Annotated in this window: 53 protein-coding genes (2 of these 53 running past the window's edge); 35 read left to right on the top strand and 18 right to left on the bottom strand. The window is 60.7% G+C overall.

Features of this window, described 5'->3' with window-relative positions; all coding sequences use genetic code 11:
* Both dapE and C5F70_RS17960 read right to left on the bottom strand, forming a co-directional pair.
* Nucleotides 1-774 carry the 5' portion of a succinyl-diaminopimelate desuccinylase gene (gene dapE / locus C5F70_RS17965; RefSeq protein ID WP_017844727.1) on the bottom strand. It extends 378 nt beyond the left edge of the window, so only the first 774 of its 1,152 coding nucleotides appear in the window; the start codon lies at nt 772-774; its stop codon lies off the left edge, out of view.
* Between the two features lie 226 nt (nt 775-1,000).
* Nucleotides 1,001-3,592, bottom strand: coding sequence for a glycosyltransferase (locus tag C5F70_RS17960; protein ID WP_017844729.1), 2,592 nt, complete (start codon nt 3,590-3,592; stop codon nt 1,001-1,003).
* Nucleotides 3,593-3,810: 218 nt separating this feature from the next.
* Here C5F70_RS17960 and tcdA point away from each other — a divergent pair, with 218 nt between their 5' ends.
* The gene (gene tcdA, locus C5F70_RS17955; RefSeq protein WP_026139765.1) at nt 3,811-4,620 is read left to right on the top strand and encodes a tRNA cyclic N6-threonylcarbamoyladenosine(37) synthase TcdA; all 810 of its coding nucleotides are present in this window, start codon (nt 3,811-3,813) and stop codon (nt 4,618-4,620) included.
* A gap of 122 nt (nt 4,621-4,742) precedes the next feature.
* Here the strand turns inward: tcdA and C5F70_RS17950 are convergent, their stop codons facing one another.
* From C5F70_RS17950 to C5F70_RS17935, 4 genes are all read right to left on the bottom strand, one after another.
* Nucleotides 4,743-5,150: a SufE family protein gene (locus C5F70_RS17950; protein ID WP_017844731.1), complete on the bottom strand. Its 408-nt coding sequence runs from the start codon at nt 5,148-5,150 to the stop codon at nt 4,743-4,745.
* Nucleotides 5,147-6,352 carry an aminotransferase class V-fold PLP-dependent enzyme gene (locus C5F70_RS17945; protein ID WP_046384472.1) on the bottom strand — a complete coding sequence of 402 codons (1,206 nt, stop codon included), beginning with the start codon at nt 6,350-6,352 and terminating at the stop codon, nt 5,147-5,149. Before C5F70_RS17945 ends, C5F70_RS17950 begins: the two co-directional genes overlap by 4 nt.
* A gap of 64 nt (nt 6,353-6,416) precedes the next feature.
* Nucleotides 6,417-7,451 (bottom strand): 2,3,4,5-tetrahydropyridine-2,6-dicarboxylate N-succinyltransferase, encoded by a 1,035-nt coding sequence (dapD, locus tag C5F70_RS17940; protein ID WP_046490174.1) that lies wholly within the window; start codon nt 7,449-7,451, stop codon nt 6,417-6,419.
* A gap of 32 nt (nt 7,452-7,483) precedes the next feature.
* Nucleotides 7,484-7,792: an arsenate reductase gene (locus C5F70_RS17935; protein WP_231590048.1), complete on the bottom strand. Its 309-nt coding sequence runs from the start codon at nt 7,790-7,792 to the stop codon at nt 7,484-7,486.
* A gap of 266 nt (nt 7,793-8,058) precedes the next feature.
* Between C5F70_RS17935 and C5F70_RS17930 the strand changes: the two genes are divergently transcribed.
* The gene (locus tag C5F70_RS17930) at nt 8,059-9,702 is read left to right on the top strand and encodes a Na+/H+ antiporter (RefSeq protein ID WP_104903811.1); all 1,644 of its coding nucleotides are present in this window, start codon (nt 8,059-8,061) and stop codon (nt 9,700-9,702) included.
* 196 nt (nt 9,703-9,898) lie between these two features.
* On the opposite strand, the gene C5F70_RS17925 is transcribed toward C5F70_RS17930, so the two are convergent.
* The 4 genes from C5F70_RS17925 to map form a co-directional block, all read right to left on the bottom strand.
* Nucleotides 9,899-10,612 carry a M12 family metallopeptidase gene (locus C5F70_RS17925; RefSeq protein ID WP_104903810.1) on the bottom strand — a complete coding sequence of 238 codons (714 nt, stop codon included), beginning with the start codon at nt 10,610-10,612 and terminating at the stop codon, nt 9,899-9,901.
* Between the two features lie 89 nt (nt 10,613-10,701).
* Nucleotides 10,702-11,901 carry a succinyldiaminopimelate transaminase gene (dapC, locus tag C5F70_RS17920; RefSeq protein WP_046490180.1) on the bottom strand — a complete coding sequence of 400 codons (1,200 nt, stop codon included), beginning with the start codon at nt 11,899-11,901 and terminating at the stop codon, nt 10,702-10,704.
* Nucleotides 11,902-11,940: 39 nt separating this feature from the next.
* The gene (locus tag C5F70_RS17915) at nt 11,941-14,643 is read right to left on the bottom strand and encodes a [protein-PII] uridylyltransferase (protein ID WP_017844738.1); all 2,703 of its coding nucleotides are present in this window, start codon (nt 14,641-14,643) and stop codon (nt 11,941-11,943) included.
* A 64-nt stretch (nt 14,644-14,707) separates the two neighbouring features.
* Nucleotides 14,708-15,490, bottom strand: a complete 783-nt coding sequence (gene map / locus C5F70_RS17910; RefSeq protein ID WP_017844739.1) for a type I methionyl aminopeptidase — start codon at nt 15,488-15,490, stop codon at nt 14,708-14,710.
* Nucleotides 15,491-15,879: 389 nt separating this feature from the next.
* On the opposite strand from map, the gene rpsB reads away from it, so the two are divergent.
* The 23 genes from rpsB to ispD all read left to right on the top strand — a co-directional run bounded on the left by rpsB (nt 15,880) and on the right by ispD (nt 42,032).
* Nucleotides 15,880-16,617, top strand: coding sequence for a 30S ribosomal protein S2 (gene rpsB / locus C5F70_RS17905; protein ID WP_017844740.1), 738 nt, complete (start codon nt 15,880-15,882; stop codon nt 16,615-16,617).
* 191 nt (nt 16,618-16,808) lie between these two features.
* Nucleotides 16,809-17,672, top strand: a complete 864-nt coding sequence (gene tsf / locus C5F70_RS17900; protein WP_017844741.1) for a translation elongation factor Ts — start codon at nt 16,809-16,811, stop codon at nt 17,670-17,672.
* A 210-nt stretch (nt 17,673-17,882) separates the two neighbouring features.
* Nucleotides 17,883-18,626 (top strand): UMP kinase, encoded by a 744-nt coding sequence (gene pyrH, locus C5F70_RS17895; protein WP_003172271.1) that lies wholly within the window; start codon nt 17,883-17,885, stop codon nt 18,624-18,626.
* Nucleotides 18,623-19,180 carry a ribosome recycling factor gene (gene frr / locus C5F70_RS17890; RefSeq protein ID WP_046384466.1) on the top strand — a complete coding sequence of 186 codons (558 nt, stop codon included), beginning with the start codon at nt 18,623-18,625 and terminating at the stop codon, nt 19,178-19,180. Before pyrH ends, frr begins: the two co-directional genes overlap by 4 nt.
* A gap of 16 nt (nt 19,181-19,196) precedes the next feature.
* Entirely contained in the window at nt 19,197-19,952 is a 756-nt protein-coding gene (gene uppS / locus C5F70_RS17885; protein ID WP_017844743.1) for a polyprenyl diphosphate synthase, read from the top strand.
* Nucleotides 19,952-20,758, top strand: a complete 807-nt coding sequence (locus C5F70_RS17880) for a phosphatidate cytidylyltransferase (protein WP_017844744.1) — start codon at nt 19,952-19,954, stop codon at nt 20,756-20,758. The genes uppS and C5F70_RS17880 overlap by 1 nt, the downstream gene beginning before the upstream one ends.
* On the top strand, nt 20,755-21,945 hold the full coding sequence (gene ispC, locus C5F70_RS17875) for a 1-deoxy-D-xylulose-5-phosphate reductoisomerase (protein ID WP_017844745.1): 1,191 nt from the start codon (nt 20,755-20,757) through the stop codon (nt 21,943-21,945). Before C5F70_RS17880 ends, ispC begins: the two co-directional genes overlap by 4 nt.
* Before the next feature lie 53 nt (nt 21,946-21,998).
* The gene (gene rseP / locus C5F70_RS17870; protein ID WP_017844746.1) at nt 21,999-23,351 is read left to right on the top strand and encodes a sigma E protease regulator RseP; all 1,353 of its coding nucleotides are present in this window, start codon (nt 21,999-22,001) and stop codon (nt 23,349-23,351) included.
* A gap of 74 nt (nt 23,352-23,425) precedes the next feature.
* Nucleotides 23,426-25,813, top strand: a complete 2,388-nt coding sequence (gene bamA / locus C5F70_RS17865) for an outer membrane protein assembly factor BamA (RefSeq protein ID WP_017844747.1) — start codon at nt 23,426-23,428, stop codon at nt 25,811-25,813.
* A 44-nt stretch (nt 25,814-25,857) separates the two neighbouring features.
* Nucleotides 25,858-26,361, top strand: a complete 504-nt coding sequence (locus C5F70_RS17860) for an OmpH family outer membrane protein (protein WP_003172279.1) — start codon at nt 25,858-25,860, stop codon at nt 26,359-26,361.
* A 3-nt stretch (nt 26,362-26,364) separates the two neighbouring features.
* Nucleotides 26,365-27,420, top strand: coding sequence for a UDP-3-O-(3-hydroxymyristoyl)glucosamine N-acyltransferase (gene lpxD, locus C5F70_RS17855; protein WP_046384463.1), 1,056 nt, complete (start codon nt 26,365-26,367; stop codon nt 27,418-27,420).
* 110 nt (nt 27,421-27,530) lie between these two features.
* Nucleotides 27,531-27,971 (top strand): 3-hydroxyacyl-ACP dehydratase FabZ, encoded by a 441-nt coding sequence (gene fabZ / locus C5F70_RS17850; protein WP_003172281.1) that lies wholly within the window; start codon nt 27,531-27,533, stop codon nt 27,969-27,971.
* Complete coding sequence (gene lpxA, locus C5F70_RS17845; protein WP_017844749.1) at nt 27,968-28,744, top strand: acyl-ACP--UDP-N-acetylglucosamine O-acyltransferase; 777 nt, start codon at nt 27,968-27,970, stop codon at nt 28,742-28,744. The genes fabZ and lpxA overlap by 4 nt, the downstream gene beginning before the upstream one ends.
* 2 nt (nt 28,745-28,746) lie before the next feature.
* Entirely contained in the window at nt 28,747-29,886 is a 1,140-nt protein-coding gene (gene lpxB, locus C5F70_RS17840) for a lipid-A-disaccharide synthase (protein WP_017844750.1), read from the top strand.
* Entirely contained in the window at nt 29,883-30,515 is a 633-nt protein-coding gene (gene rnhB, locus C5F70_RS17835; protein WP_017844751.1) for a ribonuclease HII, read from the top strand. The genes lpxB and rnhB overlap by 4 nt, the downstream gene beginning before the upstream one ends.
* Nucleotides 30,516-30,591: 76 nt before the next feature.
* Entirely contained in the window at nt 30,592-34,113 is a 3,522-nt protein-coding gene (gene dnaE / locus C5F70_RS17830; protein ID WP_017844752.1) for a DNA polymerase III subunit alpha, read from the top strand.
* A gap of 138 nt (nt 34,114-34,251) precedes the next feature.
* Complete coding sequence (locus C5F70_RS17825) at nt 34,252-35,199, top strand: acetyl-CoA carboxylase carboxyltransferase subunit alpha (RefSeq protein ID WP_017844753.1); 948 nt, start codon at nt 34,252-34,254, stop codon at nt 35,197-35,199.
* Nucleotides 35,200-35,360: 161 nt separating this feature from the next.
* On the top strand, nt 35,361-36,680 hold the full coding sequence (gene tilS, locus C5F70_RS17820) for a tRNA lysidine(34) synthetase TilS (protein WP_104903809.1): 1,320 nt from the start codon (nt 35,361-35,363) through the stop codon (nt 36,678-36,680).
* A gap of 273 nt (nt 36,681-36,953) precedes the next feature.
* Nucleotides 36,954-38,585, top strand: coding sequence for a CTP synthase (locus C5F70_RS17815; protein ID WP_026139768.1), 1,632 nt, complete (start codon nt 36,954-36,956; stop codon nt 38,583-38,585).
* 5 nt (nt 38,586-38,590) lie between these two features.
* Entirely contained in the window at nt 38,591-39,436 is an 846-nt protein-coding gene (gene kdsA / locus C5F70_RS17810) for a 3-deoxy-8-phosphooctulonate synthase (protein ID WP_010563535.1), read from the top strand.
* Nucleotides 39,437-39,588: 152 nt separating this feature from the next.
* Nucleotides 39,589-40,878 (top strand): phosphopyruvate hydratase, encoded by a 1,290-nt coding sequence (gene eno / locus C5F70_RS17805; RefSeq protein ID WP_017844757.1) that lies wholly within the window; start codon nt 39,589-39,591, stop codon nt 40,876-40,878.
* A 171-nt stretch (nt 40,879-41,049) separates the two neighbouring features.
* Nucleotides 41,050-41,328 (top strand): cell division protein FtsB, encoded by a 279-nt coding sequence (gene ftsB, locus C5F70_RS17800; protein WP_017844758.1) that lies wholly within the window; start codon nt 41,050-41,052, stop codon nt 41,326-41,328.
* Nucleotides 41,325-42,032, top strand: coding sequence for a 2-C-methyl-D-erythritol 4-phosphate cytidylyltransferase (ispD, locus tag C5F70_RS17795; protein ID WP_017844759.1), 708 nt, complete (start codon nt 41,325-41,327; stop codon nt 42,030-42,032). Before ftsB ends, ispD begins: the two co-directional genes overlap by 4 nt.
* 111 nt (nt 42,033-42,143) lie before the next feature.
* Here ispD and C5F70_RS17790 read toward each other — a convergent pair whose 3' ends face one another.
* Nucleotides 42,144-43,046: a LysR substrate-binding domain-containing protein gene (locus C5F70_RS17790; protein WP_079442990.1), complete on the bottom strand. Its 903-nt coding sequence runs from the start codon at nt 43,044-43,046 to the stop codon at nt 42,144-42,146.
* A gap of 109 nt (nt 43,047-43,155) precedes the next feature.
* Between C5F70_RS17790 and C5F70_RS17785 the strand changes: the two genes are divergently transcribed.
* The 8 genes from C5F70_RS17785 (at nt 43,156) to rpoS (ending at nt 50,275) form a co-directional block, all read left to right on the top strand.
* Nucleotides 43,156-44,268 carry an S-(hydroxymethyl)glutathione dehydrogenase/class III alcohol dehydrogenase gene (locus C5F70_RS17785; RefSeq protein WP_017844761.1) on the top strand — a complete coding sequence of 371 codons (1,113 nt, stop codon included), beginning with the start codon at nt 43,156-43,158 and terminating at the stop codon, nt 44,266-44,268.
* Nucleotides 44,269-44,276: 8 nt separating this feature from the next.
* Entirely contained in the window at nt 44,277-45,122 is an 846-nt protein-coding gene (gene fghA / locus C5F70_RS17780) for an S-formylglutathione hydrolase (RefSeq protein ID WP_017844762.1), read from the top strand.
* A 54-nt stretch (nt 45,123-45,176) separates the two neighbouring features.
* Nucleotides 45,177-45,650, top strand: a complete 474-nt coding sequence (ispF, locus tag C5F70_RS17775; RefSeq protein ID WP_017844763.1) for a 2-C-methyl-D-erythritol 2,4-cyclodiphosphate synthase — start codon at nt 45,177-45,179, stop codon at nt 45,648-45,650.
* A complete protein-coding gene (gene truD / locus C5F70_RS17770) occupies nt 45,647-46,705 on the top strand; it encodes a tRNA pseudouridine(13) synthase TruD (protein WP_046384456.1) in 1,059 nt (352 codons plus the stop codon). Before ispF ends, truD begins: the two co-directional genes overlap by 4 nt.
* Entirely contained in the window at nt 46,693-47,442 is a 750-nt protein-coding gene (gene surE, locus C5F70_RS17765) for a 5'/3'-nucleotidase SurE (protein WP_104903808.1), read from the top strand. Before truD ends, surE begins: the two co-directional genes overlap by 13 nt.
* Nucleotides 47,443-47,483: 41 nt before the next feature.
* Nucleotides 47,484-48,119: a protein-L-isoaspartate(D-aspartate) O-methyltransferase gene (locus tag C5F70_RS17760; protein ID WP_169850588.1), complete on the top strand. Its 636-nt coding sequence runs from the start codon at nt 47,484-47,486 to the stop codon at nt 48,117-48,119.
* Between the two features lie 209 nt (nt 48,120-48,328).
* On the top strand, nt 48,329-49,165 hold the full coding sequence (locus tag C5F70_RS17755; protein WP_026139769.1) for a peptidoglycan DD-metalloendopeptidase family protein: 837 nt from the start codon (nt 48,329-48,331) through the stop codon (nt 49,163-49,165).
* Nucleotides 49,166-49,270: 105 nt separating this feature from the next.
* On the top strand, nt 49,271-50,275 hold the full coding sequence (rpoS, locus tag C5F70_RS17750) for an RNA polymerase sigma factor RpoS (protein WP_017844767.1): 1,005 nt from the start codon (nt 49,271-49,273) through the stop codon (nt 50,273-50,275).
* Between the two features lie 201 nt (nt 50,276-50,476).
* Here rpoS and C5F70_RS17745 read toward each other — a convergent pair whose 3' ends face one another.
* Nucleotides 50,477-50,686, bottom strand: a complete 210-nt coding sequence (locus C5F70_RS17745) for a cold-shock protein (protein ID WP_002554837.1) — start codon at nt 50,684-50,686, stop codon at nt 50,477-50,479.
* 399 nt (nt 50,687-51,085) lie between these two features.
* Between C5F70_RS17745 and dcd the strand changes: the two genes are divergently transcribed.
* Nucleotides 51,086-51,652, top strand: a complete 567-nt coding sequence (dcd, locus tag C5F70_RS17740; RefSeq protein WP_017844768.1) for a dCTP deaminase — start codon at nt 51,086-51,088, stop codon at nt 51,650-51,652.
* A 107-nt stretch (nt 51,653-51,759) separates the two neighbouring features.
* Nucleotides 51,760-51,966 (top strand): hypothetical protein, encoded by a 207-nt coding sequence (locus tag C5F70_RS17735; RefSeq protein WP_017844769.1) that lies wholly within the window; start codon nt 51,760-51,762, stop codon nt 51,964-51,966.
* A 232-nt stretch (nt 51,967-52,198) separates the two neighbouring features.
* On the opposite strand, the gene C5F70_RS17730 is transcribed toward C5F70_RS17735, so the two are convergent.
* The 6 genes from C5F70_RS17730 to C5F70_RS17705 all read right to left on the bottom strand — a co-directional run.
* Nucleotides 52,199-52,963, bottom strand: coding sequence for an ABC transporter ATP-binding protein (locus C5F70_RS17730; RefSeq protein ID WP_017844770.1), 765 nt, complete (start codon nt 52,961-52,963; stop codon nt 52,199-52,201).
* Between the two features lie 13 nt (nt 52,964-52,976).
* On the bottom strand, nt 52,977-54,095 hold the full coding sequence (locus C5F70_RS17725; protein WP_104903807.1) for a succinylglutamate desuccinylase/aspartoacylase family protein: 1,119 nt from the start codon (nt 54,093-54,095) through the stop codon (nt 52,977-52,979).
* A 9-nt stretch (nt 54,096-54,104) separates the two neighbouring features.
* Nucleotides 54,105-54,815: an ABC transporter permease gene (locus C5F70_RS17720; RefSeq protein ID WP_017844772.1), complete on the bottom strand. Its 711-nt coding sequence runs from the start codon at nt 54,813-54,815 to the stop codon at nt 54,105-54,107.
* A complete protein-coding gene (locus tag C5F70_RS17715) occupies nt 54,812-55,540 on the bottom strand; it encodes an ABC transporter permease (RefSeq protein ID WP_017844773.1) in 729 nt (242 codons plus the stop codon). The genes C5F70_RS17720 and C5F70_RS17715 overlap by 4 nt, the downstream gene beginning before the upstream one ends.
* Nucleotides 55,541-55,597: 57 nt before the next feature.
* A complete protein-coding gene (locus C5F70_RS17710; protein ID WP_046384451.1) occupies nt 55,598-56,377 on the bottom strand; it encodes a transporter substrate-binding domain-containing protein in 780 nt (259 codons plus the stop codon).
* 263 nt (nt 56,378-56,640) lie between these two features.
* Nucleotides 56,641-56,996 carry the end of a penicillin acylase family protein gene (locus C5F70_RS17705; protein ID WP_104903806.1) on the bottom strand. It continues 2,086 nt past the right edge of the window, so only the last 356 of its 2,442 coding nucleotides appear in the window; its start codon lies off the right edge, out of view; the stop codon is at nt 56,641-56,643.

Below are 56,996 nucleotides of genomic sequence, written 5' to 3'. Positions count from 1 at the left end.
CAGGTCACCGGGGATCACGTTGGTCGCGCCGGTGCCGGCGTTGAGGTTGGAGATCTGGAAGCTGGTCGGCGGGAAGAAGGTGTTGCCGTCGTCCCAATGCTCGGCGGCCAGTTCCGCCAGTGCCGGGGCAGCCAGGTGGATCGGGTTCTTCGCCAGGTGCGGGTAGGCCACGTGACCTTGCACGCCGCGCACGGTCAGGGTGGCGCCGAGGGAGCCGCGACGGCCGTTCTTGACCACATCGCCGACCAGGCTGGTGCTGGATGGTTCGCCGACGATGCACCAGTCCAGACGCTCCTTGCGCGCGGCCAGGCGTTCGATCACGGCCTTGGTGCCGTGGTGCGCCGGGCCTTCTTCATCGCTGGTGATCAGAAAGGCCACCGAGCCCTTGTGGTCCGGGTAGTCCTGCACGAAGCGCTCCGACGCCACCAGCATCGCCGCCAGGCTGCCTTTCATGTCCGCCGCGCCGCGGCCGCAGAGCATGCCGTGGTCGTCGATCAGCGCGTCGAACGGATCGTTCTGCCAGGCCTGCACCGGGCCGGTCGGGACCACGTCGGTGTGGCCGGCAAAGCACAGCACCGGGCCGTCGTGCTTGCCGTGGGTGGCCCAGAAGTTATCTACGTTTTCGATACGCATCGGCTCAAGCTGGAAACCGGCGTCGCCCAGGCGCTGCATCATCAGCTTCTGGCAATCGGCGTCGATCGGCGTCACCGAGGGACGGCGGATCAGGTCGATGGCAAGTTGAAGGGTCGGCGAAAGGTCGGCATGAGCCGTCATGGGAAACTCCGGAAATCGAGGCGGCGACGTTCTAATTGACTATAGGAGCGAGCTTGCTCGCGAAAAACGCAAGAGCACCGCGTTCATTCAAGATGTTCGCGTGATCGTTGACGATTTTCGCGAGCAAGCTCGCTCCTACAGTGATATGTGCAAGGCTTACAAAACGGCCGTTATCTTATAGCAAAACGGCGGCCAGAGGCCGCCGTTTAGTGCATTGCATACGTTTTTACAGCGCGGTGGCCGGCTCTGCCTTAGGCGCCGGTTTGGGCAGCGACGACAGGAACGCCATGATCAACGCCGCCACATACGGTAGCGACTGCACCAGCAGCATCACCACCCAGAAGCGCATGTCGGCGCTCGGCAGGCCCTGCACCAGGTAGATCCCCAGCGCCGCGCCCCACAACAGCAGCATGATGAACATCTCTTCGCGGGCTTCGGAAATCGCTACCCAGAAGCCGTGGTTATCCGCGTTTTTCGGTGTACGAAAGAACGGAATGCTGGTGGTGAAGAAGCCATACAGCACCGCTTTGGCGATGGTGTGCGACAACGCCAGGCCGGCCAGCGCCGCACAGAACGCATCCTTGAGGTTAACCCCCACGGCACGACGGTACAGGAAGATGATCTTGCCCACCTTGAACACGAACAACGCCAACGGCGGGATCGCGAAAATCAGCAACGGCGGGTCGACCCGGGTCGGCACGATGATCATCGCCGCCGACCACAACAGCGCGCCGACGGTGAAGAAGATGTTCATGCCATCCGCCACCCACGGCAACCAGCCCGCGAGGAAGTGGTAGCGCTGGCCACGGGTCAGCTCGGTGTCCTTGCCGCGCAGCAGGCTGGCGGTGTGACGCTTGATGATCTGGATCGCGCCATAGGCCCAGCGGAAACGCTGTTTCTTGAAGTCGATGAAGGTGTCGGGCATCAGGCCCTTGCCGTAGCTTTCGTGGTAATACGCGGCCGACAGGCCTTTCTCGAACACGCGCAGGCCGAGTTCGGCGTCTTCGCAGATGCACCAGTCGGCCCAGCCCAGCTCTTCGAGCACCGAGCGACGGGTCATGGTCATGGTGCCGTGCTGGATGATCGCGTCGCGGTCGTTGCGGGTGACCATGCCGATATGGAAGAAGCCTTTGTATTCGGCGTAGCAGAGCTTCTTGAAGGTGCTTTCGTTCTGGTCGCGATAATCCTGCGGCGACTGCACCACGGCGATTTTCGGGTCGGCGAAGTGCGGCACCATGTGCTTGAGCCAGTTCGGCGACACGCAGTAGTCCGAGTCGATCACCGCGATCACTTCGGCATCCTTGGCGGTGTGCGGGATCAGGTAGTTCAACGCGCCGCCCTTGAAACCGGCCAGGGGCGCGACGTGGAAGAACTTGAAGCGCGGGCCCAGGGTTGCGCAGTAGTCGCGCACCGGTTCCCACACCGCCGGGTCCTTGGTGTTGTTGTCGATGATCAGGACTTCGTAGTCCGGGTAGTCGAGGGCGGCCAGGGCATCGAGGGTCTGTTTGACCATCTCTGGCGGCTCGTTGTAGCACGGCACATGGATCGACACTTTCGGGCGGTAGTCCGAGTCCCCCACGACCGGCAGGAATTCACGCCGACGTTTGTGGGTCCAGACCGCTTCCGCCAGTTCATGGGCTTCGGCCAGCAGCACGATAAACACGCCCAGGGCGCCGAGCGCCAGGAGGAAGCCGACCGTCAGGCTGAACCAGGTGCTGTATTGCTGGCTGTAGTCGTAGCCGATCCACACCAGCACCGAACCGCACAGGAACGCGATAAAGGTCAGGAAGGTCCGGCCGCGTTGGCGCAGGGCCGAGCCGTCGATCATCAGCAGGGTCAACGACAGCAGTGCAAGCACCACCGAACCGATGGCCAGCACGCGCCATTGCGGGATCGCGACCACCGGTCCTTCGAAGTTGAATTTCTGCTGACGCGCGGCGTTGTACACGCCCCAGTAGGCGCCGACCGAGCCTTCGTCGCTGGCTTTCCACGGTTGGTCGAAGGCCTCGATCACGAAGTAGTTGAAGCCCTGGCGGTTCAGCTTGTTCACCAGCGTGCGCAGGTAAATTGCCTGGTCGGCGGGAGACGCATCAGCACCGCCACGCATGCGGCCGTTGCTCGGCCAGCCGACTTCCGACAGCAGCAGCGGCTTTTTCGGGAAGGTCTTCTTCAGATCCCGTGCGCGGTCGAGTACGAATTGGCCCGCCTGGTCTACCGGAATATGTTCCCAGTACGGCAGGATGTGCGCGGCGATCAAGTCGACGTGCTTGGCCAGTTGTGGGTTGTGTTCCCAGATGTGCCATTGCTCGGAGGTGGTCACCGGCACCTTGACGGCCGCGCGCACGCGATCCAGCAACACGATCAGTGCTTCGGGGGTGATCTCTTTACGGAACAACGCTTCGTTGCCGACCACCACGCGCACGACGCTGCGCGAGCTATTGGCGATCTCGATGGCGCGCTGGATCTCGCGTTCGTTGCGTTCCAGGTCCGGGCTGATCCAGATCCCCAGGGTGACGCGCAGGCCGAACTCTTCCGCCAGCTTGGGGATGTCTCCCAGAGTGCCGTCGACCGAGTAGGTCCGGATGTTGTCCGTCAACTTGCTCATGATCTCCAGATCGCGGCGCATCTGGTCGTCGGTCGGGTACTGGTCCTTCTGTGGGTACTGGCCTTGTTGAAACGGCGAGTAGGAAAAACCGGAGATCTGTTCAGGCCAGTTGGGGGCAGTGACCGGGCGGTTGATCAGCGCCCAGAAGCCGGTGAACAGCGCGGCAATTGCCAGCACCACCACCAGGTTGAGTCCAAATTTACGCGATGACATGGCTATTTCGGGTTCCAAAAGGTGTGGAACGAAAAGAGGTGTCGGCCTACGCCGAACGGCGCGCATCCTACACCGGCCCTTCCCTGAGCGTACAGCAGACTGAGAAAAGCCGGACGTTAGTCCGCGAATCTCCAGCTAAGTTCTTTACGTGTATCGCGAAGTTTCGAACTTGTCCTGGCAAAGCCCTATAATGCGCGCCGGTTTTTGGGGTAATGGTCATGAGTACAGAAGATCCGCGGTTTGCAGGCGTCGCCCGCTTGTATGGCATTGAAGGCCTGGAGCGCTTGAAAGCGGCCCATGTGGCGATCGTCGGCGTCGGCGGCGTAGGCTCATGGGCGGCGGAAGCCATCGCCCGTTGTGGGGTGGGCGAGATCTCGTTGTTTGATTTGGATGATGTCTGCGTCAGCAACAGCAACCGTCAGCTGCATGCCCTCGACAGCACCGTGGGCAAACCCAAGGTCGAGGTGATGGCTGAGCGCCTGCGCGGCATCAACCCGGACTGCACGGTGCATGCCGTGGCGGATTTCGTGACCCGCGAGACCATGGCCGAGTACATCACCCCCAACATCGACTGCGTGATCGACTGCATCGACGCCGTCAACGCCAAGGCGGCACTGATCGCCTGGTGCAAGCGCCGCAAGATCCAGATCATCACCACCGGCGGCGCTGGCGGGCAGATCGACCCGACGTTGATCCAGGTCTGCGACCTGAACCGCACCTTCAACGATCCGCTGGCCTCGAAAGTGCGCTCCACCCTGCGCCGTGACTATGGCTTCTCGCGCACGGTGACCCGCCATTACAGCGTGCCGTGTGTGTTTTCCACCGAGCAACTGCGCTATCCGAAGCCGGACGGCAGCATCTGCTTGCAGAAGAGTTTTGTTGGCGACGGGGTAAAGCTGGACTGCGCCGGCGGGTTTGGCGCGGTGATGATGGTCACTGCAACCTTCGGCATGGTGGCGGCGACCAAGGCGGTGGACAAGATCGTGGCCGGGGTGCGCCGGCCTTCCGATCGGGTCAAACCTTCTTAAACCTCAAGGCCTTGCACCATTCAAATGTGGGAGGGGGCTTGCTCCCGATAGCAGAGTGCCAGTCACTGAATACATTGACTGAACCACCGCTATCGGGGGCAAACCCCCTCCCACATTGGGTTTTATGTACGGCTTAGTTCGCGCATGCGCTGCAGCACGGCGTTCAGGCCATTGCTGCGCGACGGCGACAACTGGCGGGACAGCCCCAGTTGATTGAACCAGTCCGGCAAGTCGACCGCCTGCAACTCGGCGGCCGACAGCCCGTTGACCCGCGCCAGCAGCAACGCCACCAGCCCGCGGATCATGCGCGCTTCGCTGCTGGCGGCGAACTGCCAGTGGCCGTCGGATAAGCGCCCGACCAGCCATACCAGACTCTCGCAGCCCTGCACCAGATTGGCCTCGACCTTGTCTTCGTCCGCCAGTGGCGGCAGCCGTTCGCCCCATTGCATCAGCAGACGCGCGCGTTGCTCCCAGCTGCCCACCGCCTGAAACGACTCAAGCGCGCCGACAGCCTCGGCCGGCAGGCTCATCGCAGCATATCCAGGGCCTGGTCCAGCGCTTCGAAGAATCGCTCCAGATCATCGGAATTGTTGTACAGCGCCAGGGACACGCGAATCGCTCCCGACAAGTGCATCGCCTTGAGCAGCGGCATTGCGCAATGATGGCCGGCGCGCACGGCAATACCCTGCTCGGTCAGTAAGTGCGCAAGATCGGCGTTATGCACGCCTTCCACCACAAAACTGACCAACGCCACCTGCGGCGCGCCCAGTACGCGCACGCCATTGCGCGCTTTCAGCCCGCGCAACAGGTACTCGTGCAGGGCGGCTTCGTGGGCGATGAGCGCCGGTTGATCCAGTGAATTGAGGTAATCCAGGCTGGCGCCCAGGCCGATCACGCTGGCAATCGGTGGGGTGCCGGCCTCGAACCCCAGCGGCGCGGGGCGGAAGCTGGCGCTGTGGTAATCGGCCTGTTGCACCATTTCGCCGCCGAACTGCCAGTGGCGCAGCTGATGCAGGGCTTGGGTGCGGCCGTACAGCACGCCGACGCCGTCCGGGCCGTAGAGTTTGTGGCTGGAAAATACGTAGAAGTCGCAGCCCAGCGCTTGTACGTCGTGGCGGCCGTGGACGATGCCCTGGGCGCCATCGACCACGGTCAGCGCGCCCTCGGCCTTGGCCATGGCCAGCAAGGGTTCCAGCGGCTGCCAGGTGCCCAGCACGTTGGACAGTTGGCTCACCGCCAGCAGGCGCGTGCGCGGGCCGATCAACGTGGCGGCGGCCTGAAGGTCGATCATACCGTCGTCGCCAACCGGCAGGATCACCAGTTCCAGCGCGCGACGTTTGGCCAGTTGCTGCCAGGGCAGCAGGTTGGCGTGGTGTTCCAGGGCGCTGATGACTAGTTCATCGCCCGCATTGAATAAGTGCTCGAGGCCGTAGGCCAAGAGGTTCAGCGCCGACGTCGCGCCATGAGTGAAGACGATGTGCCCGCTGTCTCCTGCATTCAACCACTGCGCGACCTTGTTGCGACTGTCCTCGAAAGCCTGGGTCGCGTGGGCGCCCGGCAAATGCTGGGCACGGTGAACGTTGGCGGCGCCATTGGCGTAGTAATGGCTGATCGCGTCCAACAGGGCTTGAGGTTTTTGCGCGGTGGCGGCGCTGTCCAGATAGGTCTGGTCTTGCCGTTGCAGAGCGGCGATGGCCGGAAAGTCGACGCGCCAGGGGGAGGGCACAAGCATGGTGTTCAAGACTCGTATAAACGGGCCCCAGGATCGGGGCCCGCGAGTGGCATCGAGTCGCTGCTTAGTTGTGAGCGTGCAGCGCTTCGTTCAGTTCGATGGCCGACTTGTGGGTTTTGCACTCCACGGCACCGGTCTCGGAGTTACGGCGGAACAGCAGGTCCGGCTGGCCGGCCAGCTCACGCGCCTTGACCACTTTAACCAACTGGTTGCGCTCGTCGAGCAGGGCAACCTTGGTCCCGGCGGTGACATACAGGCCCGATTCCACGGTGTTGCGGTCGCCCAGCGGGATACCGATACCGGCGTTGGCGCCGATCAGGCAGCCTTCGCCGACCTTGATCACGATGTTGCCGCCACCCGACAGGGTGCCCATGGTGGAGCAACCGCCGCCCAGGTCCGAACCCTTGCCGACAAATACGCCGGCCGAGACGCGACCTTCGATCATGCCCGGGCCTTCGGTGCCGGCGTTGAAGTTGACGAAACCTTCGTGCATCACGGTGGTGCCTTCGCCCACATAGGCGCCCAGGCGGATACGCGCGGCGTCAGCGATACGCACGCCGCTGGGTACGACGTAATCGGTCATTTTCGGGAACTTGTCCACCGAGAACACTTCCAGCAGCTCGCCACGCAGGCGCGCTTCGAGTTGGCGTTCGGCCAGCTCATTGATGTCGATCGCGCCCTGGCTGGTCCAGGCCACGTTCGGCAGTTGCGCGAATACACCGGCCAGGCTCAGACCGTGGGGCTTGACCAGGCGGTGGGATAGCAGGTGCAGCTTGAGGTAGGCCTCAGGCGTGGAAGTCAGTGCGGCGTCTTCGGCCAGCAGGGTGGCGACCAGCGGGGTATGGCTTTCAGCCAGGCGGGTCAGCAGGGCTGCCTGGGTCGCGTCGACGCCTTTGAGCGCGTCAGCCAGTTGCAGGGCTTGGGCGACGGTGAAGGTGATCGCCTGGTTGCCTTCGCTGTAACCGAGGATCGGCGCGATGGCGGCGACGACTTCCGCCGACGGGTTGAGCACGGGTTGTGCGTAAAACACTTCCAGCCAAGCACCTTGGCGGTTCTGAGTGCCGACGCCGAAGCCCAGGCTGAACAGGGAATTGGACATGCTGTTACCTCTACAAAAATGGGATGGCCAGCCTACTTGAGGGCTGCCGAATAAGTATCTGGCTTGAAGCCAATCAGGGTTCTGTCTCCGAGATCAAGCACCGGGCGCTTGATCATCGAGGGTTGTGCGAGCATCAATTCAATGGCTTTCGACTGATCGAGATCGGCTTTGCGTTCGTCTTCGAGTTTGCGAAAGGTGGTGCCCGCACGGTTCAAAACCACCTGCCAACCGTGCTCGTTGCACCATTGGGTCAAGTGTTCGCGGTCGATACCGACGGTTTTGTAGTCATGGAACTCGTAGCTCACGCCGTGCTCGTCGAGCCAGGTGCGGGCTTTTTTCATGGTGTCGCAGGCTTTGATGCCGAAAAGGTGCAAGGTTTTACTTGATACGGTCAAGGAATTGCCCCCCTTTGGACCAATGAAGATGAAAGGTCTGGGATTATGCCACGACCAGCGGGTTTGGGTGCCGCTCGTCTCTAGCGTGGATTGCCCCGTGCGACTATTGTGCGAAAGCCATCGCACAGCATAGGCAGCTAATATGGCACTTCAATGGTGAGTTGTTGCCTGATGTGTGTCGTTGCAAGTCGATTGTCCGGGAAAACCGCGTTATGCAAACCGCCTACACCGTTCTTATCTTGCTGATGCTGGTCAGCGTTTCGCGTCTGGTCTGGCGAGTCATCCCACTGCCGTTACCGCTGGTGCAGATTGTCGCCGGGGCCTTGCTGGCCTGGCCCACGTTGGGGCTGCATGTCGCGCTGGACCCGGAGTTGTTTCTGTTTCTGTTCCTGCCGCCGCTGTTGTTCTCCGATGGCTGGCGCATGCCCAAGCGCGAACTGTGGCGCCTGCGCGGGCCGATTCTGACGTTGGCAGTGGGGCTGGTGCTGTTCACCGTGGTCGGCGCCGGCTACTTCATTCATTGGTTGTTGCCTTCGATTCCATTGCCGGTGGCCTTTGCCCTGGCGGCGGTGTTGTCGCCGACGGACGCCGTGGCGGTGTCGGCCATTTCCCAGAACCGTTTACCCACGCCGTTGATGCATATGCTCCAGGGCGAAGCCTTGATGAACGATGCCTCGGGCCTGGTGACCTTCAAGTTCGCCCTGGTGGCAGCCTTGACCGGGGTGTTTTCCCTGGCGGATGCCAGCCTGACCTTTGTACTGGTGGCCATCGGCGGTCTGGCGGTCGGGATCGCGTTGAGCTGGCTGGTGGGGCGCTTGCGTGTCTGGATGATTGCGCGAGGCTGGGACGACCCGGCCACCCACGTTGTGTTCATGTTGCTGCTGCCGTTCGCCGCCTATGTTCTGGCCGAACGCCTGGGCGCATCGGGGATTCTTTCGGCCGTGGCGGCGGGCATGATGCAAAGCTGGCTGGACCTGCTGCCCCGCCAGACCAGCACGCGCTTGCTCAATCGCAGTGTGTGGTCGCTGCTGGAGTTTGCCTTCAATGGCTTGATCTTCCTGCTGTTGGGGCTGCAACTGCCGGACATCATCAAGGCGGTGGTGAGTCATGAAACCACGCTGTGGCCGACCCTGCTGTATCGCTGCCTGGACGTGGTCGCGATCTTCCTGGTGTTGTTGGTATTACGCTTCATCTGGGTGCAAAGCATCTGGCGTCTGTCGGGCGTGCTCCGGCGCCTGCGTGGGAAAAGCGAGCTTACCCTGGTGCCGACGGCGCGTTCCTGCTGGCTGTTGACCGTGGGCGGTGTGCGCGGGGCGGTGACGTTGGCCGGTGTGATGTCGGTGCCCTTGCTGCTGGCGCCGGGCAAGGCGTTCCCGGAACGCGATCTGCTGATCTTTATCGCGGCCGGGGTGATCCTGCTGTCGCTCGTCGCTGCCTGTATTGCGTTGCCGCTGCTGCTGCGCGGCATTGAAAAAAGCCCCGATGAAAAACACCACAATGAAGTGCGCGAGGCGTGGAAAAAGACTGCCGTGGCGGCGATCCATGCGCTTGAGGTCGAAGAACCCAGCGAGAGCCCTCCCGCGGACGCCGCCCAGGCCGCACTGGCTACCGAGCTGAAGGCGCGACTGATGTCGGAATACCGGCATCAGTTGGACGTCTTCAACGACTCCGCCGAAGCCCAGGCGCTGGCGTCGCAGATGGACCAACTGGAGCGAAAGCTACGGCTCAAGGCGCTGCGGGCGCAGCGCTTGGAGTTGTATAGCCTGAGCCGTCATCACCGGATCGGGGATGACGTGTTGAGGGAGGTGTTGGACGATCTGGACATGAGTGAGGCGAACCTGGGGTCGCCGAAGTAGGCAATTGGGGGCCGCCGTGCCGCCGGCGCTGAGTGTGCAGTGTTTTAAACGGTGCAGTCTGAGTCGGCATCACGAAAGTGTGGATGACGGATCACGGCGGGTATGGGGACGAGACACTGGTTGATTCGTGCCAATTGCAGGAAAGTTCCCGGCGGTGTTGAGTGAATACGTGAGCCGATGTTTACCCCTGGGCCCGCTACGTCGGGTTGACCGTGGGGTACAGCATTCTGATCGTTTGCTTGTCGCCCGCAGAAAGGGTTGTGTTTTTAGGAATGGCCTGGCCGTTGCGCCTCAATGCTGCCGGAATTTCATAATGCATCACGGACTGTGGATCGTATGGGGTGATCTGCAGGCCGGGCCGGTTGTCTGGCTCAAGGATATGCTCGCGTACCATGGCTTCGTTGAAAGAGTCGCTGGTGTAGTAGTCATATACTTGGGGGCTGTCCCAATCCAGGCTGTTCTGCGGGTGTTGGTGCTCGTGCAGTAACCCGAGGGCGTGGCCGAATTCGTGCAGGGCCGTACTGCGCAACTTCTTCGAGTCGTCGGTCCGGTTGAGGTGCATCGTGGGTTGATCTTCATCGATGCGCTTGGCCTCTGTGCCAATGGCGGACCAATTGCCCTTGAGCCCTTCATCGTCAGAAATACGAATATCGCCCGTCTTGCCTTCGACGATATTGAAGCGCAGGGCCGGCGTGTGGTGGGCCCATTCGCGGATAGCGTCCACCACCAGCGCTTTGCTTTTTTCGCTGCTCAGGTCGAGCGCAACGGTGACCACGCCGGCCGGCCAGCGCTTGTCGCTGTCGGCGATGCCTCTTTTGGTTCGCCCGGCGGATTCGGGAGGGGAGGTGCGGTTATCCGGGAGCGGCTCATAAGCGGGGGGAGGGGCGAGCGACGGGGTGATTAGGCTCATAGGCATTACTCGTAGGAAGTTTGCCTATTGGTGGTGAGCGAGTGAACAAGGTTCCCGCACTGTGCGACACAGTGCGGGATGTGGCGAGGTTACTTCCTGCGTTGAATGAAATCGCGAATGCGCTCAGCCGCTTCCACGCACTCCGCCAGTGGTGCAACCAATGCCATGCGAACGCGCCCGGCGCCTGGGTTGACGCCGTCCACCTCCCGCGACAGGTATGAGCCGGGTACTACGGTCACGTGTTCTTGCACAAACAGATCGCGACAGAAGGCGGCGTCGTCACCCTCTACATTCGGCCACAGGTAGAAACCACCATCGGGTGCTTGTACGTCCAGCACCGGCTTGAGGATCGCCAGTACGGCGTCGAATTTTTCCCGATACAGGTCGCGGTTGGCCTGGACGTGGGCTTCGTCCTGCCAGGCGGCGATGCTTGCCAGTTGGGTTTGCACGGGCATCGCGCAGCCGTGGTAGGTGCGGTACAGCAGGAAGGCCTTGAGGATGTCGGCGTCGCCGGCCACGAAGCCGGAACGCAGGCCCGGCAGGTTGGAGCGCTTGGACAGGCTGTGGAACACCACGCAGCGTTTGAAGTCCTGGCGGCCGAGTTCGACGCAGGCGCTCAACAGGCCCGGCGGCGGGCTTTGTTCGTCGAAGTACAGCTCGCTGTAGCACTCGTCGGCGGCAATCACGAAGTCGTATTCGTCGGCCAGGGCGATGAGCTTTTTCAGGGTGTCGACCGGGATCAGCGCGCCGGTCGGGTTGCCGGGGGAGCACAGGAACAGGATCTGGCAGCGCTTCCAGACGTCTGGCGACACGGCGTCGAAATCCGGGTTGAAGCCATTGGCGTCCAGGCACGGCAGGTAGTGCGGCTTGGCGCCGGCCAGGAACGCGGCGCCTTCATAGATCTGGTAGAACGGGTTCGGGCTTACCACCAGCGCGTCGTCACTGCGATTGACCACGGCTTGGGTGAAGGCGAACAGTGCCTCGCGGGTGCCGTTGACCGGCAGGATGTTACGCGCCGGGTCCAGCCAGCCCTTGGGTACATTGAAGCGGCGTTCGCACCAGGCTGCGATGGCCTCGCGCAGCGCCGCAATGCCCAGGGTGGTCGGGTACACCGCCATCTGGTCGAGGTTATTGCTCAACGCCTCAGCGACGAAGGTCGGCGATTTATGCTTGGGCTCGCCGATGGACAGCGCGATCGGACGTTTGTCCGGGTTCGGCGTGACGCTGCCGAGCAGGGCGCGCAATTTTTCGAACGGGTAGGGCTGCAGCTGGTTCAGGGCGTTGTTCATCGGTGGATCTCGTGCAAGGCGTTAAAAACTGGGCGGGTATCAAATCGTCAGGCGCGTCAGCTCGACCCCGGGCTCCTGGTGAACGCTCAACTGCTGGACGATTGCATCCTGCAGGCGGCGGCATAGTTCGGGGTCGGACAGCGGCTGGTTGTCGGCGTCGGTAATGAAGAACACGTCTTCCACGCGCTCGCCGAGGGTCGCAATCTTGGCGTTCTGCAACGACAGGTCGAACTCCAGGAAAATCCCGCCGATCCGCGCCAGCAGGCCCGGGCGATCCGGCGCGCTGAGTTCCAGCACGGTTACCGGGCGCTGGGCGTCGTTGGAAATGGTCACCTGGGGCGCAAACGCAAAATGCTTGAGCTGGCGTGGCACGCGGCGCTGGATGATGGTCGGGTAGTCGTCCGGGTTGCGCAAGGCTTCGGTCAGGCCTTCGCGGATCTTTTTCACCCGCGCCGGGTTATCGCCGATGGACTCGCCCTCGGTGTCGAGCACGATGTAGGTGTCGAGGGTGAACTGGCTGCTGGAGGTGATGACCCGGGCGTCGTGGATGTTCAGGTTGAGCTGGTCCATGGCCGCTACGGTCACGGCGAAGAAGTCGTGCTGGTCGGGCGCGTAGATGAAGATCTGCGTGCCGCCTTCGAACTCGCGTTGGGTCGTCTCTTTGATCAGCACCAGCGGGCCGCCATCGGCCGGTTGCTGCAGGATTGCATCGCTGTGCCAGGCCACGTCGCCGGCGGTGTGGCGCAGGAAGTAATCGTCGCCCAGTTGCGACCACAATTGTTCGACGTCGTCCGGGTCGTTGCCGCCGCGCACCAGGATATCCAGGGCCGCGCTTTGGGTGCGGCGGATCTGTTCTTCGCGGTCCACCGGGTTTTCCAGGCCCCGGCGCAGGGCGCGCTTGGTCTCGGTGTACAGCTGGCGCAACAGGCTCGCGCGCCAGGAGTTCCAGAGGGTCGGGTTGGTGGCATTGATATCGGAAACCGTCAGCACATACAGGTAGTCGAGACGGGTTTCATCGCCGACGATCCCGGCGAAGTCGTGGATCACCTGCGGGTCGGACAGGTCCTTGCGCTGGGCGGTCGTCGACATCACCAGATGGTTCTGCACCAGCCAGACAATCAGGCGGCTGTCCCACAACGGCAACTGGTGACGCTGGCAGAACGCCTCGGCATCGACTGCACCGACTTCCGAGTGATCGCCGTGGCGGCCTTTGCCGATGTCGTGGTACAGGCCGGCCAGGTAGATCAGTTCGGGTTTGGGCAGCTTGGCCATCAGCTTACTGGCCAGCGGGAATTTCTCTGACACCTGGGTGTACTGCAGCTTACGCAGGTGCTTGATCAGGTTCAGGGTGTGGGCGTCCACGGTGTAGATATGGAACAGGTCGTGCTGCATCTGCCCGACGATAAAACCGAACTCCGGCAGGTAACGCCCAAGGATGCCGTAGCGGTTCATCCGCCGCAGGTTGCGGTGGATGCCGATCTTGCACTTGAACAGCTCGATGAACAGGCTGGTGTTGCGGATGTCATTGCGAAAGTCATCGTCGATCAGGTGACGGTTTTCTCGCAGCAGGCGAATCGTGTCGGCGCGCACGCCTTTGATTTCCGGCTGCTGGGCCATCAGCACGAAAATTTCCAGCATGGCAAACGGCGTGCGGCGGAACACGTTGTCGTTGCGCGCCTCGATATAGCCGTCGTGCAGCTGGAAACGCGGGTTGATCGGCTGCGGCGGCGCTTCGTCTTCCGGGGCCAGGATCACTTCTTCGAAGTGCTGGATGATCAGGTCGCTGAGCTGGGCGATGCTCATGACCACCCGGTAGTACTGCTGCATGAAACTTTCGATGCTGGTCTTCGCGTCTTCGCCCTCGAAACCCAGCAGGGTGGCGATGGAGCGCTGATGGTCGAACAGCAGGCGGTCTTCGGCGCGCCCGGCGAGCATGTGCAGGGCGTAGCGCACTTTCCAGAGGAATTCCTGGGACGAGGCGAGCAGGGCGTTTTCGCTTTCCACCAGAAAGCCTTCACCGGCCAGGGCGCGCAGGTTCAGGGTGCCGTACTGGCGACGGGCGACCCACAAAATCGTCTGGATATCGCGCAAGCCCCCGGGGGAGCCTTTGACGTTGGGTTCCAGGTTGTATTCGGTGTCGTTGTACTTGTGGTGCCGGGCTTTCTGCTCGGCGCGCTTGGCCAGGAAGAACTCCTTGCTCGGCCACATGTGCGCGGTGCTGGTGACTTCGAGCATGCGTTGGCGCAGACGCTCGGGGCCGGCGATGGTGCGGCTTTCCATCAGGTTGGTGATGACGGTGAGGTCGGCGCGGGCTTCTTCGCCGCATTCGGCCACCGAGCGCACGCTCTGGCCGACTTCCAGGCCGATGTCCCACAGCAGCGTCAGAAAACGCTCGATGGAATCGCGAAAGATCTCATGGTCGGCGCTGTCCAGCAGGATCAGCAGGTCGATGTCCGAGTAGGGGTGCAGCTCGCCGCGACCGTAGCCGCCGACCGCCACCAGGGCGATATCGGCGTCTTCGCTCCAGTTGAACTGTTCCCAGGCCTTTTGCAGGATGTTATCGACGAACCAGGCGCGGTCCTCGATCAGCCGACGGATGTCCCGGCCGCTGCGAAAGCGCTCGTCGAGCACCTCGCGGGCCTGGCGGATAGCCTTCTTGAAGGCGGCGATAGGGCTGGCCTTCAGCGCCAGTTCGGCCTGGAACTGGCCACGGTCGAAGAGTTCGGGATCCACCTGGGGCATCGTTCGGCTTTCCTTTCTATCTATCAGTCAGTCACAACACAGTCTGGGAAAACCAGGGCAGCCGTTACGCCGAGATGCGTGGGATGGTGTCGTCCGCGCGCAGGGTGAAGATCTCGTAGCCGGTGTCGGTGACCAGCAGGGTGTGTTCCCACTGGGCGGAGAGCTTGCGGTCCTTGGTGATGGCGGTCCAGCCGTCGCCCAGCACCTTGGTGTCGGCCTTGCCCTGGTTGATCATCGGCTCGATGGTAAAGGTCATGCCGGCTTTGAGTTCCATGCCGGTGCCGGCGCGGCCGTAGTGCAGGATCTGCGGCTCTTCGTGGAACACCTTGCCGATGCCGTGGCCGCAGAACTCACGGACCACCGAGAAGCCGTTCTTTTCAGCATGCTTCTGGATCACTTCACCGATATCGCCCAGGCGGCAGCCGGGTTTGACGATTTCAATGGCCTTGTACATGCATTCCTGGGTCACCTGGGACAGGCGCTCGGCCCAGACCGGCACGGTGCCGACATGGAACATGCGGCTGGTATCGCCGTGGTAGCCGTCTTTGATGACGGTGACGTCGATGTTCAGGGTGTCGCCGTCTTTCAGCGGTTTGTCGCCGGGAATCCCGTGGCAGACCACGTGGTTGATCGAGGTGCAGATCGACTTGGGGAAGCCCTTGTAGTTCAGCGGGGCAGGGATAGCTTTTTGCACGTCGACTATATAGTCGTGGCAAATGCGGTCCAGCGTTTCGGTGGTGACGCCGGGCTTGACGTGTTCGGCAATCATTTCCAGCACGTCGGCCGCCAGTTTGCCGGCAACGCGCATGCCGGCAATGTCTTCGGCGGTTTTCAAGGTAACGGTCATACAGGCTCTCTCTCTAGCGCGAGGCGCTGAAATCAATACGGTTTACGGGTGTGCGACAAAAGGTTGCAGAATTCGCACAAGCCCTGAAAAACGCGATTCTACCAGACGCGGGCGGCAAACCATGAGCGTCTGGCCATCGGTTATCTCTATAAGGTGGGGCTATAGTGGCGCGATTCAAAGGGTTGCGCAAAAGTCGTTGGCGGCAAATGTGATTGCGGGTTTCGTTTTTTTCCTTCGTGTGGTATAAAATGCGCCGCTTTCCGGGGATACCCCGCGAAGCTTAAATCCACACACGTGTCGACACGATGACCTGGGTGCCGGAGGCCTTGATGCCGCTGGTTGGTCATTGGGATACGTGGAGGCCAAACCCGACTTATTAAGGAACTATCATGTCCCAAGTCAACATGCGCGATATGCTGAAGGCCGGTGTGCACTTCGGTCACCAGACCCGTTACTGGAACCCGAAAATGGGTAAATACATTTTCGGCGCGCGTAACAAGATCCACATCATCAACCTTGAAAAAACCCTGCCAATGTTCAACGAAGCTCTGACTTTCGTAGAGCGTCTCGCCCAGGGCAAAAACAAGATTCTGTTCGTCGGCACCAAGCGTTCCGCTGGCAAGATCGTTGCTGAAGAAGCAGCACGTTGCGGTTCGCCGTACGTCGATCACCGCTGGTTGGGCGGCATGCTCACCAACTTCAAAACCATCCGTGCTTCCATCAAGCGTCTGCGTGACCTTGAAGTGCAAGCCGAAGACGGTACTTTCGCCAAGCTGACCAAGAAAGAGGCGCTGATGCGTACTCGCGACCTGGAAAAGCTCGATCGTTCCCTGGGTGGTATCAAGGACATGGGCGGTCTGCCTGACGCACTGTTCGTTATCGACGTTGATCACGAGCGCATTGCGATCACCGAAGCCAACAAGCTGGGCATCCCTGTTATCGGCGTAGTCGATACCAACAGCAGCCCAGAAGGCGTTGACTACATCATCCCAGGCAACGATGACGCCATCCGCGCTATCCAGCTGTACATGGGTTCGATGGCTGACGCTGTCATTCGCGGTCGCAACCACGTTGCTGGTGGTACCGAGCAGTTCGCTGAAGAAGCTCCGGTAGCCGCAGCTGAGTAATTGACGCCCTGGCGTTGACTCAGTAAGCAAAAAGGGGGCTTGGCCCCCTTTTTGCCCCCTCGAAAACCATTTGTCGGCAGCGCAGCTACAACATCTGTAACGTGCAGCGGCCTACAAGGGTGATTCGGGAAGAATTGATCGCCCGTTTGATCGGGTGGAATGGTTGAAAACCTATCCAAGAGGATTTTGAAATGGCAGAGATTACTGCAGCGTTGGTTAAAGAACTGCGTGAGCGTACCGGCGAAGGCATGATGGATTGCAAAAAGGCCTTGACCAAGGCTGGCGGCGACATCGAAAAAGCCATTGATGACATGCGTGCTTCGGGCGCCATCAAGGCTGCCAAGAAAGCAGGCAACGTTGCTGCTGAAGGCGCTATCGCGCTGAAGGAAGACGGTAAATCCGCAGTTCTGCTGGAAGTGAACTCGCAGACCGACTTCCTGGCTCTGCAGGACGACTTCAAGGCATTTGTTGCTGCCAGCATTGAGAAAGCGTTCGCTGACAAGCTGACTGACGCCGCTCCGCTGATCGCCGCTCAAGAAGCTGATCGCCTGGTACTGGTCGGCAAGGTTGGCGAAAACGTCAACATCCGTCGCCTGGCTCGTGTTGAAGGTGATGTTGTCGGTGGTTACCTGCACGGCAACAAGATCGGCGTTGTGGTTGCCCTTAAAGGCGGCAGCGTTGAGCTGGCCAAAGACATCGCTATGCACGTAGCGGCCAGCAACCCTGAATTCCTGCTGCCATCGGAAGTGTCCGCTGAAGCCATCGAACGCGAAAAAGCCGTGTTCCTGAGCCTCAACGCTGACAAGATCGCGGGCAAGCCAGAAAACATCGTTGAAAACATGATCAAAGGCCGTATCAGCAAGTTCCTGGCTGAAGCGAGCCTGGTTGAGCAGGCGTTCGTCAAGAACCCTGAAGTCAAGGTTGGCGAACTGGCCAAGAAAGCCGGTGCTGAAATCGTTTCCTTCACTTACTACAAAGTAGGCGAAGGCATCGAGAAGCCGGTCGACAACTTCGCTGAAGAAGTTGCTGCCCAGCTGGCTGCCGCCAAGCAATAAGACGGTTTTCAACTGTCGCCCGAAAGAGGCTGCCCGCTCACGCGCGCAGCCTCTTTTCAAATGGGAAGGCTAATTTTATTTGGCTTCCCTTCGGAACTGGCTTACAAAGCCGTGTTCCGATGGCGCTGTGATAGCGTCCAGCTAGAGTGAACGCAAGCCGTAAACGGCTCGCCAAGAATTTTTTAAAATACGCCGCAGGAGAGATTCGCAATGGCTCAGCAGGGCAGTGGTTATCAGGCTCGCTATAAACGCATTCTACTCAAGCTCAGCGGCGAGGCCCTGATGGGCTCGGAAGAGTTCGGGATCGATCCCAAGGTACTCGACCGCATGGCGCTGGAAGTTGGCCAATTGGTCGGCATCGGCGTGCAGGTCGGCCTGGTGATTGGCGGTGGCAACCTGTTCCGCGGTGCCGCACTGAGTGCGGCGGGCATGGACCGGGTCACCGGTGACCACATGGGCATGCTGGCCACTGTGATGAACGCCCTGGCCATGCGCGATGCCCTGGAGCGCGCCAACATCTCGGCGATCGTGATGTCGGCTATTTCCATGGTAGGCGTGACCGATCACTATGACCGTCGCAAAGCCATGCGCCACCTGAACGCCAAGGAAGTGGTCATCTTCGCCGCCGGTACCGGCAACCCGTTCTTCACCACCGACTCGGCCGCATGCCTGCGTGCGATTGAAATCGATGCTGACGTCGTGTTGAAAGCGACCAAAGTCGACGGCGTATACACTGCAGATCCATTCAAAGACCCGCATGCCGAGAAGTTCGATCATCTGACCTACGATGAAGTGCTGGATCGCAAGCTGGGCGTGATGGACCTGACGGCAATTTGCCTGTGCCGCGACCACAAGATGCCGCTGCGCGTATTTAACATGAACAAGCCCGGCGCCCTGCTGAACATCGTACACGGCGGCGCGGAAGGCACTCTGATCGAGGAAGGCCAACAATGATCAACGAAATCAAGAAAGACGCCCAAGCGCGTATGCACAAATCCCTGGAGTCTCTGGCCCATGCATTCGGCCAGATTCGTACAGGCAAGGCGCACCCCAGCATTCTGGGGAGCGTGATGGTGCCGTACTACGGTGCGGACACCTCCATCACCCAAGTGGCCAATATCACCGTAAAAGACTCGCGCACCCTGCAAGTCGTCGCCTTCGAGCGCAACATGCTCGCGGCGGTCGACAAGGCGATCCAGAGCGCCGGCCTGAACCTCAACCCGACCAACCTGGGCGAGTTGCTGCTGATTTCCATGCCAGCCCTGACTGAAGAAACCCGCAAGGGCTTCACCAAGCAGGCGCGCAGCGCAGCAGAAGATGCACGTGTTGCCGTGCGCAACATCCGTCGCGATGCCCTGGGCGAGCTGAAGAAGCTGGTCAAGGACAAGGAAATCAGCGAAGACGAAGAGCGTCGTGCGGCGGCTGATATCCAGAAGCTGACCGACAAGGCCGAAGCTGATATCGATGCGGCCACCAAGCAAAAAGAAGCGGACTTGATGGCCGTATAAGGGTCAGGGCGCTTTCATGGAAAAGACCAAGCAGACTGTGCCCTCCGTGGTGCCGCGCCATGTCGCGATCATCATGGATGGTAATAATCGCTGGGCGAAAAAACGCTTCCTGCCTGGCGTCGCCGGGCACAAAGCGGGTGTCGATGCGGTACGGGCAGTGATCGAGGTGTGCGCCGAGGCCAAGGTCGAAGTGTTGACCTTGTTCGCGTTTTCCAGTGAAAACTGGCAGCGCCCGGCCGAGGAAGTCAGTGCCTTGATGGATCTGTTCTTCAGGGCTCTGCGTCGTGAGGCCAAGCGCCTCAACGACAACAACATCACGCTGCGCATCATTGGTGATCGCTCGCGGTTCCACCCGGAGCTGCAAGCGGCCATGCGTGAGGCCGAAGCCATTACCGCCGGCAGTAACCGTTTTGTGCTGCAGATTGCCGCCAACTACGGTGGCCAGTGGGACATCGCCCAGGCTGCGCAACGGCTTGCCCGTGAAGTGCAGGCCGGCCACCTGCAGCCGGACGAGATCACGCCCGAACTGTTGCAGACCTGCCTGGTTACCGGCGACCTGCCGCTGCCGGACTTGTGCATCCGTACCGGTGGCGAGCACCGCATCAGTAATTTCCTGTTGTGGCAGTTGGCCTATACCGAGCTGTATTTCTCCGACCTGTTCTGGCCGGACTTCAAACACGATGCCATGCGTAAAGCGCTGGCCGATTTCGCTTCCCGTCAGCGTCGCTTCGGTAAAACGAGCGAGCAGATCGAAGCTGGAGCCCGGGTTTAATGCTTAAACAACGAATCATCACTGCACTGATCCTGCTGCCGATTGCCTTGTGTGGCTTTTTTCTGCTCGACGGATCCGGCTTTGCGCTGTTCATCGGCCTGGTCGTGACGCTCGGTGCCTGGGAATGGGCGCGTCTGGCCGGCTTCAGTGCGCAGTTGCCGCGGGTGGTGTATGCCGCCATCGTGGCGCTGTTGCTGTTCCTGATGTACATCCTCCCCGATCTCGCTCCTTGGGTGTTGGGTGCGGCGGTGCTGTGGTGGGCGTTGGCGACCTTCCTGGTGTTGACTTATCCGCGCACCAGCAGCCAGTGGTCCAGTGTTGCCTGCAAGCTGGTGATCGGCTTGTTGATTCTGCTGCCGGCGTGGCAAGGGCTGGTGGAGATCAAGCGTTTTCCGATCGGCAATGAGTTGATCCTGGCGGTGATGGTGTTGGTCTGGGGTGCCGATATCGGTGCCTACTTCTCCGGTCGGGCCTTCGGCAAGCGCAAGCTGGCGCCGGCGGTCAGCCCGGGCAAGAGCTGGGAGGGCGTGTACGGCGGCCTGGCCTTGACCTTGGTGATCACGCTCGTGGTCGGTGTTGTGCGTGGCTGGTCGGTGAAAGAGCTGTGCCTGGCCTTGCTGGGCGCGGCCATCGTCGTATTGATCTCGGTCGTGGGCGACCTCACCGAGAGCATGTTCAAGCGCCAGGCCGGGATCAAGGACAGCAGTAATCTGTTGCCGGGCCATGGCGGCGTGCTGGACCGTATCGACAGTCTGACCGCTGCGATCCCGATCTTTGCCGTGCTGTTGTGGATGGCTGCGTCGTGAGCCGCCTGCAACAGGTCACCGTGCTGGGTGCGACCGGCTCGGTAGGGTTGAGCGCCCTGGATGTGATCGCGCGCCACCCGGAACGCTATCAAGTTTTCGCATTGACCGGCTTCTCTCGCCTGACTGAGCTGCTGGCGCTGTGCGTGCGCCATGCGCCACGTTTTGCCGTCGTGCCTGGGGTCGCTGCCGCGCGAGGCTTGCAGGATGACCTGCGCGCCGCCGGCCTGGCCACTCAGGTGCTGGTGGGCGAGGAAGGGTTGTGCCAGGTGTCGGCCGATGCCGAGGTGGATGCCGTGGTGGCGGCCATCGTCGGCGCCGCTGGCTTGCGCCCGACCCTGGCTGCCGTCGATGCGGGCAAGAAGATCCTGCTGGCTAATAAAGAAGCGTTGGTCATGTCCGGCACGCTCTTTATGCAGGCGGTGCGCAAGAGCGGGGCGGTATTGCTGCCGCTCGACAGTGAGCACAACGCGATTTTCCAGTGCATGCCCGGCGATTTTGCCCGCGGCCTGAGCCAGGTCGGTGTACGCCGGATTTTGCTGACAGCATCCGGTGGACCTTTTCGCAAAACTCCGCTGGCGGACCTGGAGCATGTGTCTCCGGATCAGGCGTGCGCCCATCCGAACTGGTCCATGGGGCGCAAGATCTCGGTGGATTCGGCCAGCATGATGAACAAGGGCCTGGAGTTGATCGAGGCCTGCTGGTTGTTCGATGCGCGGCCCGATCAGGTCGAGGTGGTGATTCATCCGCAAAGTGTGATTCATTCCCTGGTCGACTATGTGGATGGCTCGGTGCTGGCGCAGTTGGGTAACCCCGACATGCGGACGCCGATCGCCAATGCCCTGGCCTGGCCTGAGCGGATCGATTCTGGTGTTGCACCGTTGGACCTGTTCGCGATTGCACGCCTGGACTTCGAGGCACCGGACGAGCAGCGCTTTCCATGCCTGCGCCTGGCGCGGCAAGCTGCGGAGGCGGGCAACAGCGCGCCAGCGATGCTCAATGCGGCTAACGAGGTGGCGGTGGCGGCGTTTCTCGAACAGCGCATCCGCTTTCCGCAGATCGCGAGTATCATCGAGGATGTTCTGAGTCTTGAGCCCGTGGTGGCTGTGAATGATCTGGGGGCAGTGTTCGAGGCGGATGCCAAGGCCCGTGCCCTGGCCGAACAATGGTTGAACCGCAACGCGCGTTAGTCTTTGGGCGTGTTTGCGTCTTCAGGCACTGGATTGGAATGCGGAGAAATTAGATGAGTGCGCTTTACATGATTGTCGGCACCCTGGTTGCTCTGGGTGTGCTGGTTACCTTCCACGAATTCGGCCACTTCTGGGTGGCGCGTCGTTGCGGCGTCAAGGTACTGCGCTTTTCCGTTGGTTTCGGCATGCCGTTGCTGCGTTGGCACGACCGCCGTGGCACCGAGTTCGTGATCGCGGCCATCCCCTTGGGCGGCTACGTCAAGATGCTCGATGAGCGCGAAGGCGAAGTGCCGGCGGATCAACTGGATCAGTCCTTCAATCGCAAGACCGTTCGTCAGCGCATCGCTATCGTCGCCGCCGGCCCGATCGCCAATTTCCTGTTGGCCATGGTGTTCTTCTGGTTCCTGGCCATGCTCGGCAGCGAACAGATACGTCCGGTGATCGGCGCGGTTGAAGCGGACAGCATGGCGGCGAAGGCGGGATTGGTCGCCGGGCAGGAAATTGTTTCCATTGATGGCGAACCAACCACCGGTTGGGGCGCGGTCAATTTGCAGTTGGTACGTCGCCTGGGCGAAAGCGGCACCGTCAAGGTGGTGGTGCGCGAGCAGGATTCTTCCGCCGAGACCCCGCGTGAACTGGCCCTCGACCATTGGCTCAAGGGGGCCGATGAGCCGGACCCGATCAAGTCCCTGGGTATTCGCCCATGGCGCCCGGCCTTGCCGCCGGTGCTCGCCGAGCTCGACCCGAAAGGCCCGGCCCAGGCCGCAGGTCTGAAAACCGGCGACCGCCTGCTGGCCCTCGATGGCCAGGCGCTGGGCGACTGGCAGCAAGTGGTCGACCTGGTGCGTGTACGGCCTGATACCAAAATTGTGCTGAAAGTTGAGCGCGATGGTGCTCAAATCGACGTCCCCGTGACCCTGGCGGTTCGCGGGGAGGCCAAGGCGGCCGGGGGTTACCTCGGTGCCGGCGTGAAAAGCCCGGAGTGGCCGCCGTCGATGATGCGCGAGGTCAGTTTCGGGCCGTTGGCGGCAATTGGCGAGGGTGCGAAACGCACTTGGACCATGAGCGTGCTGACTCTCGAATCGCTCAAGAAAATGTTGTTCGGCGAGCTCTCGGTAAAAAACTTGAGTGGGCCGATAACCATTGCTAAAGTGGCGGGCGCTTCTGCCCAGTCGGGTGTCGCGGATTTCCTGAATTTCCTGGCTTATCTGAGTATTAGCCTTGGGGTTCTGAATTTGTTGCCCATTCCAGTATTGGATGGGGGGCATCTGTTGTTTTATCTGGTCGAGTGGGTGCGTGGTCGCCCCTTGTCGGATCGGGTGCAGGGTTGGGGGATACAGATCGGTATCAGTTTGGTGGTCGGGGTGATGTTGTTAGCCTTGGTCAACGATCTGGGACGACTGTAACGCTTCGCTGAATTGCGAATCTGCCGCATTTTGCGGCAGTTTGTTTATTGCCAGTTGGAATAAGAAAGGACTTCATGAAACGTCTGCTGCTAACTGCGGTTCTCACCGTATTGATGATCGCCGAAGTTCACGCCGAGTCCTTCACTATCTCCGATATTCGCGTCAACGGCCTCCAGCGGGTTTCCGCGGGTAGCGTCTTTGGTGCCTTGCCGTTGAACGTCGGGGAACAGGCTGATGACCGTCGCCTGGTGGAATCCACTCGTGCGCTGTTCAAAACCGGGTTCTTTCAAGATATCCAACTGGGTCGCGAAGGTAACGTCCTGGTCATCACCGTCGTCGAGCGACCTTCCGTCGCCAGTATCGAGATCGAGGGTAACAAGGCGATCTCCACTGAAGACCTGATGAAGGGCCTCAAGCAATCCGGCCTGGCCGAGGGCGAGATCTTCCAGCGCGCCACCCTCGAGGGTGTGCGTAACGAGCTGCAACGCCAGTACGTTGCCCAGGGCCGCTACTCCGCGACCGTGGAAACGGAAGTGGTCCCGCAGCCTCGTAACCGTGTCGGCCTCAAGGTCAACATCAACGAAGGCACCGTGGCGGCCATTCAGCACATCAACGTGGTGGGCAACACCAAGTTCCCTGATGAAGACCTGATCGGCCTGTTCGAACTCAAGACCACCAACTGGCTGTCGTTCTTCAAGAACGACGACAAGTACGCCCGTGAAAAACTCTCCGGTGACCTGGAGCGCTTGCGTTCCTACTACCTGGACCGTGGCTATATCAACATGGATATCGCTTCGACCCAGGTGTCCATCACCCCTGACAAGAAGCACGTGTACATCACCGTCAACGTCAACGAGGGTGAGAAGTACAAGGTCCGCGACGTCAAGCTCAGCGGCGACTTGAAAGTGCCTGAAGACCAGGTCAAGGCCCTGTTGCTGGTGCAGAAAGACCAGGTGTTCTCGCGCAAGCTGATGACCACCACGTCCGAACTGATCACCCGTCGCCTGGGTAACGAAGGCTATACCTTCGCCAACGTCAACGGCGTGCCGACCCCGCACGATGACGACCACACCGTGGACATCACCTTCGTGGTCGACCCGGGCAAGCGTGCCTACGTGAACCGCATCAACTTCCGTGGCAACACCAAGTCTGCGGACGAAGTGCTGCGTCGTGAAATGCGTCAGATGGAAGGTGGCTGGGCGTCGACCTACCTGATCGACCAGTCCAAGACCCGTCTTGAACGTCTGGGCTTCTTCAAGGAAGTCAACGTCGAAACCCCAGCCGTACCGGGTGTGGACGACCAGGTTGACGTGAACTACGCCGTTGAAGAACAAGCCTCGGGCTCGATCACCGCCAGCGTCGGTTTCGCACAGAGTGCCGGCCTGATCCTCGGTGGTTCGATCACCCAGAACAACTTCCTCGGTACTGGTAACAAGGTTTCCATCGGCCTGACCCGCAGCGAATACCAGAGCCGCTATAACTTCGGTTATGTCGACCCCTACTGGACCGCTGACGGTGTGAGCCTGGGCTACAACGCCTTCTATCGCACCACCGACTACAAAGACCTCGACGTTAACGTTGCCAGCTATGCGATCGACAGCCTGGGTGCCGGCGTCAACATCGGTTACCCGATCAGTGAGACCTCGCGTCTGACCTTCGGCCTGACCGCGCAGCAGGATGAGATCAAGACCGGTGTGTACACCGTGGATGAGATCTTCGACTTCACCCGTCGCGAAGGCGACAAGTTCCTGAACTTCAAGGCGTCTGCCGGCTGGTCCGAGTCGACCCTGAACAAAGGCGTACTGGCCACCCGCGGTCACTCCCAGAGCGTGACCCTGGAAGCCACCACGCCGGGCAGCGACCTGTCGTTCTTCAAGCTCGACTACCGTGGCCAGCTGTTCCAGCCTTTGAGCGACAACTACACCATGCGCCTGCACACTGAACTGGGCTATGGCGACGGTTATGGTTCGACCAACGGCTTGCCGTTCTATGAGAACTACTATGCAGGTGGTTTCAACTCGGTTCGCGGCTTCAAGGACAGCACCTTGGGTCCTCGTGGTACCCCTAGCCGTGGCGCTGGCGTGACCGGTAACACCGGTACCGTGGCGGATACGGACACTAGCGCACTGCCATTCGGTGGTAACGTGCTGATCCAGGGTGGTGCCGAGATCCTGTTCCCACTGCCGTTCGTGAAAGATCAGCGGTCCCTGCGTACTTCGGTTTTCTGGGATGTGGGTAACGTATTCGACTCCAAGTGCGATCAGGTCACTAACCCGACTGGCGTGAAGTCCAATACCCAGTGTAACGAAGTAAGCCTCAGCAACCTGGCGAGCTCCGTAGGTGTTGGCGTGACGTGGGTGACTGCGCTTGGTCCGTTGAGCTTTGCTCTGGCTATGCCAGTCAAGAAACCGGATAACGCTGAAACCCAGATTTTCCAATTCTCCCTCGGCCAGACGTTCTAAGCGTCTGACCCAAGATAACGACAACGGATCTGTAGGAGTACATCGTGCGTAAGTTGACTCAATTGGTTCTGCTGGCCACTGTGCTGGTAACCACCCCGGCCTTCGCCGAGATGAAAATCGCCGTCCTGAACTATCAGATGGCCCTGCTGGAATCCGACGCGGCCAAGAAGTACGCGGTGGATGCCGAGAAGAAGTTTGGTCCGCAACTGACCAAGCTCAAAACGTTGGAAAGCAGTGCCAAGGGCATCCAGGATCGTCTGGTAGCCGGTGGCGACAAGATGCAGCAAGGCGAGCGCGAGCGCCTGGAGCTTGAATTCAAGCAAAAGGCCCGTGACTACCAGTTCCAGTCCAAGGAGCTGAACGAAGCCAAGGCTGTTGCCGACCGCGAAATGCTCAAGCAGCTCAAGCCGAAACTCGACAGCGCTGTGGAAGAAGTCATCAAGAAAGGTGCCTTTGACCTGGTGTTCGAGCGCGGCGCCGTGATTGACGTCAAGCCTCAATACGACATCACCCGCCAGGTGATCGAGCGCATGAACCAGCTGAAGTAAGCCATGACCGCGACTATCAAGCTCGGCGAGTTGGCCGAGTTCCTGGGAGCCACCTTGCGTGGTTCCCCGGAGAAAGAAATCACTGGGCTAGCCACCTTGCAGGAGGCTGGCCCATCTCAGTTGAGCTTCCTCGCAAATCCCCAATACCGTAAATACCTGGCCGATAGCCAAGCCGCAGCCCTGCTGCTGAAGGCTGCTGACGCCGAGGGTTACGCCGGGGATGCGCTGGTGGTGCCTGATCCGTACCTCGCTTATGCGCGGGTATCCCACCTGTTCGATCCGAAACCCAAGGCGGCTGGAGGGATCCACCCGACGGCGGTGATCGCCGATGATGCCCAGGTTGATCCTGCGGCGAGCATTGGCGCCTTTGCCGTGATCGAAAGTGGCGCGCGCATTGGCGCCGGTGTCACCGTGGGCGCTCAGTGCTTTATCGGCGCACGCTGTGAAATCGGTGCCGATGGCTGGCTGGCGCCCCGCGTGACCCTGTACCACGATGTGCGTATCGGGCAGCGGGTGGTCATTCAGTCGGGCGCAGTGATCGGTGGCGAAGGCTTCGGTTTTGCCAATTCGAAAGGCGTTTGGCACAAGATTGCCCAGGTCGGCGGCGTATTGATCGGCGACGATGTGGAAATCGGTGTCAATACCGCTGTTGATCGCGGGGCTTTGGCCGATACCGTGATCGGCAATGGCGTGAAGCTCGATAACCAGATCCAGATTGCCCACAACGTACAGATTGGCGATCACACCGCCATGGCGGCCTGCGTAGGCATATCCGGCAGCACCAGGATCGGCAAGCATTGCATGCTCGCCGGTGGCGTAGGGCTGGTTGGGCACATCGATATTTGCGACAACGTCTTCATCACCGGCATGACCATGGTCACCCACTCGATTACCGAGCCCGGTGCCTATTCGTCCGGTACCGCCATGCAGCCTGCGGCTGAATGGCGCAAGAGTGCAGCGCGTTTGAGGCACATCGACGACATGGCTCGACGCCTCAAACAGCTGGAAAAGCGTGTTGGGGACGTGACCCCTGGCGGTAATGCTTCATCAGAAGGCTGATACCATTTCCATATCAAGTGTGCACAGCCGCTAGACTGCCTCCTTGATTTGCTAGCGGGGCGTGCGTTTAGTCGCCCGCCCCCAATCTTTATTACAGGCTTCCCCCCGAAATGATGGACATCAACGAGATTCGCGAATACCTGCCTCACCGTTACCCGTTCCTGCTGGTGGACCGTGTAGTGGACCTCAATGTTGAGGAAAAGCGCATTCGTGCCTACAAGAATGTCAGCATCAACGAACCGTTCTTCAATGGTCACTTTCCCGCGCATCCGATCATGCCGGGCGTGTTGATCATCGAAGCAATGGCCCAGGCTGCCGGTATCCTTGGTTTCAAAATGCTCGACCTCAAGCCTGCCGACGGCACGCTTTATTATTTCGTGGGCTCCGACAAGTTGCGTTTCCGCAACCCGGTCACCCCGGGTGACCAGTTGATCCTGGAAGCCAAGTTCATCAGCTGCAAGCGCCAGATCTGGAAGTTCGAATGCCAGGCCTCGGTGGATGGCAAGCCGGTGTGCTCCGCCGAAATCATCTGCGCGGAACGCAAACTATGAGTTTGATTGACCCTCGCGCAATCATCGATCCGTCGGCCGTACTGGCCGCCGACGTTGAGGTCGGCCCTTGGTCGATCGTCGGCGCAGGTGTGGAAATCGGCGAGGGGACTGTCATCGGGCCGCACGTGATCCTCAAGGGACCGACCCGCATTGGCAGGCACAATCGCATCTATCAGTTTTCCTCGATAGGCGAAGACACCCCCGACATGAAGTACAAGGGGGAAGAAACACGCCTGGTAATCGGTGATCACAACATCATTCGTGAAGGCGTGACCATTCACCGTGGCACCGTGCAGGACCGTGCCGAGACCACGTTGGGTGATCACAACCTGGTCATGGCCTACGCGCATATCGGCCACGACAGCGTGATCGGCAACCACTGCATCCTGGTCAACAACACCGCGTTGGCAGGCCATGTACACGTTGACGATTGGGCGATCCTGTCCGGTTTCACCCTGGTGCATCAGTACTGCCACATCGGCGCCCATAGTTTTTCCGGCATGGGCACGGCTATCGGCAAGGATGTCCCGGCGTTCGTCACGGTGTTCGGCAACCCTGCCGAAGCCCGCAGCATGAACTTCGAAGGCATGCGCCGTCGGGGTTTCAGCGACGATGCGATCCACGCCCTGCGTCGCGCCTACAAGGTGGTTTACCGCCAGGGCCTGACGGTTGAGCAGGCATTGGCCGAACTGACCGAGCCGGCAACGTTGTTCCCGGAAGTCGCGGTGTTTCGTGACTCGATCCAGGCGTCGACCCGCGGCATCACGCGCTGATCATGGCCAATCTGCGTATCGCATTGGTCGCCGGGGAAGCTTCCGGCGATATCCTGGGCGCGGGGCTGATGCGGGCGCTCAAGGCCCAGCATCCAGCGGTTGAGTTCATTGGCGTGGGCGGCCCGTTGATGCAGGCTGAAGGCCTCACCTCCTACTTCCCCATGGAGCGCTTGTCGGTCATGGGGTTGGTGGAAGTGCTGGGCCGTCTGCGTGAGCTGCTGGCACGGCGCAAGCTGCTGATTCAGACCCTGATCCAAGAAAAGCCTGACGTGTTCATCGGAATCGACGCGCCGGATTTCACCCTCAATATCGAACTCAAGTTGCGTCAGGCCGGGATCAAGACCGTGCATTACGTCAGCCCGTCCGTGTGGGCGTGGCGGCAGAAGCGCGTGCTGAAGATCCGCGAAGGCTGTGATTTGATGCTGACCTTGCTGCCGTTCGAAGCCCGTTTCTACGAAGAGAAGGGCGTGCCGGTGCGGTTTGTCGGGCACACGTTGGCCGACACCATCCCGCTGCACGCCGATCGTGCTGCGGCGCGTGCCGAACTGGGCTTGCCCGACGGCCCGCTGGTCGCGCTGATGCCGGGCAGTCGGGGTGGCGAAGTGGGCCGCCTGGGCGCGCTGTTTTTTGATGCCGCCGAGCGCCTGCTGATCATGAAGCCTGGCGTGCGCTTTGTGCTGCCGTGTGCGAGCCCGCAACGTCGCGCACAGATCGAAACCTTGCTGCAAGGGCGCAACCTGCCGTTGACCCTGCTCGATGGTCAGTCGCACCTGGCCCTGGCGGCGTGCGACGCGGTGCTGATCGCTTCGGGTACCGCGACCCTGGAGGCGTTGCTGTACAAGCGTCCGATGGTCGTGGCTTACCGCCTGGCGCCGCTGACCTTCTGGATTCTCAAGCGCATGGTTAAAAGCCCCTACATCTCCTTGCCCAATCTGCTGGCCCAGCGCCTGTTGGTGCCGGAATTGTTGCAGGACGATGCAACGCCCGCAGCCCTGGCGCAGACGCTACTCCCCTTGATCGACGGCGGCGAAGAGCAGACCCGCGGCTTTGACGAGATCCACCGCACCCTGCGGCGCGATGCGTCAAACCAGGCGGCGGATGCCGTGTTGACCTTGATCGGCCATAAACAGGAAGCCCTATGACGACGCAAATGGGGCTGGATTTCAGCCTGGTCGCGCAAGCCCACGAACTGGTGGCCGGCGTGGATGAAGTCGGGCGCGGCCCGCTCTGTGGTGCCGTGGTGACGGCGGCGGTGATTCTTGACCCGAACCGGCCAATCCTCGGCCTCAACGACTCGAAGAAACTCACCGAAGCGCGTCGGGAAAAACTCTTCGACGAGATCTGTGAAAAAGCCCTGAGCTGGCATATCGCCCGGGCCGAAGTCGAAGAAATCGACGAGTTGAATATCCTCCACGCCACCATGCTTGCCATGCAGCGCGCCGTCGAGGGCCTGCATATCACCCCGAAACTGGCGATGATCGATGGCAATCGCTGCCCGAAACTGGCGATGCCGGCTGAAGCGGTGGTCAAGGGTGATAGCAAGGTGCCTGCCATCGCGGCCGCCTCGATTCTGGCCAAGGTCAGCCGTGACCGTGAAATGGCTGCGTTCGAATTGATCTACCCCGGCTACGGCATCGCGGGCCATAAAGGCTACCCGACGCCCGTTCATCTGGAAGCACTGGCCCGTCTCGGCCCGACGCCGATCCACCGCCGCTCGTTCGCCCCGGTGCGCCTGGCTTACGAACAGCGCGAGAGCCTCAGCGAGGTTTAGTCGCGAGGCTGATGTTTTTGCCCTGGCCCGGTACAATCCCGGGCCTTGTTGTTTCTACGTTTAAGACAGGATCACTATGCCGGCTTCATTCGTTCACCTACGCCTGCACACTGAATACTCCCTGGTCGACGGCCTGGTACGGATCAAACCGCTGGTCAAAACCCTGGTGGGCATGAACATGCCTGCCGTCGCGGTCACCGATCAGAACAACATGTGTTCCCTGGTCAAGTTCTACAAGAACGCCATGGGCGCCGGCATCAAGCCGATCTGCGGCGCCGACCTGTGGCTGTCGAACAAAGACCCGGATAACCCTCTGAGCCGCATCAGCCTATTGGCGATGAACGGCGTCGGTTATCGCAACCTCACCGAACTGATTTCCCGTGGCTTCATCGACGGCCAGCGCAACGGCGCGGTGATTATCGAGCGTGAGTGGGTGGCCGAGGCCAGCGAGGGCGTGATCATGCTCTCGGCGGCCAAAGAGGGCGAGATCGGGGTCGCGCTGCTGGGCGGCAACCCGCAGGAAGCCGAAGTACTGGCCCGCGAGTGGATGGCCGTGTTCCCTGACCGCTTCTACCTGGAAGTCCAGCGCACCAACCGCCCCAACGATGAAGAACATCTGCACGCCGCCGTGGCCCTGGCCGACAAGCTGGGCGCGCCGCTGGTGGCGACCAACGATGTGCGCTTCATCAAGAAGGAAGATTTCGAAGCCCACGAAACCCGCGTGTGCATCGGCGAAGGCCGGGCCCTGGATGACCCGCGCCGTTCGAAGAACTACAGCGAAGAGCAATACCTCAAAAGCGCCGAGGAAATGGCCGAGCTGTTCAGCGACCTGCCCGAGGCCCTGGAAAACTCCGTCGAGATCGCCAAGCGCTGCAATATCGAAGTGAAGCTGGGCAAGCACTTCCTGCCCAACTTCCCGATTCCCGAAGGCATGACCATCGATGAGTATTTCCGCAAGGTATCGTTCGATGGCCTGGAGGAACGCCTCTCGGTCCTGCTGCCCAAGGACACCACCGAAGATTACGAAGCCAAGCGCCAGGTCTACGTCGACCGGCTGAATTTCGAGCTGGATATCATCATCCAGATGGGGTTCCCCGGTTACTTCCTGATCGTGATGGACTTTATCCAGTGGGCCAAGAGTAACGGCGTGCCGGTCGGTCCAGGCCGGGGCTCGGGTGCCGGCTCGCTGGTTGCCTATGTGCAGAAGATCACCGACCTCGACCCGCTGGAATATGACCTGCTGTTCGAACGCTTCCTTAACCCGGAACGGGTCTCCATGCCCGACTTCGACGTCGACTTCTGCATGGACGGTCGCGACCGCGTGATCGAATACGTGGCCGATAAGTATGGCCGCAACGCCGTGAGCCAGATCATCACGTTCGGTTCCATGGCGGCCAAGGCGGTAATCCGCGACGTGGCCCGGGTGCAGGGCAAGTCCTACGGGCTGGCGGATCGCCTGTCGAAGATGATCCCGTTCGAAGTCGGCATGACCCTGGAAAAGGCCTACGAGCAGGAAGAAATCCTGCGCGACTTCATCAAGGTCGACGAAGAAGCCGCCGAAATCTGGGAGATGGCGCGCAAGCTCGAAGGCGTGGTGCGTAACGTCGGTAAACACGCCGGTGGCGTGGTGATCGCGCCGACCAAGCTCACCGACTTTTCGCCGATCTATTGCGACGAAGAAGGCGATGGCCTGGTGACCCAGTTCGACAAGGACGACGTGGAGGCGGCCGGCCTGGTGAAGTTCGACTTCCTCGGCCTGCGGACTCTGACGATCATCGACTGGGCGCTCAAGACGATCAACCGCGACCGTGCCAAGGTCGGCGAAGCACCGCTGGACATCGCGTTTATCCCGCTGGATGACAAGCCGACCTACAGCCTGCTGCAAAAAGCCGAAACCACGGCGGTGTTCCAGCTGGAATCCCGCGGCATGAAAGAGCTGATCAAAAAGCTCAAGCCCGACTGCCTGGAAGACTTGATCGCACTGGTCGCCCTGTTCCGTCCGGGCCCGCTGCAATCGGGCATGGTGGATGACTTCATCAACCGTAAGCACGGTCGCGCCGAACTGGCCTACCCGCACTCGGACTACCAGTACGAAGGCCTCAAGCCGGTACTGGCACCGACCTACGGCATCATCCTGTACCAGGAACAGGTGATGCAGATCGCCCAGGTCATGGCCGGTTACACCCTCGGTGGTGCGGACATGCTGCGTCGCGCCATGGGTAAGAAAAAGCCCGAGGAAATGGCCAAGCAGCGCGGCGGTTTCATCGAGGGTTGCGCCACCAACAATATCGACGCCGACCTTGCCGGTAACATTTTCGACCTGGTGGAAAAATTCGCCGGTTATGGCTTCAACAAATCCCACTCCGCTGCCTACGGCCTGGTGTCGTACCAGACCGCCTGGCTGAAGGCCCACTACCCGGCGCCGTTCATGGCCGCGGTACTCTCGGCGGATATGCACAACACCGACAAGGTCGTGACCTTGATCGAGGAAGTGCGAACCATGAAGCTGCGCCTCGACGCGCCGGACGTGAACGCCTCGGAGTTCAAGTTCACCGTGAACGACGAAGGCCGCATCATCTATGGCCTGGGGGCGATCAAGGGGGTGGGCGAGGGCCCGGTGGAAGCGATCACCGAGGCGCGCCAAAACGGCCCGTTCAAGGATCTGTTCGATTTCTGCGCGCGGGTCGACCTCAAGCGCATCAACAAACGTACCCTCGATGGCTTGATCCGCAGCGGCGCCCTCGACCGTCTCGGCCCGTATTTCCATGATGAGCCGAAGGCCTACCAGGCGAATATCGACCGCAATCGCGCGGTGCTGCTGACCGCCATGGAAGAAGCGATCAAGGCCGCCGAACAGACCGCCCGCACCCACGACAGCGGTCACGCCGACCTGTTTGGCGGGTTGTTCGTCGAAGAAGACGCGGATGTCTACGCCAACCATCGCAAGGCCAAGGAGCTGACCCTCAAGGAACGCCTCAAAGGTGAGAAAGACACCCTGGGCCTGTACCTGACCGGTCACCCGATTGACGAGTACGAAGGGGAAATCCGTCGTTTCGCCCGTCAGCGCATCATCGACCTGAAACCGGCGCGCGACACCCAGACCGTCGCCGGCATGATCATCGCCCTGCGGGTGATGAAAAACAAAAAGGGCGACAAGATGGGCTTTATCACCCTCGACGACCGCTCCGGCCGGATCGAGGCGTCGCTGTTTGCCGATGCGTTCCATTCGGCGCAGTCGCTGTTGCAGACCGACGCCATGGTGGTGGTGGAAGGGGAGGTCAGCAACGACGACTTCTCCGGCGGCCTGCGCCTGCGGATCAAGCGCGTGATGAGCATGGAAGACGCGCGCACCAACCTGGCCGAAAGCCTGCGCTTGAAGGTCAAGACCGAGGCGCTCAAGGGCGATCAGCTGCGCTGGTTGGGGGACTTGCTCAAACGCCACCGTGGCGCATGCCCGGTGACCATGGAATACACCGGTAACGACGCCAAGGCCATGCTGCAGTTCGGCGAGACCTGGCGAATTGATCCCGCTGATGGCTTGATTCAAGCATTGCGTGACCAGTTCGGTCGTGACAACGTCTTCCTCCAATACCGTTGACGATCAGGTGATGGCAAATAGCCTGATCTCGACCAAACATTTAATCTCGACCTAGACGCGCCTCTCCCTTAAGGTAGGGCGCGAATAGACAACCGGCTGGCCAGGCACTCCTTGGCCGTCGACCCAAGACGGACGCTTATGAACCCGAATTTTCTTGATTTCGAACAGCCGATCGCTGACCTGCAAGCCAAGATCGAAGAACTGCGCCTGGTCGGCAATGACAACTCGCTGAATATCGGCGATGAAATCGCTCGCCTGCAAGACAAGAGCAGCTCGCTCACCGAAGACATCTTCGGCAAGTTGACCAGCTGGCAGATTGCGCGCCTGGCCCGCCATCCGCGCCGTCCGTACACCCTGGACTACATTCAGCACATCTTCACCGAGTTCGACGAGCTGCACGGCGACCGCCACTTCTCCGACGACGCGGCCATCGTGGGCGGTATCGCTCGCCTGGACGACCAGCCGGTGATGGTGATCGGTCACCAGAAAGGCCGTGAAGTGCGCGAGAAAGTCCGCCGTAACTTCGGCATGCCGCGTCCGGAAGGCTACCGCAAGGCTTGCCGCCTGATGGAAATGGCCGAGCGCTTCAAGATGCCGATCCTGACGTTCATCGACACCCCGGGCGCGTACCCGGGTATCGACGCCGAAGAGCGCAACCAGAGCGAAGCGATCGCCTGGAACCTGCGCGTCATGTCCCGCCTGAAAACCCCGATCATTGCCACCGTGATTGGTGAAGGTGGTTCCGGCGGTGCGTTGGCCATTGGTGTCTGCGACCAATTGAACATGCTGCAATATTCGACCTACGCGGTGATCTCGCCAGAAGGTTGCGCCTCGATCCTGTGGAAAACCGCCGAGAAAGCGCCGGACGCTGCCGAAGCGATGGGCATCACCGCCGATCGCCTCAAGGGCCTGGGGATCGTGGATAAAGTCATCGCCGAACCATTGGGCGGCGCCCACCGCGACCCGGCCGCCGCTGCCGCGACCATCCGTGCCGAACTGGGTTCGCAACTGGCGATGCTCAAGAAGCTGGATACCGAAGCACTGTTGGCCCGGCGTTACGAGCGCCTGATGAGCTACGGTCTCTAAACCGCAGCCGTAAAAAATGTGGGAGGGGGCTTGCTCCCGATTGCCGCGTGTCAGTCAATGCTTCTGGTGACTGACCTGCCGCTATCGGGAGCAAGCCCCCTCCCACATTTGCTTTGTGTATGCTTGGCCAACGTATTCCAGGTTTGCGGCGGTAACATCTGATGAAACCATTACTTTCCGCCAAACTCCTGCAAACCCTGGCCCCCTGGCGCAACGCTCCGGCCTGGCATATCGCTTTTTCCGGCGGGCTTGATTCCACCGTCCTGCTGCACCTCCTGGCAAATCTCGCCAAAACTGAGAAGCTTCCTACGCTCGGCGCTGTTCATGTCCACCATGGCCTGCAAGCTGCAGCCGATGCCTGGCCCGCTCATTGTCAGTCGGTCTGTGACGCCCTTGGCGTGCCGTTGCGGGTGATGCGCGTGCAGGTGCGGGCTGGCGCAAGCCTGGAACGTGCGGCCCGTGATGCGCGCTATCAGGCATTCAGTGAGGTGGTCGGGGCAGGGGAAGTGTTGCTCATCGGCCAGCACCGCGACGATCAGGCCGAAACCTTGCTGTTTCGTCTGTTGCGCGGCGCGGGGGTGCAAGGGTTGGCGGCCATGCCGATGCAGCGTGCGCTGGCGGGCGGTCATCTGCTGCGGCCGTTGCTGCGCAGTTCACGCGCGCAGCTGCAGGCCTACGCCGAGGAGCACCAGTTGACGTGGATCGAAGACCCTTCCAACGCCGATCCCCGCTTTTCGCGCAATTACCTGCGCCATCGTGTATTCCCGCGGCTGACCGAGCGCTGGCCCCAGGCCGTGGCCAACCTGGCCCGTGCCGCTGAACATTTGAGCGAAGCCCAAGGCCTGTTGGACGAGTTGGCGCACATCGACCTGCAAGCCGCCGAGCAGCCTTCGCCTTTTCCGTGGCTGCCCTTGCCGTCCTTGGCCCTGGCGCCGTTGTGTGAGCTTTCCGACGCGCGTCAACGCAACGCCCTGCGCCATTGGCTGAGCCCGCTGACGCGTTTACCCGACAGCGACCACTGGGCCGGCTGGCATTCCCTGCGCGACGCCAAGCTCGATGCACAACCCCTGTGGCGCTTGGCCAACGGCGATCTGCACCGTTGCGGCGAGCGCATCTGGTGGCTGCCCTACAGTTGGTCGGAGTTTTCCGACGCATCGGTGAGCTGGGCACAGCCGCAAAACCCGCTAGAGTTACCGGGTAATGGCCAACTCCGGTTGATCGGTCGGGTTCCCGAGGGTGTGTTGCAGGTTCGCTATCGCCAGGGCGGCGAAATCATCGACATTCCGGGGCGCGGTCGGCGCGATTTGAAGCGTCTGCTCAACGAAAGTGGGCTGCCGGGTTTTGTCCGTGGCAGATTGCCGCTGCTGTATCGGGGCGAGCAATTGCTGGCTGTGCCCAGCCTTGCAGGGCTTTGGAAGACGTCGAATGACGGCTGGCAATTACATTGGATGCCACAGACCTGCGATCAAGGTTTGAGCTGATAGCGCCTTTCCGGTAGACTACGCTCCCTTCTTGATACAACTTCTGTGGATTCGCCTGAATCGCAGCAGTTGCCGATTACCAAGCAGTCTTTGCTGGGCGATTCCAAAAAATGTGTAGCGATCAACGTACCGGTGTTTCATTGCTGGTCTGTCACCACGCGGCGGTTTTTTTGAAAGGTGCACTGTGATTAATGCAGGTGATCGGGGGCTTCGGCCTTCCTTCGCTTTCCCCGGCGGCTCGGACCGCTTTAACGCAGACTTCTAGGGTTTTTCATGACGCGCTACATATTCGTCACGGGCGGTGTTGTTTCTTCATTGGGGAAAGGCATTGCCTCCGCTTCATTGGCGGCCATCCTGGAGGCGCGGGGACTTAAGGTCACCATGCTCAAGCTGGACCCGTACATCAACGTTGACCCGGGCACCATGAGCCCGTTCCAGCACGGTGAAGTGTTCGTCACCCACGACGGCGCCGAGACCGACCTGGACCTGGGCCACTACGAGCGGTTCATCCGCACGACCATGACCCAGAACAACAACTTCACCACCGGCCGTGTCTACGAACACGTGCTGCGCAAGGAGCGTCGTGGTGACTACCTGGGTGCAACCATCCAGGTGATCCCGCACATCACCGACGAAATCAAGCGCCGCATCATCAAGGGCGCGGGCGATGCCGACGTGGCGATGGTCGAGATCGGTGGCACCGTGGGTGACATCGAATCCCAACCGTTCCTCGAAGCCATCCGCCAGTTGCGTTTCGAAGTCGGCGCCAAGCGCGCGATGCTGATGCACCTGACACTGGTGCCCTACATCGCCACCGCCGGCGAAACCAAAACCAAGCCAACCCAGCACTCGGTCAAGGAACTGCGTTCCATCGGCCTGCAGCCGGACGTGCTGGTGTGCCGTTCCGATCACCCGATCGATATTTCCTCGCGTCGCAAGATCGCGCAGTTCACCAACGTTGAAGAGCGTGCGGTGATTGCCCTGGAAGACGCCGACACCATCTACAAGATCCCGGGCATCCTGCATTCCCAGGGCCTGGACGATTTTGTGGTCGAGCGTTTCGGCCTGCAATGCGGCGGCGCGGATCTGTCCGAGTGGGAAGCCGTGGTCGACGCCAAGCTCAACCCTGAGCACGAAGTCACCATCGCCATGGTCGGCAAGTACATGGAGCTTTTGGACGCGTACAAGTCGCTGATCGAAGCGATGAGCCACGCTGGCATCAGCAACCGTACCAAGGTCAACCTGCGCTATATCGATTCCGAAGACATCGAGAACCAAGGCACCGCGCTGCTCGAAGGCGTCGACGCGATCCTCGTTCCAGGCGGTTTCGGCCTGCGTGGCGTGGAAGGCAAGATCACCGCCGTGCAGTACGCTCGTGAGCACAAGGTGCCGTACCTGGGGATCTGCCTGGGCATGCAAGTGGCCGTTATCGAGTTCGCTCGTAACGTGCTGGGTTGGAAAGACGCCAACTCCACCGAGTTCGATCATTCCAGCGGCCACCCGGTCGTGGGCCTGATCACCGAGTGGGAAGACGCCACCGGCGCCGTTGAAACCCGTACCGAATCGTCCGACCTGGGCGGCACCATGCGCCTCGGCGCGCAAGACTGCCTGCTGGAGCCGGGTTCGCTGGTCCACGACTGCTACGGCAAGGACGTGATCGTCGAGCGTCACCGTCACCGCTACGAAGTGAACAACAACCTGCTGCCGCAGATCAAGGCAGCCGGCCTGAAAGTCTCCGGTCGCTCCGGTGACGGCAAGTTGGTCGAAGTGGTCGAGGCGCCGGATCATCCATGGTTCGTGGCCTGCCAGTTCCACCCTGAGTTCACCTCGACGCCGCGCGACGGTCACCCGTTGTTCAGCGGTTTCGTTAAAGCAGCACTGACGCAACATCAGAAGAAGGCGTGAAGCTGATGGCCCAGAAGATCATTCGCGTAGGCGACATCGAGATTGCCAACGACAAGCCCATGGTGCTGTTCGGCGGCATGAACGTGCTGGAAAGCCGCGACATGGCGATGCAGGTCTGTGAAGAGTACGTCAAGGTTACCCAGAAACTGGGTATCCCTTATGTGTTCAAGGCCAGCTTCGACAAGGCCAACCGTTCGTCCGTGACCTCCTATCGCGGCCCGGGCCTTGAAGAAGGCATGCGGATCTTCCAGGACATCAAGCAAGCCTTCGGCGTGCCGATCATCACCGACGTCCACGAGCCTGAACAGGCTGCCGTGGTCGCCGAGGTGTGCGACATCATCCAGTTGCCGGCCTTCCTGTCGCGCCAGACCGACCTCGTGGTCGCCATGGCCAAGACCGGTGCGGTGATCAATATCAAGAAAGCCCAGTTCCTCGCGCCCCAGGAAATGAAGCACATCCTGAACAAGTGCGTGGAAGCGGGTAACGACCAGTTGATCCTCTGCGAGCGCGGTTCGAGCTTCGGCTACAACAACCTCGTGGTGGACATGCTCGGTTTCGGCATCATGAAACAGTTTGAATACCCGGTGTTCTTCGACGTGACCCACGCGCTGCAAATGCCGGGTGGTCGCGCCGATTCCGCTGGCGGGCGTCGTGCCCAGGTATTGGACCTGGCCAAGGCCGGCATCAGCCAGTCCCTGGCCGGCCTGTTCCTGGAAGCCCACCCGGACCCGGACAACGCCAAATGCGATGGTCCTTGCGCCCTGCGCCTGGACAAACTGGAGCCATTCCTGGCCCAGCTCAAGCAGTTGGACGAGCTGGTCAAGAGTTTTCCGACGGTAGAGACCGCGTAAGCGCCATTTCTCCGTGCAGGAGCCGAGCTTGCTCGCGATGAGGCCCGAGAGGGCACTATTACTGGCAAGTTTGTTCCAAATATTGCAATGTGCGCGACAAGTTAAATCGAGCGGTATAGAGCGTTTTCGTCAACTTTGGAGTGTTTACAACAATGGCAAAAATCGTCGACATCAAAGGTCGTGAAGTTCTCGACTCCCGTGGCAACCCCACCGTCGAAGCCGACGTGCTTCTCGATAACGGCATCATCGGCAGCGCTTGCGCGCCGTCCGGTGCTTCCACAGGTTCCCGCGAAGCGCTGGAACTGCGTGATGGCGACAAGAGCCGTTACCTGGGCAAGGGTGTCCTCAAGGCGGTAGCCAACATCAACGGTCCGATTCGTGACCTGTTGCTGGGCAAAGACCCGCTGGACCAGAAAGCCCTGGACCACGCGATGATCAAGCTCGACGGCACTGAAAACAAAGGCAGCCTGGGGGCCAACGCCATCCTCGCCGTGTCCCTGGCCGCCGCCAAGGCCGCCGCGCAGGACCAGGACCTGCCGCTGTACGCCCACATCGCCAACCTCAACGGCACACCGGGTGTGTACTCGATGCCGGTGCCGATGATGAACATCATCAACGGCGGCGAGCACGCCGATAACAACGTCGACATCCAGGAATTCATGGTGCAGCCGGTTGGCGCCAAGACCTTCTCCGAAGGCCTGCGCATGGGCACCGAGATTTTCCATCACCTCAAGGCTGTGCTGAAGGCCCGTGGCCTGAGCACCGCCGTGGGTGACGAAGGTGGTTTCGCGCCGAACCTGGCGTCCAACGAAGATGCACTGAAAGTCATCTCCGAAGCCGTGGCCAACGCCGGTTACACCCTGGGCACCGACGTGACCCTGGCCCTGGACTGCGCCGCCAGCGAATTCTACGAAGACGGTAAGTACAACCTGTCCGGCGAAGGCCAGGTGTTCAACTCCGAAGGGTTTGCCGAGTACCTCAAGGGCCTGACCCAGCGCTACCCGATCATCTCGATCGAAGACGGCCTGGACGAGTCCGACTGGGACGGCTGGAAAATCCTCACCGACAAGATCGGCGAAAAAATCCAGCTGGTGGGCGACGACCTGTTCGTGACCAACACCAAGATCCTGAAAGAAGGCATCGACAAGAAGATCGCCAACTCGATCCTGATCAAGTTCAACCAGATCGGCACCCTGACCGAAACCCTGGAAGCCATCCAGATGGCCAAGGCTGCGGGCTACACCGCCGTGATCTCGCACCGCTCCGGCGAAACCGAAGACTCGACCATTGCCGACCTGGCCGTGGGCACGTCGGCGGGCCAGATCAAGACCGGCTCGCTGTGCCGTTCCGATCGCGTGTCCAAGTACAACCAATTGCTGCGTATCGAAGAGCAACTGGCGGGTAAAGCCAAGTACAACGGTCGCAGCGAGTTTCGCGGCTGATCAGTAAATGGTAAAAAGTCGGCAGATTGTGTCGGAAAAATCACGAGAGTGTGAAATTCGACGCTAATCTGATGACGATCAAGCACAAGCCTGGGTCTTCCAGGCTTCGTGCTATCCGTTGCTGCAAAAGTTTTGTATGGCGGTCTTTTTTCACTGGATACCCGATATTCGATGCGCAGTCCCAATTGGTTGTTCCTCGTCTTGCTCTTGTTGCTGGCTGGCCTGCAGTACCGCCTATGGGTGGGTAATGGCAGCTTTGCGCAGGTAAAAGACCTGACCCAGCAAATTGCCGACCAGCACGCCGAAAACGAACGCCTGCTGGAGCGCAATCGCGTTCTCGATGCCGAGGTGCTTGAGTTGAAAAAGGGCATGGAGACCGTCGAAGAGCGGGCTCGCCATGAATTGGGCATGGTCAAGGAGGGCGAAACCCTCTACCAGTTGGCCCAATGAATCACCGTTTGCCGGCCTTCTGGGCCGTGATTCCTGCCGCGGGCATCGGTGCCCGTATGGCTGCGGACCGTCCCAAGCAGTACTTGCAACTGGGCGGGCGCACTATTCTCGAACACAGCCTTGGCTGTTTTCTCGACCACCCCTCGCTCAAGGGCCTGGTGGTCAGTCTTGCTGTTGATGACCCTTACTGGCCTCACCTCGCGTGTGCCGCTGACCCGCGTATCCAGCGGGCGGACGGTGGCTCGGAGCGTTCGGGCTCGGTACTCAATGCGTTGCTGCAGCTCAATGCCCTGGGTGCCAGCGATGATGATTGGGTCTTGGTGCATGATGCAGCGCGGCCTAACCTGAGTCGTGACGATCTCGACAAACTGCTCGCCGAACTCGCGGACGATCCGGTGGGTGGCCTGCTGGCTGTGCCGGCCCGCGATACCCTCAAGCGTGTAGACAAGCATGGTCGCGTCATCGAGACCGTTGACCGCAGCCTGATCTGGCAAGCCTACACACCGCAGATGTTCCGCTTGGGCGCGTTGCATCGCGCATTGGCCGACAGCCTGGTGGCCGATGCGGTGATCACCGACGAAGCCTCGGCCATGGAATGGTCAGGCCAGGCGCCGCGCCTGATCGAAGGACGCTCGGACAATATCAAGGTGACCCGGCCCGAGGACCTGGAATGGCTGCGACTACGCTGGGCCAATCGGCTGTAGGAGCGAGCTTGCTCGCGAAAAACGTCAACGATAACGCGGACAATCTGGATTGAAGCGGCGCTCTCAAGTTTTTCGCGAGCAAGCTCGCTCCTACATAAACGATAAACGCCATCAATGCTCAGCACCGTACTCGGGCCGTTCGGCCAACCCTGCCTTTAAATAATCCACCAGCTTCCTGACCTTCGGCGACAAATGCCGCTGCTGCGGATACAACGCCCACACCGCCGTATTCGGCGGCTGATGCGCTTCCAGTAACGACACCAGCGCGCCACTGTGCAAATGCTCGAGCACGTAATAGTCCGGTAACTGACACAAGCCCACCCCTTGCAACGCCGCGTCCAACACCGCTTGCCCACTGTTGCAGCGCCAGTTGCCCTGCACCCTTTGGGAAAATTCGCGCCCGTCCTGGGCCAGTTGCCAGATGTCCGAGCTGCCGATCAGGCAGTTGTGCCGAGTCAATTCCGACAAACTGTGCGGCCGCCCATACCGCGCCAGGTAGGACGGCGACGCGCACAAGTACATGCGGCGCGGCGCTAGGCGGCTGGCGACCATGCGCGAGTCTTGCAGGCGTCCCAGGCGAATCGCCAGGTCGAGGCCTTCGTGTACCAAGTCCAACTGACGATTGCTCAGTTCGATGTCCACCCGCAGTTGCGGGTAAAGCCCCATGAACCGCGTCACCAGCGGCACGATGAATCGTTCGCCATACGCCACGGCGCAGGTCATGCGCAGCATGCCCTTGGGCTCGCTGGCGAGGTCGCCGACGGCGCGCAGGGCTTCTTCGCGGCCATCCTGCAGGCGCTGGCAGTGTTGCAGAAAGGTCTGGCCGGCTTCGGTCAGGGTCACCTTGCGCGTACTGCGATACAGCAAGCGCGTTTGCAGCCGTTCTTCCAGGCGAGCCACTTGCCGGCTGATGTGCGACGAAGACACCCCAAGGCGTTCCGCCGCCGCGGTGAATTGGCTGCATTCAGCGACGGCGACGAACTCATCGATGCCTTCCCAGCGGTTTTCCAGCATGGCGATTATCCCTGTACAGCAATAAAGTTTTGCTTTTGCCTGGATTATTAATCAGCGGGGCATGTTTTACACTCGCCGTCTTAGTTTTTAACTCCCAGGAGAAACCCGGATGATCAAGTCCCGCGCCGCCGTAGCCTTCGAAGCCAAGAAGCCCCTCGAGATCGTAGAAGTGGATGTCGCCATGCCCAAGGCCGGCGAAGTGCTGTTGCGCGTGGTTGCGTCCGGCGTGTGCCATACCGACGCCTACACGTTGTCGGGCGCCGACCCGGAAGGCATCTTCCCGTCGATTCTCGGCCATGAAGGCGGTGCGGTGGTTGAGGCGATCGGCGAGGGCGTGACCTCGGTTGCGGTCGGCGACCATGTGATCCCGCTCTACACCCCGGAGTGCGGCAAGTGCAAATTCTGCCTGTCGGGCAAGACCAACCTGTGCCAGGCGATTCGTGCCACCCAGGGCAAAGGCCTGATGCCCGACGGCACCACGCGTTTCTCCTACAAGGGTCAGCCGATTTTCCACTACATGGGCACCTCGACCTTTTCCGAGTACACCGTGCTGCCGGAAATTTCCGTGGCGAAGATTCCTAAAGACGCGCCGCTGGAAAAAGTCTGCCTGCTCGGCTGTGGCGTCACCACCGGCATCGGTGCGGTGATCAACACCGCCAAGGTCAAGCCCGGCGATACCGTCGCCATCTTCGGCTTGGGCGGTATCGGCCTGTCGGCGGTGATCGGCGCGGTAAAAGCCAAGGCCGGTCGCATCATCGCCATCGACATCAACCCGGCCAAGTTCGAAATCGCCAAGCAACTGGGCGCCACCGACTGCATCAACCCGAAAGACTACGATCGCCCGATCCAGGACGTGATTGTCGATTTGACTGACGGCGGCGTGGACTTTTCCTTCGAGTGCATCGGCAATGTGCAACTGATGCGCGCCGCCCTCGAGTGCTGCCACAAAGGCTGGGGCGAATCGGTGATCATCGGCGTTGCCGGTGCCGGCCAGGAAATTTCCACCCGTCCATTCCAGCTGGTGACCGGCCGCGTCTGGCGCGGTTCGGCCTTTGGCGGCGTGCGTGGTCGCAGCGAGCTGCCCAGCTACGTGGAAATGGCCCAGAGCGGCGAGATCCCGTTGGACACCTTTATCACCCACACCATGGGCCTGGAAGACATCAACAAAGCGTTTGATCTGATGCATGAAGGCAAGAGCATTCGTACCGTCATTCACTTCTGAGGTCGGCCATGAGTCTGGAAAACCTGTCGTGCCAGAAGAGCTTCGGCGGCTGGCATAAACGCTACAAGCATCATTCCGAGGTGCTCGGTTGCGACATGACCTTCGCCGTCTACCTGCCGCCGCAAGCGGAGCAGGGCGGCAAGCTGCCGGTGGTGTACTGGCTGTCCGGGTTGACCTGCACCGATGAAAACTTCATGCAGAAAGCCGGCGCCCAGCGCATGGCGGCCGAACTGGGGCTGATCATTGTTGCGCCGGACACCAGCCCGCGTGGTCCTGGGGTGCCGGGCGATCCGGACAACGCCTGGGATTTCGGCCTGGGGGCCGGTTTCTATCTGAATGCCACCCAGGAACCCTGGGCCAAGCACTATCGGATGCATGACTACGTGGTGCAGGAATTGCCAGCGTTGGTTGAGGCGCATTTCCCGGCTTCGCAGAAGCGCGGTATCAGCGGCCACTCCATGGGCGGCCACGGTGCGCTGGTATGTGCATTGCGCAACCCCGGGCGTTACCTATCGGTGTCGGCGTTTTCGCCGATCAACAACCCGATGGATTGCCCATGGGGCCAGAAAGCCTTCTCCCGTTACCTGGGCGAAGAGCGCTCGAAGTGGCGCGAGTGGGACGCTTGCGTGCTGATCAGCGAAGCCGCGGAAAAGCTGCCGTTGCTGGTGGACCAGGGCGACCGCGACGACTTCCTCGCGGTGCAGCTCAAGCCCGAAGCCCTGCAGCAAGCGGCGAAAGCGGCCAACCATCCGCTCGAACTGCGCCTGCAACCGGGCTATGACCACAGCTACTTCTTTATCGCCAGCTTCATCGAAGACCATTTGCGACATCATGGTCGTGCTTTGCTCGGTTAATATGCGACAAAAGTAGGTAGAATCACGCCCTGAATTAAATCGGGGCGTTTTTTTATGCGTATTGGCCACGGCTACGATGTGCACCGTTTCGCTGAAGGCGATTTCATCACCCTGGGCGGCGTGCGGATCGCGCACCACCATGGGTTGCTGGCTCATTCCGACGGCGATGTCCTGCTGCACGCGTTGAGCGACGCCTTGCTCGGCGCCGCGGCGCTCGGCGATATCGGCAAGCACTTTCCGGACACCGACCCGACCTTCAAGGGCGCGGACAGCCGGGTATTGCTGCGCCATGTGGTCGGCCTGATCCACGCCAAAGGCTGGAAGGTCGGCAACGTCGATAACACCATCGTGGCCCAGGCGCCGAAAATGGCCCCCCACATCGAGTCGATGCGCGCGTTGATCGCGGCGGATCTGCACATTGAATTGGATCAAGTGAACGTGAAAGCCACCACCACCGAAAAGCTCGGGTTTACCGGTCGTGAAGAGGGCATCGCGGTACATTCCGTCGCTTTGTTGCTGCGCGCATGAACGACTTGCAACTGCTGGGCCCGCGGGCCTATGGCGAGGCCTTGGGCAGCGCCGTGCTGAAGGCTACCGCGGAAGATTTCCAGGTCGACGAAGTGCTCGATATCCCGCTGAGCGGTGAGGGTGAGCACCTGTGGCTGTGGGTGGAAAAGCGTGGCCTCAACACCGAAGAAGCCGCGCGCCGGATCGCCAAGGCCGCCGGCGTGCCGTTGCGCACCGTCAGCTATGCCGGGCTCAAGGATCGCCAGGCGTTGACCCGCCAGTGGTTCAGTGTGCAACTGCCGGGCAAGGCCGATCCGGACCTGAGTGGCGCGGAAAACGACACCCTCAAGATCCTCAAGACCGGCCGCCACAAGCGCAAGCTGCAACGCGGTGCTCATTCGGCCAACGGTTTTACCTTGCGCCTGACGCAACTGGCGGGGGATCACGCGGCCATCGATGCGCGCTTGCAACTGATCGCCCAGCACGGCATTCCCAATTATTTCGGCACCCAGCGCTTTGGCCACAACGGCGGCAATGTGGTGGATGCGCGTGAGTGGGCGGCCCGCAAGGCCTTGCCGGAGCAGCGCAACGTGCGTTCGCGGTTGCTGTCGACGGCGCGCAGTTACCTCTTCAACAAAGTGTTGGCGGCCCGTGTCGCGGACGGTTCCTGGCAGCGTGCGCAGGTCGGCGATCTGCTGGCCTTCACCGACAGCCGCAGTTTTTTCCCGGCGGGGGAGGCTGAATGCAGCGACCCGCGCCTGGCGATCCTCGATCTGCACCCCACCGGACCGCAGTGGGGCGAAGGCGATTCGCCAGCCAGCGGTGCAACCCAGGCGCTGGAGCAGGCGGTTGCTGCCAGTGAGGCCGACCTGCGCGATTGGCTGGTGAATGCCGGCATGAGCCAGGAACGTCGCATTCTGCGACTGCCCATTGGCGGGTTGACGTGGCATTATCCCGGGCCTGACATTCTGCAATTGGAATTCGTCCTGCCGGCCGGATGCTTCGCCACTGTCTTGGTGCGCGAGCTTGTTGATCTGGTGCCGGTGGGGCAGACGGACAGCCCATGCGTATTCTGATATCAAATGACGACGGTGCCACCGCACCCGGCCTCGCCGCGCTTCATGCTGCGCTGGCGGATTACGCCGAGTGCGTGGTGGTTGCCCCCGACCAGGACAAGAGCGGCGCCAGCAGTTCGCTGACGCTCGACCGTCCGCTGCACGTACACGTTCTGGCCAATGGCTATATCAGCGTGAACGGTACCCCCACCGACTGCGTACACCTGGCGATCAACAGTTTGTTGGATCAGGAGCCGGACCTGGTGGTGTCGGGCATCAACCTCGGCGCCAACCTGGGGGATGACGTGCTGTATTCCGGCACGGTGGCGGCGGCCCTGGAAGGGCGTTTCCTGGGGCGGACCTCGTTCGCCTTTTCGTTGACCTCGCGTCAGTTGGACAACCTGCCGACGGCCGCGCATTTCGCGCGCAAGCTGGTGGAGGCCCACGGTTCCCTCGATCTGCCGCCCCGGACGGTGCTTAACGTCAATATCCCCAACTTGCCCCTCGAGCATATTCGCGGTATCCAGCTCACGCGCCTGGGCCATCGCGCCCGCGCGGCGGCGCCGTTGAAGGTGGTCGACCCGCGTGGCAAGGAAGGTTATTGGATCGCCGCTGCGGGCGATGCCGAAGACGGTGGGCCGGGCACTGACTTTCATGCGGTGATGCAAGGCTATGTATCGATTACCCCGTTGCAGCTCGATCGCACCTTCAGTGATGCCTTCAGTAGTCTCGATGGCTGGCTGGAGGAGTTGCGCTGATGGCTCGTGAACAAGACGACCTGTTGCGTCGCGGCATCGGGATGACCTCCCAGCGCACCCGCGAGCGTCTGATCCAGCGCCTGTACGAAGAGGGCCTGTCCAACGCCCAGGTACTGGAAGTGATCCGGCGCACGCCTCGGCACCTGTTTGTCGATGAGGCCCTGGCCCATCGCGCCTACGAAGACACGGCGTTGCCGATTGGGCATAACCAGACCATTTCCCAGCCGTATATGGTTGCGCGCATGAGCGAGCTGCTGCTGGCGGCGGGCCCGTTGGACAAGGTGCTGGAGATCGGCACCGGTTCCGGCTACCAGACTGCCGTGCTGTCGCAGTTGGTAGAGCGCGTGTTCTCGGTGGAGCGCATCAAGGTGCTGCAGGATCGCGCCAAGGAACGCCTGGTGGAACTGAACCTGCGCAACGTGGTGTTCCGCTGGGGCGATGGCTGGGAAGGCTGGCCGGCGCTGGCGCCGTATAACGGCATCATCGTCACCGCGGTCGCCACCGATGTACCGCAGGCGTTGCTCGATCAACTGGCCCCCGGCGGTCGGCTGGTGATCCCGGTGGGTTCCGGCGAAGTGCAACAATTGATGCTCATTATCCGTGAAGACGAAGGTTTTTCCCGGCATGTGCTCGGCGCCGTGCGTTTCGTGCCGTTGCTCAATGGCCCGCTGGCCTGATCATTTATTCGCGAGCAGTGAATTCTGTTGGCAGTGATGTGTCTTACGGCGGGGTCTATAGAGTCAACATGATCGGTCGTTGGTTTTAAACGCGATGAATCTTTCGTTTCAGTCGTGTGCCAGTAAAAAGCCAATGCCCAGTTATACTTACGACATATTTCAAGCCTGATACAGGCATTCATGTTCAGCCACCACAAAGGGAGCGGCGGGTGAGTCTCACAGGTCTTGCGCAGCGTATGAGTAAAACAAGCTTTCAGCGACTGGTGCTTGGCCTTGTCTTGAGTTCCTTATTGGCGGCTTGTTCGAGCACGCCTTCCGGGGGCGCGAGGGTGGTTGATCGCACGAATGCCGCGCCGCAGAAGCCGACCGTGACCACGGGGCAGTATGTGGTGCGCAAGGGCGATACGCTGTTTTCGATTGCCTTCCGCTATGGCTGGGACTACAAGGCGCTCGCCGCGCGCAACAATATTCCGGTGCCCTACACGATACATCCGGGTCAGACGATTCGCTTCGATGGGCGCACCGGTTCAACACCGACATCAGTGGTGACAAACACCACATCTTCGCCCTCGTCCTCGAGCAAAACCACGATCATCACGCGGCCTGCAGGCAGCGCCGCGCCTGCGGTTGCGAGCAAGCCGGCAGCCGCGCCGCTGCCGCCTGCGGGGCCTGCGCCGACCGGCTGGGGATGGCCGTCGAACGGCGTATTGATTGGAAAATTCTCTTCAAACGGTAGTTTGAATAAAGGCATTGATATCGCCGGGGATTTGGGACAGCCTGTTTTAGCTGCATCTGATGGGACAGTGGTGTACGCCGGGAGTGGTTTGCGGGGCTACGGCGAGCTGGTCATCATCAAACACAGCGATACCTACGTCAGTGCTTACGGCCACAACCGTAGGCTGTTGGTTCGGGAGGGGCAGCAGGTCAAAGTCGGACAGACAATTGCCGAAATGGGGTCAACTGGTACAGACCGGGTGAAACTGCACTTTGAGATTCGCCGCCAAGGGAAACCTGTAGATCCTCTGCAATTCCTACCCCGTCGTTGATGTGTTGCCAGCCTGTTCCCTCACGTAGAAGGAACAGGCTCTAGCGTTGCCAAGGATAAAGGCGTCGCTTGAGCTTGAGGTCGAACTCACCAAAGGACTATAACAATGGCTCTCAGTAAAGAAGCGCCGGAGTTTGACATCGACGATGAGGTTCTCCTTACGGAGACCGGCATCGCTATGGAATCGATGTCGAATGAGGGAATGGCTGTACCTTCAGTTCGCACCAAATCCAAGAACTCCACTGCGTTAAAGCAACATAAGTACATTGACTACACGCGGGCGCTCGATGCGACCCAGCTGTACCTCAATGAAATCGGCTTTTCCCCTCTGCTGACTCCCGAAGAAGAAGTCCATTTTGCGCGCTTGTCGCAAAAGGGCGATCCGGCTGGGCGCAAGCGCATGATTGAAAGCAACCTGCGCCTGGTGGTGAAAATCGCCCGACGCTACGTCAATCGCGGGCTGTCACTGTTGGACCTGATCGAGGAGGGCAACCTGGGCTTGATCCGGGCGGTGGAGAAGTTCGACCCCGAACGCGGCTTCCGCTTCTCGACTTATGCCACCTGGTGGATTCGTCAGACCATCGAACGGGCGATCATGAATCAAACCCGCACGATCCGGTTGCCGATCCATGTGGTCAAGGAGCTCAACGTCTACCTGCGGGCGGCGCGTGAGCTGACACAAAAACTCGATCATGAACCCTCTCCTGAAGAAATCGCCAACCTGCTGGAAAAACCGGTGGGCGAGGTCAAGCGCATGCTCGGTCTTAACGAGCGCGTGTCTTCGGTCGACGTCTCGCTGGGCCCGGATTCGGACAAAACCCTGCTGGACACCCTGACGGATGATCGCCCGACAGACCCTTGCGAGCTGTTGCAGGACGATGATCTTTCCCAAAGCATTGACCAGTGGTTGTCGGAGCTTACGGACAAGCAGCGCGAGGTGGTGATTCGCCGCTTCGGCCTGCGCGGTCATGAGAGCAGCACCCTGGAGGATGTAGGCCTGGAGATCGGCTTGACCCGTGAGCGGGTGCGGCAGATCCAGGTAGAAGGGCTCAAGCGCTTGCGTGAGATCCTGGAGAAGAACGGCTTGTCGAGCGAGTCGTTGTTTCAGTAACGACGCAGTCTGAATGTGGGAGGGAGCTTGCTCCCGATGGCAGTGGATCAGTCACTGGATGTATTGACTGACCCACCGCCATCGGGGCAAGCCCCCTCCCGCATTTTTTGTGCATGGCATTCTATTCATGCATGCCCAAATCCAAGGCATAAAAAAACCCCGCTTTTAAGGGCGGGGTTCTTTCGACTGAATCAGTACAAGTTAGATAACTTGAACTTCTTCAGCTTGCATGCCTTTCTGACCGCGGGTAGCGATGAAAGAAACCTGTTGGCCTTCTTTCAGGCTTTTGAAGCCGTCGGATTGGATAGCTTTGAAGTGAACGAACAGGTCGTCACCGGATTGTGGAGTGATGAAGCCGAAGCCTTTTTCATCGTTGAACCACTTAACGGTACCAGTTTGGCGATTAGACATGGTGTATCTCCTTGGACAAAGTTAACTGCGACTCAGGAAAAGCCCTGGCCGAGACTGAGTGCAAAGAGCAGGAAAAATTCTTGGAGATGGTTGGATCGAAATTCAACATATCGTGTAGAGATTCTCAGTGACACAAGCAGCACAGTGGCGCCACCTTAACCCTTTTTCCGGAACGTGCCAATGGTATTTCCGAAGGTTTCTCTAATTTCGTGACTGGCGGTGGTATTTACGTCCGTCGCGCACGCCGATTCGGGTCCCGGCCCCAATGGGCGCGGCTTGTACAAGGCGGGCATTGATCAACACATTCGTCAACAAAAGCCCCACGCCCTTTGAACCCCAACGCCTGCCCCGGTAAGATGCCCAACAGAATTTTTCCACCTCGCTATCAGGACACCCGCCATGAGCATCAAATCGGACAAGTGGATTCGCCGCATGGCGCAAGAGCACGGCATGATCGAACCGTTCGTTGAGCGCCAGATCCGTGGTGACGACGCCGATCGCGTGATTTCGTATGGTGTTTCCAGCTACGGCTACGACGTGCGTTGTGCCGATGAGTTCAAGGTGTTCACCAATATCAACTCGGCGATCGTCGATCCGAAGAACTTCGACGAAAAGAGCTTCGTCGACGTCAAGAGCGACGTGTGCATCATCCCGCCCAACTCCTTCGCCCTGGCGCGCACCGTGGAGTTCTTCCGTATTCCCCGCGACGTGCTGACCATCTGCCTGGGTAAAAGCACTTACGCGCGCTGCGGCATCATCGTCAACGTGACGCCACTTGAGCCTGAGTGGGAAGGTCACGTCACCCTGGAATTCTCCAACACCACCACCCTGCCAGCGAAGATCTACGCCAACGAAGGCGTGGCGCAGATGCTGTTCCTGCAGTCCGATGAGGCCTGTGAAGTGTCCTACAAGGACCGTGCTGGCAAGTACCAGGGCCAGCGCGGCGTCACCTTGCCACGCGCTTGATCGAAAGCTCCTACGCGTAAAGGGAATTAGTCTGCGGAAAGTGACTCTATTGGGTGTACTGCTTCGGTGCGTGCAATGCGCGCCGAGCCACGCTTGAGGAGTACCTTATGAAACTCGACCCGCGAATCAGCGCCGAACTCGCCCGGCTTGAACCCAACCAGATTGGTGTTCTGGCCTGGTCCCTGATGGCCGACCCTGCTTATGCGGGTGGTATCCCCGGTCAACCTGAGCCCGATTCCCCGTACCCTACCGAACCCGACGAACCTGGCGAACCGACCCTTCCGGACGAGCCGCCACCCGCGCCGATGGCCTGATGCCTGCAGATTGGAATGTGGTCAGTCCTTCCGCGGGCTGGCCATCTCTCCTGGCGGCCGATCACAAATATCTGCCGTGTTGCACTCAGTATCCCCAGCAAAGCCCCAAAACGCGGGCAGCGGGCCGCCTGCGCGCTTATCGTGGATTGCCGCGCTCAAGCGCATGGGCCGGCTGGGCGGGCTCTCAGAGCGCTTAGGCGGCGCAGGGGCGTGCGGGAAGATCAGCGAAGGCTTACTTCAGATTGCCACTCAGGAACTGTTGCAGGCGCTCACTCTTCGGGTTGCCCAGCACATCCTCCGGCGTGCCTTGCTCTTCCACCAGGCCCTTGTGCAGGAACAGCACCTGGCTCGACACCTTGCGCGCAAAGCTCATCTCGTGGGTCACCATGATCATGGTGCGGCCTTCCTCGGCCAGGCCCTGGATCACCTTCAGCACTTCGCCCACCAGCTCCGGGTCGAGGGCCGAGGTGGGTTCGTCGAACAGCATCACTTCCGGTTCCATCGCCAGGGCGCGGGCGATGGCCACGCGTTGCTGCTGGCCGCCGGAGAGAAATGCCGGGTATTGATCGGCCACGCGGGCCGGCAGTCCGACTTTGTCCAGGTAGCGACGGGCACGGTCTTCGGCGTCTTTCTTACTGCAGCCCAGCACCCGGCGCGGGGCCATGGTGATGTTTTCCAGCACGCTCATGTGGCTCCACAGGTTGAAGTGCTGGAACACCATCGCCAGGCGTGTGCGCAGGCGCTGCAGCTCGTCATCGTCGGCCACGCGCATGCCGTGGCGGTCGCTGACCATGCGGATCGGCTTGTCATCGAGGGTCATCGCGCCGTCGTTGGGGGTTTCCAGAAAGTTGATGCAGCGCAGGAAGGTGCTCTTGCCCGAGCCGCTGGCGCCGATCAGGCTGATCACGTCACCGGTCTTGGCCTTGAGCGAGACGCCTTTGAGCACTTCATTGTCGCCATAGCTTTTATGCAGGCCTTCAACGGTCAGTTTGTACATGGGGCGTGCATCCTCAAGGCGAAAGTAGGTAGCCGCTGCGGTAGGCCTCTGAACCTGCGACATGGCCGATGACCATCCCCGCAGTGGCCATGCGCCGTAGCGAACGGGCGTAAAGCAGGCCGGCGTTTTGACAATGCACAGGCGTTACGCGGTCAGTAATGGGGTCGATGATTTCGGCGATCAGTTGCCCGGCTTCGAGGTACTCGCCGGGCAAGGCGCTGAACACCAGCAAGCCGCCGACCGGCGTCGCCACCGGTTCGACACCCGCCAGCGGGGTGGCCGGGTAGGGCAGGGCGGGCAGCGGTGCCACGTCGCCGGCAATCGCGCCGAAGTGAATCAGGTAGTCGATGATCGCCTGGCAGTCGAGGCCGGCCAGGCCGTGGTTGACGTCACCCTGGCCGCGCAGCTCGACGGTCACCGAAAAGCTGCCCATGGGGATCGGGAAGCGCTCGCCGAAGCGTTGCTGCAATTGCCACCACACCAGGCTGAAGCACTCATCGAAAGATTGCCCGCCGGAATCGGTGGCCAGCAAGTTGGCCTCCGAGCCGATATAGCGCGCCAACGGCTCCACCTGCGGCCAGGCCTCGGGCGTGGTGTACAGGTGCGCCACGGCTTCGAAATCGCAATGCAGGTCGAGCACCATGTCGGCATCGCAGGCCAGGCGTTGCAGCACCAGGCGCTGGGACTGCAACTGCGTCGCGGCGGTTTGTGCGGCCAGCGCGGTGGAGAGTGCCGTGCGGATCAATTCGACGTTGCGCTGGGGATCATCCCCGAGCAAATCCTTGACCCGATCGCTCACCTCTTCACTGAGGTCGACAAACAGGCGATTGAAGTTCTGCCCGCTTTCCAGCTCATAGCGGCCCAGCGGGATGTCCATCAACACTTGTTCGAGGCCCGCCGGGTTTGCGATCGGCACCAGCACGATCTCGCTGCGCAAGCGCCCGGCGGCGGCCAGTTGCGCCAGGCGCGCCTTGAGGTGCCAGGCCACCAGCATGCCCGGCAATTCATCGGCATGCAGTGACGACTGGATGTAGACCTTGCATTCGGCCAGCTCCGGGCCGAAGTGGAAACTGTGAATCTGCCGTGCCGTGCCAGGCACGGGCGCGATCAGTTCATGAACCTGATGACGCATGAAGGCTCCTTAGTGGCTCGGCCCGAGGAAGGCCAGCCAGCGGCGCTCCGCCAGACGAAACAGACCGACCAGGGCAAAGGTCACGGTCAGGTAGATCAGCGCAGCGATGCCGAACGATTGAAAGGTGAGGAACGTGGCCGAGTTGGCGTCCCGGGCCACTTTGAGAATGTCCGGGATCGTCGCGGTAAACGCCACTGTCGTCGAGTGCAGCATCAAAATCACTTCGTTGCTGTAGTACGGCAATGAACGGCGCAGGGCCGACGGCATGATGACATAGGCGTACAGCTTCCAGCCGCTGAGGCCGTAGGCTTTGGCCGCTTCGACTTCGCCGTGAGCCATGCTGCGGATCGCCCCGGCGAAAATCTCCGTGGTGTAGGCGCAGGTGTTGAGGGCAAACGCCAGGACCGTGCAGTTCATCGCATCGCGAAAGAACGCATCCAGCACCGGTTGGGCGCGCACGGCGGCGATGCTGTAGATGCCGGTGTAACAGATCAGCAATTGGATATAGAGCGGCGTGCCGCGAAACAGGTAGGTGTAGAACTGCACCGGCCAGCGCACCAAGGGATTGCGCGACACCCGGGCGATGGACAGCGGAATCGACACCAGGAAGCCGATCACCAGCGAGGCGCTGAGTAACCACATGGTCATGGCCAGGCCGGTGATGTGCTGGCCGTCGCTGTAAAGGAATGGGCGCCAGTATTCCTGCAAGAGTTCGATCATCGCACGGCCTCCCGCGAGCCTGCCGAATAGCGACGTTCAAGACGGCGCAGGACAAAGTTGGACGCACTGGTGATCAGCAGGTAGATCAGTGCGGCGACCACCAGGAAGTAAAACAGTTGATAGGTGCTCTTGCCGGCATCCTGCGCGGCCTTGACCAGATCCGCGAGGCCGATGATCGACACCAGTGCGGTGGCCTTGAGCATCACCATCCAGTTGTTGCCGATGCCCGGCAGGGCAAAGCGCATCATTTGCGGGAAGGTCACGTAGCGAAACCGCTGCCCGCGCTTGAGGCCGTAAGCCGTGGCGGCTTCCAGTTGGCCACGGGGCACCGCGAGGATCGCGCCGCGAAAGGTTTCGGTGAAGTACGCACCGTAAATAAAGCCCAGGGTGATCACCCCGGCGCTGAATGGGTCGATTTCGATGTATTCCCATTCCATGAAGTCGGTAAGACCGGTCAGCCAGGTTTGCAGGCTGTAGAAAATCAGCAGCATCAGCACCAGGTCGGGCACGCCACGAATCAGCGTGGTGTAGAGCTGGGCGGGAATGCGCAGGAACGGCAGGCTGGACAGTTTGGCGCTGGCGCCGAGCAGGCCCAGCAACACGCTGACGGCCAGGGACAGCACCGACAACTTGATGGTCATCCAGGTGCCTTGCAGCAACAGCGGGCCGAAACCCTTCAAACTGAACGCGCTCAGTCCGAGGGTTTGCAACAGTTCTTCGAACATAAATCAGGACCTATGGCGATAAAACAGCGCCCCTCGCGGGAAGGGGCGCCCCAGGCATTATTTGCCGCTGTACAGGTTCAGATCGCCAAAGTGTTTCTTCTGGATGCTGGCGTAGGTGCCATCATCGTGTAACGCTTTGATACCTTTATCCAAAAGGGCCTTCAGCTCAGTGTTACCTTTTTTGATACCGACCGCGGTTTTCGACGGCAGCAATGGGTCGTCGATGGCCGCGCTGACTTCGTAACCGGCACCGGCCGGCGACTTCAGGAAGCCCAGTTCGGCTTGCAGCATGTCCTGCACGGACGCGTCGAGACGGCCGGAGGTCAGGTCAGCGTAGACCTGGTCCTGGTTGGCATAAGCCTTGGTCGTCACGCCGGCCTTGTCCAGCACGGCCTTGGCGTAGGCTTCCTGGATGGTGCCTTGCTCGTAGCCCACGGTTTTGCCCTTGAGCGACTCAGGCGTGGAGTAGCCGGCGCCCTTCTTGAATACCAGCGAAGTCGGGCCGGAGAACAGCTCGTTGGAGAAGTCGATGGCCTTCATGCGGGCTTCGGTGACGGTCATGGACGAAATCACACCGTCGAATTTGTTGGCTTTGAGGCCTGGAATCATGCCGTCGAAGTCGCTTTCGACCCACTTGCACTTGACCTTCAGCTCAGCGCAGATCGCATTGCCCAGGTCGATGTCGAAGCCCACCAGGCTGCCGTCAGCGGCTTTGGACTCGAACGGTGCGTAGGACGGATCGACACCAAAACGCAATTCCTTGTATTCCTTGGCCAAGGCGGAACCAGCGGCCATGCACAGAGCCAGTGCAGAAAGGGTCAGCAATGCTTTTTTCATTATGTAATCCCTGGAAACCAAGATAAGCGCTTGTGGCGCGTTTAGGACTGTTACTGAACGGTGTCAGACGGATCACAAGTAGCAATTTCTGCACCATAGTTCCGAATGCAGCTCCGAATGATCGTTTTAAAAGGTGGGAAGAGGGAGCTATGAGTATAGGAGGTGCCCGAAAATGGGCATGAAAAATAGGCTGCACTATTTTGGATCGAGCGCAGATTAAAAAAATTGGGAGCAGGCAAGCCTGCTCCCACCTGTTGGTACGGTTATTTGCCGGGCGTGAGGGTCAGCCTGGCTTTCCCATACACCTTGTCAAAGTTCTGCGGCTGCATCGGGAAGCTCAGGTATTGCGCCTTGAGCGACGGATCGATGCCATTGGCATAGTTCGGGCTGACCGGGTTGCCGGACTGGCCGATACCGCCCTGGCCCGTCATCGGTTCTGCCTGGCCGAAGTCGACAATCATGCGCAGTGCCGGCACTTGGGTGGTGTCGAAACTCTCTCCCCAGTTGTACGGCGCCGGGTTCAGGGTGTTGTGGTCGCCGCCGCTGGCCAGCGGGCCGCGGATCACCTGGCCATTGCGGTTCTTCCAGGTGGTGCTGTGCAGTTTGCCCCACTGCCAGG

Origin of the sequence: Pseudomonas sp. LH1G9 (assembly GCF_002949975.1) — a bacterium.
GTDB classification, from domain to species: Bacteria; Pseudomonadota; Gammaproteobacteria; order Pseudomonadales; family Pseudomonadaceae; genus Aquipseudomonas; species Aquipseudomonas veronii.
Note: the sequence above shows the minus strand (reverse complement) of the source record. Positions and strands in the feature narration are given on the sequence as shown.

Bases quoted from the DNA above. Each gene is read 5' to 3' on its own strand.
- eno (WP_017844757.1), top strand. From the start codon at position 39,589: ATGGCAAAAATCGTCGACATCAAAGGTCGTGAAGTTCTCGACTCCCGT.
- C5F70_RS17720 (WP_017844772.1), bottom strand. From the start codon at position 54,815: ATGATCGAACTCTTGCAGGAATACTGGCGCCCATTCCTTTACAGCGAC.
- frr (WP_046384466.1), top strand. From the start codon at position 18,623: ATGATCAACGAAATCAAGAAAGACGCCCAAGCGCGTATGCACAAATCC.
- C5F70_RS17925 (WP_104903810.1), bottom strand. From the start codon at position 10,612: ATGAGCCTAATCACCCCGTCGCTCGCCCCTCCCCCCGCTTATGAGCCG.
- dnaE (WP_017844752.1), top strand. From the start codon at position 30,592: ATGCCGGCTTCATTCGTTCACCTACGCCTGCACACTGAATACTCCCTG.
- fabZ (WP_003172281.1), top strand. From the start codon at position 27,531: ATGATGGACATCAACGAGATTCGCGAATACCTGCCTCACCGTTACCCG.
- pyrH (WP_003172271.1), top strand. From the start codon at position 17,883: ATGGCTCAGCAGGGCAGTGGTTATCAGGCTCGCTATAAACGCATTCTA.
- C5F70_RS17785 (WP_017844761.1), top strand. From the start codon at position 43,156: ATGATCAAGTCCCGCGCCGCCGTAGCCTTCGAAGCCAAGAAGCCCCTC.
- C5F70_RS17790 (WP_079442990.1), bottom strand. From the start codon at position 43,046: ATGCTGGAAAACCGCTGGGAAGGCATCGATGAGTTCGTCGCCGTCGCT.
- bamA (WP_017844747.1), top strand. From the start codon at position 23,426: ATGAAACGTCTGCTGCTAACTGCGGTTCTCACCGTATTGATGATCGCC.
- rseP (WP_017844746.1), top strand. From the start codon at position 21,999: ATGAGTGCGCTTTACATGATTGTCGGCACCCTGGTTGCTCTGGGTGTG.
- tcdA (WP_026139765.1), top strand. From the start codon at position 3,811: ATGAGTACAGAAGATCCGCGGTTTGCAGGCGTCGCCCGCTTGTATGGC.
- dapD (WP_046490174.1), bottom strand. From the start codon at position 7,451: ATGTCCAATTCCCTGTTCAGCCTGGGCTTCGGCGTCGGCACTCAGAAC.
- ispF (WP_017844763.1), top strand. From the start codon at position 45,177: ATGCGTATTGGCCACGGCTACGATGTGCACCGTTTCGCTGAAGGCGAT.
- map (WP_017844739.1), bottom strand. From the start codon at position 15,490: ATGACCGTTACCTTGAAAACCGCCGAAGACATTGCCGGCATGCGCGTT.
- C5F70_RS17825 (WP_017844753.1), top strand. From the start codon at position 34,252: ATGAACCCGAATTTTCTTGATTTCGAACAGCCGATCGCTGACCTGCAA.
- C5F70_RS17760 (WP_169850588.1), top strand. From the start codon at position 47,484: ATGACCTCCCAGCGCACCCGCGAGCGTCTGATCCAGCGCCTGTACGAA.
- ftsB (WP_017844758.1), top strand. From the start codon at position 41,050: ATGCGCAGTCCCAATTGGTTGTTCCTCGTCTTGCTCTTGTTGCTGGCT.
- C5F70_RS17745 (WP_002554837.1), bottom strand. From the start codon at position 50,686: ATGTCTAATCGCCAAACTGGTACCGTTAAGTGGTTCAACGATGAAAAA.
- rnhB (WP_017844751.1), top strand. From the start codon at position 29,883: ATGACGACGCAAATGGGGCTGGATTTCAGCCTGGTCGCGCAAGCCCAC.
- C5F70_RS17945 (WP_046384472.1), bottom strand. From the start codon at position 6,352: ATGCTTGTGCCCTCCCCCTGGCGCGTCGACTTTCCGGCCATCGCCGCT.
- uppS (WP_017844743.1), top strand. From the start codon at position 19,197: ATGGAAAAGACCAAGCAGACTGTGCCCTCCGTGGTGCCGCGCCATGTC.
- C5F70_RS17915 (WP_017844738.1), bottom strand. From the start codon at position 14,643: ATGCCCCAGGTGGATCCCGAACTCTTCGACCGTGGCCAGTTCCAGGCC.
- C5F70_RS17930 (WP_104903811.1), top strand. From the start codon at position 8,059: ATGCAAACCGCCTACACCGTTCTTATCTTGCTGATGCTGGTCAGCGTT.
- rpoS (WP_017844767.1), top strand. From the start codon at position 49,271: ATGGCTCTCAGTAAAGAAGCGCCGGAGTTTGACATCGACGATGAGGTT.
- lpxD (WP_046384463.1), top strand. From the start codon at position 26,365: ATGACCGCGACTATCAAGCTCGGCGAGTTGGCCGAGTTCCTGGGAGCC.
- dapC (WP_046490180.1), bottom strand. From the start codon at position 11,901: ATGAACAACGCCCTGAACCAGCTGCAGCCCTACCCGTTCGAAAAATTG.
- truD (WP_046384456.1), top strand. From the start codon at position 45,647: ATGAACGACTTGCAACTGCTGGGCCCGCGGGCCTATGGCGAGGCCTTG.
- tilS (WP_104903809.1), top strand. From the start codon at position 35,361: ATGAAACCATTACTTTCCGCCAAACTCCTGCAAACCCTGGCCCCCTGG.
- fghA (WP_017844762.1), top strand. From the start codon at position 44,277: ATGAGTCTGGAAAACCTGTCGTGCCAGAAGAGCTTCGGCGGCTGGCAT.
- tsf (WP_017844741.1), top strand. From the start codon at position 16,809: ATGGCAGAGATTACTGCAGCGTTGGTTAAAGAACTGCGTGAGCGTACC.
- lpxA (WP_017844749.1), top strand. From the start codon at position 27,968: ATGAGTTTGATTGACCCTCGCGCAATCATCGATCCGTCGGCCGTACTG.
- lpxB (WP_017844750.1), top strand. From the start codon at position 28,747: ATGGCCAATCTGCGTATCGCATTGGTCGCCGGGGAAGCTTCCGGCGAT.
- dcd (WP_017844768.1), top strand. From the start codon at position 51,086: ATGAGCATCAAATCGGACAAGTGGATTCGCCGCATGGCGCAAGAGCAC.
- rpsB (WP_017844740.1), top strand. From the start codon at position 15,880: ATGTCCCAAGTCAACATGCGCGATATGCTGAAGGCCGGTGTGCACTTC.
- kdsA (WP_010563535.1), top strand. From the start codon at position 38,591: ATGGCCCAGAAGATCATTCGCGTAGGCGACATCGAGATTGCCAACGAC.
- C5F70_RS17710 (WP_046384451.1), bottom strand. From the start codon at position 56,377: ATGAAAAAAGCATTGCTGACCCTTTCTGCACTGGCTCTGTGCATGGCC.
- C5F70_RS17715 (WP_017844773.1), bottom strand. From the start codon at position 55,540: ATGTTCGAAGAACTGTTGCAAACCCTCGGACTGAGCGCGTTCAGTTTG.
- C5F70_RS17880 (WP_017844744.1), top strand. From the start codon at position 19,952: ATGCTTAAACAACGAATCATCACTGCACTGATCCTGCTGCCGATTGCC.
- C5F70_RS17935 (WP_231590048.1), bottom strand. From the start codon at position 7,792: ATGAAAAAAGCCCGCACCTGGCTCGACGAGCACGGCGTGAGCTACGAG.
- C5F70_RS17735 (WP_017844769.1), top strand. From the start codon at position 51,760: ATGAAACTCGACCCGCGAATCAGCGCCGAACTCGCCCGGCTTGAACCC.
- C5F70_RS17960 (WP_017844729.1), bottom strand. From the start codon at position 3,592: ATGTCATCGCGTAAATTTGGACTCAACCTGGTGGTGGTGCTGGCAATT.
- C5F70_RS17815 (WP_026139768.1), top strand. From the start codon at position 36,954: ATGACGCGCTACATATTCGTCACGGGCGGTGTTGTTTCTTCATTGGGG.
- C5F70_RS17950 (WP_017844731.1), bottom strand. From the start codon at position 5,150: ATGAGCCTGCCGGCCGAGGCTGTCGGCGCGCTTGAGTCGTTTCAGGCG.
- surE (WP_104903808.1), top strand. From the start codon at position 46,693: ATGCGTATTCTGATATCAAATGACGACGGTGCCACCGCACCCGGCCTC.
- ispD (WP_017844759.1), top strand. From the start codon at position 41,325: ATGAATCACCGTTTGCCGGCCTTCTGGGCCGTGATTCCTGCCGCGGGC.
- C5F70_RS17725 (WP_104903807.1), bottom strand. From the start codon at position 54,095: ATGCGTCATCAGGTTCATGAACTGATCGCGCCCGTGCCTGGCACGGCA.
- C5F70_RS17730 (WP_017844770.1), bottom strand. From the start codon at position 52,963: ATGTACAAACTGACCGTTGAAGGCCTGCATAAAAGCTATGGCGACAAT.